Here is a 55,948-nt window from a genome sequence, read left to right as displayed (position 1 = left end):
GCCGGTTTTCTACTGATTCCCAGTCACTGAGATCACCTCGGTGATGGTCAGGAACTGAACGGGCACCGGTTGGTGGTGTTCTCCCGGAAACACGTACTCGCCGCTGCGGTTCTCCGAGATGGTGTCGTCGTAATACGGCTTCTCGTGCGGGGTGAGCACGTCGACCGCCACCGTGGCGGGCTTGCCGTCGGGCAACGCATCAAGAAAGCGCACCTTGCCGAGGTTGTGCATCTCTTGCGCCGACCGCTTCTCTCCTTCCGCGAACAGCAGGTCCGTGCCGAAGACCTCCGGGTAGTTCTTGGTGAGCTTCGCGAGTTCCTCGGAACCCGCACCGCTGCCGTCGGTGTCAGCGACGCGCAGCTCGTCTCCACACACTCGGGCGAACGCCGAAGCGAGCCCTTTGAGCCCGGATCCCGGTATGACAGGCCAGCCATAGGTGCCGTGCAGGGCCATGCCGATCTCGTAGGCGTTCCCACGTTCACCGTGGCCGACGATCATCCGCCATTCGGGGCTGAGGCGGATTCGGATGACTGACTTGCCCTGTTTCTTTAGGCGGCGCATGGCGTGGCTCCGCCGGTCGGCTGCGTGCTTGAGGAGGTGGGTCTCCTGGCCGAGCCCGTGCGAGAAATCTTTGGCGTCCGTACCGGTGCCGTTGGGGCTCTGCGCCCACCGGAGCAAGGCCTGTTCTGCCTCTGGCGGAAGCTGCACAGAAGAACCATGGGCCTGCGCGAAGGCTGCCTGACGCAACACCACGAGAGAGTTCGCCTGCTCCAGCCCGGTGAGATCCTTGTTCCCGTGCTTGGCTTGAAGCCGAGGGCCTCGGCCCCTCTTCTCCTTCTGCTGTCCCTTGGTCGAGGCGTACCGGTCCGGGAGCTCCGCGAATTGGACCCAGAGGTGCTTCCCGAGAGGGCCTGCGGCAGAGAGGTGATCCTGAGATGTTTGGGATCCCCCGCTGCGCTCGCCGTTGTTCGCCGATCTGCGCGGGTGGCCGCGTGCTTCATCCACGTGCGGTGCCCCCCTGTGCTTCTTCGCCCGGCGTCACGGAGTCGGACAACCGCCGCATCCACATGAAGAGCATTGCGGCCTCGCGCGTGGCCAGTGCGTAGTACAGCGTGCTCATCTTGCCGAGTTGCTCAAGCACGGCCTGGTGCGGCACCGGACTGTTGTCCTCGAGCGGCTCGCTCTGGAGCTTGACGAAGCGCCGCTCGCACAGTCGGCGGACGATGGTCCGCGTGACGTCCGTGTAGGCATTCCGCAACTTCTCGCTGCTTGCCGTGTTCGCTCGTGCTGCGAGGAAGGCGTATGTGGCCGCGAGCCCGCTACTGCGCAGTTGCCCGGGGAGATGGCTGAATCGCGAACGCAGTTCTTGCGCGTACTCTTCACTCCCCGAAGGGATCAGGTCGACCGCCTTGGTCGCCATGGACTGATCGATGCGGGTGAAGGAGCTCATTCATCTCCTCCATCCACCACGTGGGTCCACATCAGACCCTTGCCGATACTCTCGTCCCCTCCGATCTGGTGCAGCTCGGTGCTGGACCCCCCGAGGAGCTCCTTCACGTTTGCCGCGTCTCGCAGCCCGAGGTCCTCATGGAGGGTCACGGTCGCGGCGAGCAAGCTCTCTGTGGGTAGGTACTCGCTATGGAACGGGCCCGCAGCAACGGTCTTGTATTTGTCGAGCTGGACCCGCACGCTCACCTCGGTGCTCTCCTCGACGAGCACCGACATCGCGTCACTGGGGACCAGGATCAGGTCTTCGTTCAACTTCTTCCCGATATGGGCGAAGGGCTCTTCATTGGGAAGGGCGTCCATACCGATCCGGTCGGCCCATTCGGACACCGACGTGCTCCCGCTCTCCTTGACCTGCATGCTGATGGGGCCGAGGACCTGCTCCCCCATCCAATGCTCGGCAGGGGCGTGGGCCTTGTCCGGATCCTTGGGGACCGGGAGGTCGAAGCGGAGGCCGAGGGCGCGGTACTTGCGGGCCAGACGCCCCAGAGCGACCGTCGACGTCACCCACGCGAAGGTACGGCGGAGAGTCGGCACCGGCATCGCCACGAGCTGGGCATCCCCGACAGACACGAGTCCGGGCGTCGTTGATCCACCGGGATTGGGAGCAGACCCGAAGCACCGTGTGAGTTCATCGTCGGTGAACCGCGCCTCCGCCGCGTTGCGCAACGCCCCTTTCAGGCTCTGCCCGTAGATCACCGGGTATCGCGAGTGTTTCTCCCGCTGGATCGGGAGGTCAATGTCTGCCTCGGCGTTGGACGCCCCCGCGTGCACGGGGGATTCGGCATAGAAGTAGATCAGTAGTTCTCTCACGTCCACGTCCCTGTCAGGATCAGTCCGAACCCGGCGGTGGCCAGCCGCCGTCCATCCGCGTCGTCGTTGCTCGTGTCTTCGCCCCACGCACGGCCGTGCGCGCGGGCAGCCCACGTCTTGGCCGCGTGCTCCCTGGCTTCGGGGGTCGCTCCGGAGAACTGCAGCAGGTAGACCGATCCGGCCGGTACCGCCCACTGCAGCCACGAGTATTCGAGCTCGCCCCGGCGGTCCACGCCCGAGCGAGCCACGTGCTGCGGGCCGTTCACGGCGGCCGAGACCAGTTCCGCACCGTCGGGGAGCTGTGGGCGCCACGTATTGCGCCACGCGCCGGTCTCGTCCTGACTGCGCCAGATGCCGGGGGTTGCCAAATAGACCAGGATTCTTCCGTCAGGGAATCTCTCGGGGCGCTCGGGTATGGACCGGGCGGGGTCGACATCGCACGTTTGCAGGTCAGCGATTCTTCCTGCGCCACCGAACCGGACAGAGGAGGAAGTCGGTGGGGTCGAACCCGGACGAAACTCACCCAGAGTGACGAATGCCCACTGCCTTTGGGCGTTCCTCGATGGGTCGGTTTCGCCCAACCGAAGAAACTCTGTCGCATACATGTGCGAGTGCAGGACCCGGCGCTCTTGGATCGCGATGCCTGTGCGGAGTTCCGTGACCAGGGGCTGGGGTGCCCCCGTGAGGTCACGGTCCTCGTGTGCTTCGCCGTGGAGGTACTTCTTGAGCGCAGCCTGTCCCCACCAGCGGTCCGCCGAGGGCTCACCGGCGTGTGTGCTGAGCATCCATTGCAACTTCAGTTCGGAACTGTCGAGGTCGGTCCGGGCAGCTGAGGGCTCCTCTGGTCGTAGGCGGTGCCACCTCCTGCTGTCCTTCTTGTCGGGGACCAGGTCGGCGGGCACAGGGAAATGCAGTGCCCACGGGCGTGTGCCCACCTTGAGCGCGAGCAGGGGTCCCCGGAGCGTTCTCGGTTCCTCCGAGCCCCCGGCGTCGCGCACCGCGGCCCCGACGGCACCCGCGACGGTGCTCGGCCACGGTTGACGGGTCCTGGCCGCACCGCCGGCACCGGCGGCGAAGGTTCGACCGTCGCGAACATGTACTGCGTCATGGGGGATGAGGGCCATCCAGCGCTCCACGGTCCGCTGCTCCTCCGGAACCAGAGCGGTGATCGGGTCGTGGTCGGCGGGAAAGGTCATCGCACATGCCTCCTGAGAAAGACCGCGACCCGGGATGCTGCGATCGGCACAGGCCCTTCGAAGCCCTCTTCCTGGGCCTTCTCGGACCGGCCCAGATCGAGCAACGCCCGGGCCTGGGACTCGTTGCCGTTGTGCCGTAGCACCAGCCGGGTCACTTCACCCCTGTAGAAAGCCCCAGCCCCTTCTTTGCCTCCGAGGTCGCTCAGCTCGGCACGTCCTGCCTTGAGATCGCCGATCAACCGCTGAGACAGCAACTGCCGTTTCTGCCCTTCGCCCTCGCTCTGGCCTTGGGGCATGAACGTGTTCAACGCCGCCAACGCGTCGTCGACGTGCGAGGTCGTCCACGGCCGCACCGTCTGAGCCCGCGCCCCCGATCCGGTGTCGTAACCGACCGCGACGGCGCTCTTGCCGTTCACGCTCTTGGCCTGCTCCAACAGCTCCCGCGCGCGCTCCACCGACAGGTGCAGTGGCGTTCCCTGGTGCACGAAGACCACCGCGGCGCTGATGGAGGTCGGGTTGGGGTCGCTGGAAAGGTCCTTCCCGTCCTCATCCCGCAGGACCGCGCGGCGGCAGTTGTCGGCCGCTTTGAGCGCTTCAGTAGCCGGCAGGAACGCCATGAGGTCGTCGCCGCCCGAGTAGACCGCGGCGCCCAGACGCTCGCAGATGTTCTTCCGGTGCCACTTGGAGAGGGTCGAGAGACGTTCGGAGATCTCACCGTGCTTCTGCTGGTAGGCGTTGGCCCCGAGGTGCTCGCCGAGGCTGTCGAGGTCGGCCACCAGAATGGCGAAGTACGGGTTGGGGTAGGAGCCCACCGCGTCGGCCAGAGCCTCGGCGGCCTTGTGCCCCTTTGCGACCGTGGACTCGAGTTTCCTGGCCGCGTCAACGGGATCGACCTTCTTGTCCTCGTCGACGGGATCGACAGCGGACCGGTCCGCGCCCGAACCGCGCATCCGGTGCTTCTGGACGAGGGTCTCGGCGTTCCAGGTCTCGGGTACGACCCACCAGCCGCCGTTGTGCACGAACCAGCGCTTGCGCTCGGCGCTCTTGTCGTCGCCGTTCTGGTGGCCCTCGAGGCCCTTCAGCGCGGGGACCGGGGCTTCGACGACGTCGTGTTCATCGTGGGGCATCACCCCGTGGGCGGCGTCGTAGAGCTCTTTGACCAAGTTCCTGATGCGCTCTTCGTCCCACCGCTCGAGGACCTTCGCGCGGTAGGGCGCGGTGGCGACGGCGGCGGTGGACGGGAACCCGAGCAGGCCGCGTTGACCTTTTTTGCCCTGCTGCAGCTTCGGGGGCAGCTTGCTGTCCGAGTGCCAGAGCCGCTTCAGCCACACCGCGGCCGAGAGCTCCTCGTGCTGCTCGTGATCGCGGGCCTCCGAGGGGCGGCGCAGTTCGGAGTGCCACCGAGGGGAGACCGCACACGGTGGCGGACCCCGACGGCCGCGTGGATCCCCGGAGTTGTTCGGGTCCGGGGGTGTGCGCTCGGGGAAGTCGAACGTGCGCACACGTTTGCGCGCGGCGAGCGTGGTCTGCGCGAGGTTCCACTGGGCGCGGTAGTCGCCCGCGGAGGCCGCGGCCACGGACCACATGATGTCCGGGAACCCCGGGGTCTCGGGTATCGCGCCGGTGCCCTCGAACAGGTCGCTGATCCACCCTCTCCACACCGCGCGCACGTGCTCGGCGGCCTCGTGCGCGTACTCGGCGCCCCGGCCCTCGGGTGCCAGCGCGACGATCCGGCTCGGGGTGTTGGGTGGATCAGCGGGGGAGGCGTCCGGGCCGACGGCTTCCTTCAGCGCGCTGGGCGACGGTATGACGAGCGTGCAGTCGTCCTCGGCGTTCAGTTTCTCGGCCGCCTGTTTGGCCAGCTCTGCGACGATCCTGCTGGCGTTGCCGAGGTCCGCGGTCGAGTGGGACTCGACGATGTACCGCTGGATACCGCCGAAGGCGAGCAGGATCAGATCATTTCGGCTCATGCACGTCCGTCTCGTGGGGGCGAAGCTCGTGGGGCGGGGACCGCATCCCGCCCACGCCCGGGCGGCCGGGGGAGGCCGCTGGACGTCGGGCGTGGGGCGGGACACGTCCTGGGGTGGAACGGGGCGCGGGGGACCACAGATGTCTCTCGGACACAGGAGGATCCGATGAATCCGGGGAACCCCGTGGGGTCCGGTCGCCGCACCGGGCCTGGGGCGGACCGGGGGTCAGGGGGAAGGCGCAGGGAGCCCCGTGGGCGCAGCCGACGCCGGGTGCACGGGCTGCGCCGGGGGTAAGAGGGGTCGCTGGGAGGAGCGGGGCGCGGCGGTGGGGGCTGAGCTCCGCCGTTCGGGCACTCGTCCTCCTCGGGAACGCGTCAGGAACGCACAAGCGGTGTGTGCAAGGGGATGCGGGGCGATCGTGGGGGCGCCGCCGCTCTGCGCCACGGTAGCAACACGGGGTGCGATGTGGGACCGGAACCCCCGTGTGGGGGCCGTTTCCGGCCACTTGCGGCAACCCGGTGGTGCAAGAGGCCCGGGATGTGCAATGAGGCCGCCGTGGCTCAGCTCCCGGGAGGGGCCCAGCACCGTCCCGGATCAGAGGGAACGCGCGACCCGGAAACCGAGGTCGTCGATGCGCAGTGTCGGATGGCTCTTGCGCCGGGCAGATGCCTGGCACCCCCAGTGGCGGTCGTTCCACCCGCCGCCACGGAAGACCCGGTAGGGGCCGTACACGCGCGGGTCGTAGAAGTCCCAGCACCATTCCCACACGTTCCCGATCATGTCGTGCAGGCCCCACGCGTTCGGCTCGCGTCCGCCGACCCCTTGAGGCCGCCCGCCGGAGTTCTTCCGGTGCCAGGCGATCGTGTCGAGGTCGCCGTACCTGACAGCCGAGTCCCCGGCCCGGCATGCGTGCTCCCACTCGGCCTCGGTGGGAAGACGGTAGCCGCCGGCGTCGGGGTCGGACCGCACGTCCTCACCATCGGGGCCCCGGCCCCGGCCGGAGGTCCCGTAACAGGGCTCCAGTCCGTGTGCGTGCGACAGCAGGTCGCAGAAGCGCAGGGAATCGAACCACGACACCTCCGTGATCGGAACCCCGTCTCCGGGCCCCGTCTCCTCGTCCCGATCGCCCGAGAACGGGTGGCCGGAGCCCCGACGGTCCGGCACCTGCTGAACGGGCTCGTCACCGTGCGCCTGGGACACCCGTCCCGACACCGCCCGCTCCATCACTTCCCGGTACAGGCCGCGTGTCACCGGCACCGCCGCCAGAGCGAACGGTCGGACCTCCACCTCCCACGCGGTCCCGGCCCTGCGGTCCTGCAGGGCGACCTCACCCGCGGGAACCGCCACCATCGACGGCATGGGGAGACCGTTCCCGTTCATCGGTCGCCCGCCCACATCTCTTCACGCGTGTGGATCGGCTCCTGCCCTGCCCCGGCCTCGTCCCAGACATGCGCGGCCTCGGCGTCGTCTCGTTCCTCGAGGAGGCCTGCCTCTGTGAGGCGCCTGTCGCGCGCGAACCGTCCCGAGGAAGCCGATACGGATCCGGAGAGCTTGCGTCCGGACGCCGGGCCGTTCTCGGCTTCCACCCCTGTCACGTCCATGAGGGGTCCCGCCTCTCGTGCCGTCGCGCCACGTGTACTGAGGAGTGTCCTCGCACGTGCTGGAGAACGCCGGGGCCCGCCCGATCACACCGTCGCGTGACGGGCCGCCACGGCCGCGTCGTAGCGGTCCAGCACCACCCGGGCGAGCTCGGGCACGTCCCCCAGGGCGTCGGCCACGACCGATGCCCCGGCCTCGGTCGCCTGCTTGCGCACCCGGTCGGAGAAGAAGCCGGGCGCGAGCAGGTAGCCCGACACCGCGACCCGCTCCGCGCCGCGTGCGCGCAGCTCGGCCACGGCCTCCCCGGGCGTGGGGGAGGCGGCGGAGGCGAAGGCCGGGACCACCTCGCGCCAGGGGCCCCGCCCGGCCAGCTCCCGGGCCATGGCGGCGATGGTCGCGTTGGCCTCCGGGTCGCTGGACCCGGCCGAGGCCAGCACCAGCGCCGTGTCGGGCGACGGCGACGCCCCCGCCTCGGACAGGCGCCGTTCCACCGCCTCCAGCAGCAGCGGGTGCGGGCCCAGGGTGTCGGCGTAGTGCACCCGTACACCCAGACCCCGCTCGCGGGCCCCCGCCAGCACCTCCGGCAGGTCCACCTTGCTGTGGAAGGCCGCGGTCAACAGCGTCGGCAGCACCACGGCCTCCCCGGCACCCTCGGCGTCCAACGCGGCCAGCGCGTCCTCGGTGCTGGGGGCGACATGGTCCAGGTAGGAGACGCGCACGTCCAGGCCGGGCCGCAAGGCCCGCACCCGGTCGAACAGCGCGGCCACCGCCCGGGCCGAGCGCGGGTCCCTGCTGCCGTGCGCGACGGCCAGCAGCGTCGGAGTGCTCATCGTCGTGTCGGGCGCCCCTGCGGCCGGGGCGCCCTGCTCCTTCCTCGTCACCGCTGTCATCCCCCTGCGCCGGCCACCCGTTCGGCCGGCTGTTCACACGTGGATGCCGCACTCGGTCTTGCCCGTGCCGGCCCACCGGCCGCTGCGCGGGTCCTCGCCGGGCTCCACCCGCCGCGTGCAGGGCTCGCAGCCGATGGACGGGAACCCGTCGTCCTGCAGCGGGTTGACCAGCACACCGTGGTCGGCCATGTAGGTGTCCACGTCGTCCTGCGTCCAGCGTGCGATCGGGTTGACCTTGGTCATCTTCCGCTTCGGGTCCCACTGCACGACCGGGGTCTCGCGGCGGGTCACCGAGTCCTCGCGTCGCAGGCCCGTCAGCCACGCCGAGTAGGGCTCCAGCGCCCGCTGCAAGGGCTCGACCTTGCGCAGGTGGCAGCAGATCTCCGGGTTGCGCCCGAACAGGCGCGGGCCCAGGGCGGCGTCCTGCTCGGGCACCGTGCGCCGCGGCTCCACGGTCACCAGGTTGATGTCGTAGATGGAGTCCACGGCGTCGCGGGTCCCGATGGTCTCCGCGAAGTGGTACCCGGTGTCGAGGAAGATGACGTCGATCCCGGGCACCTGCCGGGAGGCCAGGTCCACCATGAGCGCGTCGGCCATGGAGGAGGTCATGCACAGGCCCTCGCCGAAGGTCTCCGCGGCCCAGACGATGATCTCCTGGGCGGAGGCCTCCTCCAGCTCACGGGCGGCCCGCTCGGCGTGCTCGGGCCCGCCCACAGGGGTGTGCGTGTTCATGCTTCGCCTTCCGTCGGTCGGGAGGGGGAACTGCCGAACGAGGCCGAACGCAGGCCCACGTAGGTCACCCGGAACACCCGGGCGCACGCGAGGCAGGACCACGGGTAACCCTGGCCCTTGACGCCGGCGCCCTCCTCGGGGACCAGGTCCTCGTCACCGCAGTAGGGGCAGTAGTGGGGCGCGGCCCTCTCGGACATGGCGCACCTCATTCCATCGCAGAGTCGGTGGCGGGCGGCGCCTCACGGTGGCGCCGCCCGCACAGCAGGGCTACTTGAGGTCGTCGTCCTCGGCGCGGGCGGCCCAGGCGGCGAAGGTCTCGTCCTTCTCCTTCTGGTCCTTGAACCGGCGCAGCACCCGCTCGACGTAGTCGGGAAGGTCCTCGGCGGTGGTCTTCAACCCGCGGACCTTCTTGCCGAAGCTGTTGGTCAGGCCCATGCCCCCGCCCAGGTGGATCTGGTACCCCTCCACCTGCTCGCCGTTCTCGTCCATCACGAGCTGGCCCTTGAGGCCGATGTCGGCGACCTGGATCCGGGCGCAGGAGTTCGGGCACCCGTTGACGTTGATGCTCAGCGGCTCGTCGAAGTCGGGGAGGCGCTTCTCCAGCTCGTCGATGAGCGTGGCGGCCCGGTCCTTGGTCTCGACGATGGCGAGCTTGCAGAACTCGATACCGGTGCAGGCCATCGTCTGGCGGCGGAAGGTGCTCGGGTTGACCTCGTAACCCTCCGTCTCGAGGTCGGCCGTGATCGCCGCTGTGTCGTCTGCGTCGATGTCCAGGATCACGAGCTTCTGGTCGGCGGTCGTGCGGATCCGGTCCGACCCGTGGGTCTCGGCGATCTCGGCCACGCGCAGCAGCGAGGTGCCGGTGACACGGCCGACCTTCGGTGCGAAACCGACGTAGAACTTGCCGTCGCGCTGGGGACGCACACCCACGTGGTCGCGCCGCAGGCCCTCGTCCAGCTCCGGGCCGGGCCCGTCCGGAAGGCTGTAGCCCAGGTACTCGTTCTCCAGCACCTCGCGGAACTTCTCCGCGCCCCACTCCTTGATGAGGAACTTGATGCGCGCGCGGGTGCGCAGGCGCCGGAACCCGTAGTCCCGGAAGACCGAGCAGACCCCGGCCCACACCTCGCTCACCTGGTCGGGGCGCACGAACGTGCCCAGACGCTTGGCGAACATGGGGTTGGTGGAGAGCCCGCCGCCCACGAACAGGTCGTAGCCGGTCTCGCCGTTCTCGTTGCGCACGCCCACGAAGGCGACGTCGTTGATCTCGTGATTGACGCAGTGCGTTGTGCAGCCCGAGATGGAGGACTTGAACTTGCGCGGCAGGTTCGAGTACAGGGGGCTGCCGATGTGGTCCTCGTAGATCTGCTCGATCTGCGGGCTCGCGTCGAGGATTTCCTCCTCGGCCACACCGGCCAGGGGGCAGCCGAGGATGACACGGGGCGTGTCACCGCAGGCCTCGGTCGTGGACAGCCCGACCGCCTCGAGTTTCTCCCAGATCGCCGGAACGTCCTCTACGCGGATCCAGTGGTACTGGACGTTCTGCCGGTCGGTGATGTCGGCGGTGTCGCGCGCGTAGTCGCGGGAGATCTCGGCGACGGCGCGCAGCTGGGCGGCGGAGAGCTGCCCGCCGTCGATGCGCACACGCATCATGAAGTAGCGGTCGTCGAGCTCCTCCGGCTCGAGCACGGCCGTCTTGCCGCCGTCGATGCCCGGGGCGCGCTGGGTGTAGAGGCCGAACCAGCGGAACCGGCCCCGCAGGTCGGCGGGGTCGATCGAGTCGAACCCGGCCTTGGAGTAGACGTTGATGATCCGATCGCGGACGTTGAGCCCGTCGTCGTTCTTCTTGTTCTCCTCGTTCTTGTTGAGCGGCTCACGGTAGCCGAGGGCCCACTGGCCCTCGCCGCGGCGTCGCCTGGCCTTGGTGGGGGCGTTGCCGGTCTGCGCGGAAGAGGGAGGCATCGCGGGTGTCTCCGAAAGAATCGCGGGGAGCTCGCGACCCGTGCGCCCGCACCACCGGCCCGTATCCGCGAGCGCACGCCGTCGTGCGAGATCGGTACGGGAGAGAACCACGGTGAGTGGGAGTCGAGGAAGAGCAGGCGCCGGGGGCCGCGCGCACCCCTGTGTCGTGGGTGCGTCACACAGTGCGGCGAAATCAACCGACGCTGCGACAGATGGCGCTGCGGACCCGCTGAAAGTCCACGTGGCGGCGCACGCAGAGCATGGGATCCAGAGCAGCGATCATGCCTGTGAGAATGGCACGCTGTCGGCACCGTTGTCCAGATGTGGCCGCCTCCCCGCGCGCGTGAGTCACATCACCCCGCTGTGTCGCCCGCCCCGCCCCGCACGTCGGCTGGGGGTTACCGTTTTCCCCGTGGAGGGATTCTGGGAAGGCCTGTGGCGCTGGTGGTTCGCATGGCAGCACCGGCACCCGCGGCTCGACGGCGCGGGGTTGCTCGCCGTGCGCACGATCCGTTCCATGGCCCGCAACCGCATCATCGGGCTGGCGGCCGAGTCGGCCTTCTTCACGCTCATCTCCCTGCCGGCCCTGCTGCTGTGCCTGGTGGGCGCGATCGCCTCGCTGTCCGCGGTCGTGGGCCGCGACACCGTCGAGGAGATCCGGGTGTGGATCCTGGACCTCACGGCCCGGGTGCTGACCCCGGAGACGGTCACCGAGGTCGTCGAGCCGCTCGTCGACGACTTCCTCGGCGGGTTCCAGGGCGGGCTGCTCTCGGTGACGTTCCTGATCTCGCTCTGGTCGGGCTCGCGCGCGATGAACGTCTTCATCCGCTCCATCACGATCTCCTACGGCCTCGACGAACTCCGCGGCTGGCTGGCCCAGCGCCTGCTCGCGTTCGTCGCCTATCTGGGCGGGCTCGTCTTCGCCCTGCTGGTGCTGCCGATCCTGGTGGCCGGACCCAACCTGATCCAGGACCTGTTGCCGTTCATGGCCGGGCGCCTGCGCCTGTTCTACTGGCCGACGGTCGCGCTGCTGGCCACGGCCGGGGTCACCTTCCTCTACGTGCTCAGCGTCCCGGTGCGCACACCCCTGCGACGTCACCTGCCGGGGGCCCTGCTGGCCACGGTCGTGCTCATGCTGGGGTCGGCCGCCCTGCGCGCCTACCTGGACGCCTCCCTGGGGCAGGTGAACATCTACGGATCCCTGGCCGCGCCCATCGCGATCCTGGCGTGGCTGTTCGTCATGGCGTTCGCGGTGCTGGCCGGTTCGTGCCTCAACTCCGAGATCGACGCGATGTGGCCCACCGTGCGCACCGCCGCGGCCCGGGCCGAAATCGCCAACCGGGGCTTCGAACGCGCCGACCGCCTGGCCCGTCGCAGGGAACAGGCGGTCATCGAGGTCTTCGGGGAACACCGGTCACCTTGAGCACGTACGGCCCCGTAGGGGGCCTCGGGGCGGGACGGGTGGTCCCCGGCGGGGCCCAGGGGGCGCCGCGTGGCCGGATCCGGCCATTTTGGTTGTGAACCAATTGCGGTCCGAGCGTGTCCACACCAGCGTCGGCAGGGTCGGGGCGGGCCCCGCGTATCCGGCTCTGCGGACGTCTTACCTGGTCAGAAAAGGGAGAGCCGAAAACCGTGCGGACATTTCATGATTGCTGTCCGATTCCCGGGTTCGGGAAGGGCCTGAGAGGCAGGAGCCGACGTCAGTATGATCGCCTGGTGCGTCGACTCCGCGATTCGCACCACCGATGTGTGGTGACCCCCTGATTCCTGGCCGCGCAGAGGCGCAGACCGACGATCCCCGTCAGCCGTACACGAACAGGTCCACGTTCCCCATGCCTTCGGAGGCACCATGAGCCGGGCGTCCCGTCCGGGGCAGACCCGGCCCACCGCCGTCATCGTCATCGCACCCGACGAACGCAGCGCCGAGATCCACATCGACGGGCACCGCCAGGTCGTCACGGGCCAGGTCCCCAAGGACACCAGGCGCGCGGCCCTCGACACCGCGACCGAACACGCGGCGAGGATCGGCCTGCCGGTGCTCATCGACGCACGCGACGCGAACGGCTACTGGAGACTGGTCGCCACCCCCGACGGCGTCGTGCAGTCCGCCGACCACCCCGGGACCGAGGAACCCCTGCCCCCGCAGCCGGGCACCGACCCCTCCGGCGGGCGGACCGGACGCGGCCTGATCATCGCCGGAGCGGCGGCGGTCGCCCTCGCCCTCGTGGCCGGCGTCGGGGTCGCCAGCTGGCAGCTGTTGCCCCTGGGCGGTGCACCCCAGGCCGAGGAGAGCGACGACGCGGTCCTGGAACACCCGGCCCCGGTCGGCTTCACCGACTCCGTCGTCTTCGACCACGCGCTGGCCCCCGGCACGCTGCCCGGCATCAGCCGCGACGGCGAGCAGCTCGCGTTCGTGGGCCCCGACGAGAGGCTCAACCTCCTGGCGGCCGACGGGACCCGGGAATGGGCCGCCGACCTTCCCGTGGGCGGCGCCGAAGTCATCGGGGCGCCCCGTTTCGTCGTCTACGACGGTGAACCGGCCGTGGTCCTGGAGACCTCCGAGGAACTGCTGTTCTGGCCCACCGGCGGCGGCGCGCACGAGACCGTCCCCCTCGGCTCCGAGGCCTCGCCCCAGTACGTGGGCGGGTCGGTGCTGGTGCGCTCCGACGAGGAACGCCTGGTGGCCTCCGGCGGCGAGCTCGTCGAGGTCGATTTGCCCGACGGCGGCGGCGCCATGCTGGCCGACGGCGACCGTGTCCTGGTCGCGACCGCCAACGGCCCGTGGAGCTGGGTCGACCTCGAGGGGCAGACCGAGGAGGTCGACCCCCGCCGCCCCGACGAGGCCGGGGAGATGCTCGGCATCGTCACCGCGCTGCGCGAGTACGTCATCATCCGCTGGGAGGCGCTGCGCGGAGACGGAGAGTACCTGGCCTTCCACGACAGCGAGACCGGCGAGTCGGTCGGCGGCGCCGAGATCGCCGAGGGCGACCTCGAGGACGCCGCGCACAGCTCCGGACCCATCGGTTCCGAACTGCTCGCCTACGGCCCGGTCGTGGTGAACCCGGGCAGCGGCGACTCGGCCGTCGTGGACGGTTTCGAACCCACCGTCTCGGCCGGCCCCCGGGTCTACGGCGAACTCACCGGTTCCACCGTCGCGGTCGACGCCGGCGGTGAGCCGGTCGACCTGGAGGAGGGCGCCCAAGCACCGTCCGGCCTCCTCGGTGAGAACGCCGTCGTGGTCCACGAGGACCACCTCTATGCCATCCCCCCTCAATGAATCACCCCCGATGAGAAAGAAAGGAGTGGGATGTCTCCGAAGAAGCGCGTGTTGACCGTGACGGCGGCAGGCCTGTTCATGGCGGGTTTCTCCGTCAGCCCGGCCTTCGCCGACGTGGTGGACGAGAACGCCCCTGAGGCGCCTGAGGCCGCCCCCGACGCCCCTGTGGCGCCGGAGGAGGAGCAGGAGCAGCAGGAGTCGGAAGGCCTCCTTCCGGAGGTCCCGGTCGAGGAGGACCCCGTGTCCCTCCCGGCCGTGGAGCTCGACCTGGATCTCCCCCCGCTCTTCCCCGAGCCGGAGGAGCCGGAGGTTCCCGAGGAGCCCGAGGTCCCCGAGGACCCCGAGTTCCCGCCGGAGGAGCCCCCGGGTGAGGACCCGCCGGAGGACCCCGAGTTCCCGCCGGAGGAGCCTGAGGACCCGGAGTTCCCGCCCGAGGACCCGCCCGGTGAGGACCCGGGTGACCCCGGGGATCCTGAGGACCCCGAGGACCCGGAAGACCCGGAGGACCCCGAGGATCCTGAGGACCCGGAAGACCCCGAGGATCCTGAGGACCCCGAGGACCCGGAGGAGCCGGGTGACCCCGAGGACCCGCCGCCCGGCGAGGAGCCCCCGGGTGAGGAGCCGCCCGGCGACGACATCCAGGTGCCGGGTGCTCCCGGCCCGGCGCCCGAGGCCCCGGCCGAGGGCGGCGGCGAGGACACCGGCGGCGACGAGTCCGGCGACGACGGTGACGAGGGCGGCGAGGAACTCGCTGCCACCGGCGCCGACATGCAGGGCTTCGTTCTCGGCGGTGCTGTCGTGACGGGTATCGGTGCGCTGGCCCTGTGGGCCGGCTCCCGCCGTCCGGCGCCCGTGGAGTAACACCCACGGTGGACCCGTGCGCCCGCGGTGCACGGTGTCTCACGGGCCTCCGGCCGTTCGCGGTCGGGGGCCCGTCCCGTGTCCGGGCGGAGCCCGGCCGCACGGGCGGTCAGCCGCGCGGGCGCAGCGCCCCCGCCAACAGGAACGCCGCGGCCCCCGCGGCGGAGATCAGCCAGAGCGCCTGGCCCAGCGACGTCGCGTCGGCGAGCACACCCACGGCCGGAGGGAAGGCGAGGAAGCCCGCGCGCCCCAACCAGCCCACGATCGTGACCCCGTCCCCGGCGCGCACCCCGGGCACGTTCCCGGCCGCCGCCAAGGTGAGTGGGAAGAGCGTGGCCACGCCCAGGCCCATGATCCCGAAACCCACGACCGCGGCCACCGGGTGGGACAGCACCAGGGCCAGCCCCATGCCGCCCGCTGCCAACAGCCCGCCGGCGCGGCCCACGGCCACCGCCCCGAACCGGTCCGTGACCCGGTCGCCGAGCAGCCGCCCGATCGTCATCATCGCCTGGCACGCCACGAACGGCAGCGCGGCGACGAACAGCGACGCCGACAGTTCCGAGGTCAGGTAGACCGCGCCCCACGAGGCGGCCGAGTCCTCGATCCCGCTCGCGAACATCAACAGCAGCCCCAGCGCCGCCAACAGCACCAGGGTGCGCACGCCGGGCCGTGCCCCGCGCCCGCCGTTGCCGTCGGTGCCCTCGGAGCGCTCACTGTCCTCGGGCCCGGGCAGAAGCATCCGGCTCACCACGACGTTCACCGCGAGCAGCACGACCGAGACCCCGCCCAGGTGCAGCAGGATCGGGGTGCCCGACCCCGCCATCGCCGCGCCCAGAAGCCCGCCGCCGACCGCGGCCAGGCTCCACACGGCGTGGAAGGTGTTGATGATGCTGCGCCGGTACCTCAGCTGCACCCGCAACCCGTGTGCGTTCTGGGCCGAGTCCGTCCAGGCGTCGGCGCACCCGAGGAAGAACAGGGTCGTGGCGAGCATCCACCACTCCTGCGCCAGCGCCACGACGGGAAGCGCTCCCAACGACAGCAGGCTGCTGCCCACCGCCGTGCGCCCGCTCCCGAACCGGTGGATGAGGGGGCCGGCGAGCATCCCCGTCAGGATCGCCCCCGTGGGCATGGCCGCGATCGCCAGCCCCAGCTCGGCGTTGCCCAACCCCAGGCGGTCCTTGATCACGGGTAGCCAGGGCACCACGTTGGTGTAGGTGAACCCGTTGATGAAGAAGAGGGACGAGACCGCCAGGCGGGCCCTTCTTGCCTCCGGGGGAGCGGTGGCGGGGATGGGGATGCGGGTCACGCGGCGCCTCCAGTGGCGTGTGTCGGTGCGCGCCGGATCCTAGACCCTCCCCCCACCCGGATGCCACGGCTTTGATCGATCGCCCGTGGGTGGAGTCCCGGACGCCGAGGTGGGGAAGGAAAGCAACCCACACATCCCTCGAGCCCCTGACCCCGCCCGTTCCGGGCCCTGCCCCGGCCCGTCACGTCCGACCGACCCCTGCGGCGCCCGCCCCCGACCGCAGACCCCTCGCCGGCCCCGCCTTGCGCAGCGGCCGGTCGCACCGGGAAGGTTCCATGATCAACACGAGCGCGCTGCGTGACACGCCCACCCTCGTCGGCAAGAACGTGCGCCTGGTCCCCCTCGCCCCCGAACACGCCGAGGACTACTTCGCGTCCGGCCTCGACGCCGAGATCCGCCGCCTGACCGGGACCCATCGCCACCGCAGCTACGCACAGGCCCAGTCCTGGTGCGCGAGCCGCGCCGAGGACCACGAACGCCTCGACCTGGCCATCACCTCGGCCAAGGACGGCCGCTACCTCGGTGACCTCTCCCTGTACGCCGTCGAACCCGAGAACGAGAGCGCCGGCTACCGCATCGCACTCTCGGCCATCGAGTTCACCGGGCAGGGACTGGGGCGCGAGGCCACCGAACTCGTCCTGGAGCACGCCTTCGAGCGGGTGGGCCTGCACCGCGTCTGGCTGCACGTGTACGCCTTCAACATGCGGGCGATCGCGGTGTACCGCTCCTGCGGGTTCGTCGTGGAGGGGCGCCTGCGCGATGCGCTGCTGTGGGAGGGACGCCGCCACGACGCCCTCCTGATGGGCGTTCTGCGCCACGCCGCCCCGCCCGGAACTTTCCACGGCCCGGGGTTGTGAAGGCGCGTCCGCGGGGGTATGCCCGTACCACTTTTCCAGCGGCCCCAGCGCCGACGAGAGGAGCGGTGCCCGCCCGTCGCAGGCGCCGGAGGTGGACATGAACCCGGTACCCGTCTCACTGCCCTTCACCGACCGGACCCAGGCCGGCGACCGCCTCGCCGAGCGGGTGCGGCCCCTGGTCGTGGACGATCCCGTGGTCCTGGCACTGCCCAGGGGAGGCGTCCCCGTCGGTGCGGAGGTCGCCCACGCGCTCGACCTCGACTTCGACGTGCTCCTGGTCCGCAGGGTCGACGTGCCCGGCGAACCCGGCACCGCCGCCGGCGCGGTCTCCGAGGACGGCCACGTCTTCTACGACGACCGCGCCCTGGCCCGCCTGCGCCTGCCCCGCCGGGCTTTGGAAAACGCCGTCGAGGACGAACGCACCGAGCTCGCCCGCACCAGCGACCTCTACCGGGGCGAGCGCCCGCTCCCGTCGGTGGCCGGGCGTGACTGCGTGGTCGTCGACGACGGCGCGGACACCGGTGTCACCGCACGCGCGGCCCTGCGCATGCTCCGCGCCCAGGCCCCGTCACGGCTGGTGCTCGCGGTCCCGGTGGCCTCGCCCGAGGCGGTGGAGGTGCTGCGCCCGGAGGTCGACGAACTCGTCGTGCTGAGCGTTCCGGACAACTTCCGTGCGGTCGGGGACTGGTACCGCGAGTTCGGCGCGCTCACCGACGGCCACGTGAGCGCGATCCTCGACGAGCGCGCCCGCGTGCGCGGCGGACAGGAATCGGTCCGCGGTGTGCGCGTCCGCGCCGGCCAGGTCCACCTGGACGGGGAGCTCATCGTCCCGACACCGTTGCGCGGGGCCGTGGTCATGGCCCTGGGGGAAGACGGCGCCGACCCCCGCTGGAAGGGGGTGGCCGCGTTCCTGCGCCGGGCGGGGTACGCGACACTCTCCCTGGACCTGTTGACCGCCGAAGAACGCGCCGACGGGGGCGCCGACGCCGGTCCCCTGGGCGAGCGGCTCGGTGACGCGGTGACCTGGCTGCGCCGTTCCACCGACGCGGCCGAGGGCCCCCTCGGGGTGCTGGGTTCGGGTTCGGCGGCTCCGGTCGCGCTGGTCACCGCCGCCGAGAGGCCCGAGGACGTGGGCGCGGTCGTGGTGCACGGCGGGCGCATCGACCGCGCGGAGGAGAGCCTGGGCAGGGTGCGCGCGCCCGTCCTGGTGCTGTTGGAGAGCCGCGACTCGTTCGTGCGCGAGATCGGGGAGTGGGCGCGGGGCCGGTTGGGCGGCCCCAGCGGCCTCGAGGTGCTGACCGGAACCGACGACGTGCTGCGGGGCGCGTGGGACTGGCGCCGGGTGGCCTCGGAGTCGGTGGCCTGGTTCGAGCGCCACCTGTCCTGAGATCCCTTTTGCGAAGAAGGCATGAAAGAACCCGCGGCGCCGCCGACGTGGAGACGTCAGGGGCGCCGCGGGTTCATTCGGGGCCGGGGCCACCGGGGAGTTCTGTGTCTGCCGGGGGTTCGCTAGGCAGCGTTGGCGCGACGCATACGGCGGCGGCGCTCGGAAGCGCGCTCGTCCTCGTTGAGGCCGCCCCAGGTTCCGTACTTCTCCGGACGCGAGATCGCATAGTCCAGGCAGTCGGTCCGAACCGGGCAGGCCGCACAGATCTCCTTGGCCTTGCGCTCTCGGATCTCCCGCTCGGGCTGGCGTTCGCCGTCGGGTCCGAAGAAGAGCACAAGGTCCTCGCCCCGGCACGCGGCGGCATCCTGCCACCCCCAGCTCGGGCGGGGGCGCAGCGCGGCCTGCCGACGTACCTGAGACATGCTTGAACCACCTCTACTGAAATCACTAGTAAGCTGTCGGAAAAGCTTCAGTCACCGAAAAAGTCGGTCATGCGGCGCGAGACACTCGCCAGGACGCAAACGCCGGGCGATGCGAACGATGTTCCCCGGTGTGGCTGAGACCACGAGAAGCACAGACCTGAGCGGCAGTGAATCCGAAGGGCGGAGTGCTCTCACGCGAACGGCGGCGGAGGCGGTGACGGGCCTCCGTCCGGGCCGGTACGTAATCATGCCATCCCCACTCCCGCTCATGCACGGGGGGTAGGGAAATTACTCGTTCAACCGTTACCGAAACCTGACGCCTCACGGCTGATCTCTGGTTGTTTGTCCGAGTTCGTCCTTTATCGCAGGAGTGGGTCCCTTGCGAAGGACACAGCACATCGTATGGTGCGATGTCCCGGCTGCCTAGGGCCGCTTCCTGATGCGCCGATCACATTGCGGTCCCAACACGCGGTCAAGTTTGGGTATGCCCGTATGTCCTCACTCTGGGCGACCACTGCCGCGGGTGTGCTAAGGCCGGAGGGGACCCCTGACCCCTAGGGGAAGGCCCAGGGCCACCGGCCGGAACAGGCCGTGGCACCACCGCGTCACACACGGTAGAAACACACGAGTGCGGCACCCTCCGAAGGTCCCCCGCCGCACCCGCTCCCAGTGCGGGGACCCGAACAAGGAGAACGAGACACCGTGGCCCTCCTGAGGCTCATCCTCAACATCATCTGGATCTTCGTCGCCGGCTTCTGGCTGGCCGTCGGATACGTCATCGCCGGCATCATCTGCTGCCTGCTCATCGTGACGATCCCCTTCGGCGTCGCGTCCTTCCGCATGGCCAGCTACGCCATCTGGCCCTTCGGTCGCGACCTCGTGCGCCGGCAGAGCAGCAGCGGCGTGAGCACCGTAGGCAACGTCATCTGGGTGATCGTCGCCGGCTGGTGGCTGACCATCGGCCACATCGCCACCGCCCTCGGACTGGCGGTGACCATCATCGGTCTGCCCTTGGCCTGGGCCTCCCTGAAGATGATCCCGGTCGCCCTGGCGCCCTTCGGCAACGAGATCGTCCGCGCCGGAAGCCCCAGGGAACCCTGGCAGTTCTGAGGCCGTTGGTCCTGTCGTCGGAAACGGACAGAACCGGTCCTGACCTCCACGCATCCCCCTCCACAGAACCCACCGCCGTACCCCCATGCGGCCCCCGCGTGACAGAGCAGAGAATGGAGTCCAAGTGCAAGCCCAACGGCCGGGAGTGTGGGCGCTCCTGAACAGATGGCTGGCGGCCCGACGCGCCAGAGCCGAGCGCCAGAGGCGGTTGGAGACGGAGGAGGCCGCGGCGGCCCAGGAGGGGAACACCGTCGCCGAGGAGGCCGAACAGCAGGACGACGTCGGTGCGGGCGACCTCCTCCGCGTGATCAGCGACGTCGCCTGGCGTGTGCTCATCATCGGCGTCGTCGTCGGCTTCATGCTCTGGGGCCTGGCCTACATATGGGTCGTGACCCTCCCGGTGATCCTCGCGGTGTTCATCACCGCCCTGCTCATGCCGCTCGTGCAGTGGCTGCGCGGCCGAGGGCTCGGGCGGGGGCTGTCGACCACACTCGCCATCATCACCGCGTTGATCGTGCTCAGCGGTGTGGTCTCCCTGATCGTCACCCCCGCCATCCAGGGCTTCGGCGGTCTGGTGGCCAGCGTCTCCAGCGCCGTCAACGAACTCCGGCAGCTCGAGGTGCCGTTCGGCCTGGACCCGGGGCTGTTCACCGAGCTGGTGGACCAGGCCTGGGAGCAGATCCAGAACCAGGTGATGGAGAACCAGAGCGAGCTGGTCACCGGTGCGCTCACCGCCGGTTCGGCCGTGGTCCAGCTCCTCATCGGGCTCGTCCTGTGCATCGTGCTGACCGTGTACTTCCTGCACGCCGGCGACAAGCTGGTGGAATGGTTCACCACGCTGCTGCCGCCCAAGTCCCGTCCGGGCCTGCGCCACGCGAGCAACGTGGCCTACACGGTCATGGGCCGCTACGTGCGCGGTGTGGCGATGGTCGGCCTCTTCGACGCCTTCTTCATCGGCATCGTGCTGTTCGTCGTGCTCGACCCGAGCCTGGCGATCCCGCTCATCGTGCTCACCTTCATCGGTGCGTTCCTGCCGGTCATCGGCGCCTTCGCCACGGGCATCCTGGCCGCGCTCGTGGCCTTCGTGGCCGAGGGATGGGTCGCCGGCCTGGTGGTGGCCGTCGGCGTCATCGTCGTGCAGCAGCTGGAGAGCAACCTGTTCGCGCCCCGTATCTACGGGCAGGCGCTGGAACTGCCGTCCGCCGTCGTACTGATCGCCATCTCCGTCGGTGCGATCGTCGGCGGGATCCCCGGGATGTTCCTGGCCACGCCGGTCGCGGCGGTGCTCGCAGCGCTCCTGCGCAACCGTCCGGTCCATCCCTCCCAGCACTCCGACGGTGCCGAGGGGGCGGCCGCCGAGCGCTCCCTGGAGAGCAGCGGAGCCGAGGCGCGCCCCGCTGACCAGGGGCGCAGCCAGGGCTGAGACCCCGCGCACCCTCCGGAATCCGGCGGCCCCCGTATCCGTTCACCACGGGTGCGGGGGCCGTCCGCGTCGCGGAAAACCCCTCGCGCCGCCCTGCGTGAGTGCCGTTAGGCTGGGCGGGTTGCCCGGGTCCGCGCACCTGCCGGACGCACCGGGCCGGCGCACGACCTTTCTCCACACCACCGCCGAGGAAACCCCACCCATGCTGATCACCACCGACCTCGAACTGCGCGTCGGATCCCGCCTCCTCCTGGAGCCGACCTCCTTCCGGGTCGCCGCCGGTGACAAGATCGGGCTGGTGGGTCGCAACGGTGCGGGCAAGACCACCATGACGCGCATCCTCGCCGGCGAGGGCCAGCCCACCGACGGCACCGTCACCTCCTCCGGCAGCATCGGCTACCTGCCCCAGGACCCGCGCACCGGTGACCTCGACGTGCTCGCACGCGACCGCATCCTCTCCGCCCGCGGTATCGACGAGGCCTTCAAGGGGCTGCGCGAGGCCGAGAAGAAGATGGCCAGCGACCACGAGAAGACCCGCAACAAGGGGGTGCGCCAGTACGCCCGGTGGGAGGAGCGCCTCCACATCCTGGGCGGCTACGCGGCCGAGTCCGAGGCCGCCGCGATCGCGTCCAGCCTGGGCCTGCCCGACAAGGTCCTCGCACAGCCCCTGCACACCCTCTCCGGTGGCCAGCGCCGGCGCATCGAGCTCGCGCGCATCCTCTTCAGCGGGGCCGACACCCTGCTGCTGGACGAGCCCACCAACCACCTCGACGCCGACTCCATCGCCTGGCTGCGCGACTTCCTCAAGTCCCACCAGGGCGGCCTCGTGGTCATCAGCCACGACGTCGAACTCGTCGACGAGGTGGTCAACCGCGTCTTCTACCTGGACGCCAACCGCTCGACCATCGACATCTACAACATGGGCTGGAAGCAGTACCAGACCCAGCGCGAGGCCGACGAGAAGCGCCGCCGCCGCGAGCTCGCCAACGCCGAGAAGCAGGCCGACACCTTGCGCAAGCAGGCCGACAAGTTCCGCGCGAAGGCCTCCAAGGCCCGCGCCGCCCAGCAGATGATCAACCGCGCCGACAAGCTGCTCGACGGTGTCGAGGGCGTGCGCAAGATCGACAAGGTCGCCAAGCTGCGCTTCCCCGACCCCGCGCCCAGCGGCCGTACGCCGCTCACGGCCGAGGGGCTGTCCAAGTCCTACGGGTCGCTGGAGATCTTCACCGGTGTCGACCTGGCCATCGACCGGGGCAGCCGCGTGGTCATCCTCGGCCTCAACGGCGCGGGCAAGACGACCCTGCTGCGCCTGCTCGGCGGCGTGGAGGAGGCGGACACCGGACGGGTGATCCCCGGCCACGGGCTCAAGCTCGGCTACTACGCCCAGGAGCACGAGACCCTCGACGTCAACCTGTCCGTGCTCCAGAACATGATGCACGCCGCCCCCGACCTGCCCGAGGTCGAGGCCCGCCGCACGCTCGGCTCGTTCCTGTTCACCGGCGACGACGTCGACAAGCCGGCCTCCGTGCTCTCGGGCGGCGAGAAGACCCGTCTGGCCCTGGCCACCCTCGTGGTCTCCAGCGCCAACGTCCTGCTTCTCGACGAGCCCACGAACAACCTCGACCCGGCCAGCCGCGAGGAGATCCTCTCGGCCCTGCGCAATTACAAGGGCGCGATCGTCCTGGTCACCCACGACGAGGGCGCGGTCGAGGCGCTCCAGCCCGAGCGGGTCATCATGCTGCCCGACGGCGTCGAGGACCTGTGGACCTCCGAGTTCGAGGACCTCGTCGCCCTCGCGTGAGGGGCCGCTGCACTATCGTGGTGCCCCGACCGGAGAAGGGGTGAGGGCGCGTGGACGAGGTTCCCCGCAGGGGTGCGCCGGTCTCGGCCGAGGGCGAGGACGAACTGGCCGCCGAGCTCAGGCGCCGCTACGACGCCGGCGAGAGCATCCGCTCGCTGTGCGCGGCGACCGGCCGTTCCTACAGTTACGTGCGCCGGCGCCTGCAGGGGACCGGAACCGAACTGCGAGGCCGCGGCGGGGACACGCGCACCGCCTGACCACGCGGGCGGGTGCGCCGCTGCGCCCCATGTTACTGGGGAGTATTGTCGTGGCTCCGACCCAGACCACGGAGGAACCATGGCACAGGACCCGAACGCGCCCGAGACCCTGCCCACCGACGAGGAGCTCGGCCGGGCCGGGCTCGAACTCACCGTGGACGGGCCCGTCGCGCGCCTGACCATCAGCCGCCCCGAACGGCGCAACGCCATGACCGGGCGCACCTGGGCCGCCATGGCGCGCATCGGCCGGACCCTGCCCGAGGACGTGCGCGTCGTGGTGCTCGCCGGCAAGGGCGACATCTTCTCCGCCGGCATCGACCTCAAGATGTTCACGCCCGAGGGTGTGGACGGCGAGCGCTCGATCGTGGCCGGGCTGGCCGACGGTTCCGCCGACGAGGCCGACCTGGACTCCTACATCGCGGAGCTGCAGGAGGGCTTCACCTGGCTGCGCCGCCCCGACCTGGTCACCGTCGCCGCGGTGCGCAGCCACGCCATCGGGGCCGCGTTCCAGCTCGCGCTCTCCTGCGACCTGCGCATCCTCGCCGACGACGCCAAGTTCTGTATGAAGGAACCCGCCCTGGGCCTGGTGCCCGACCTGACCGGCACCAAGCCCCTGGTCGACATCGTCGGCGTGCACCGCGCGACCGAGATCTGCCTGACCGCCCGCCGCGTCGAGGCCGAGGAGGCCCGCGAGCTCGGCCTGGCCACCCTCGTCGTGCCCGCCGACGAGCTCGAGGGCGCGGTCTCCGACGCCGTCTCCGCACTCCTGGAGGTCGACGCCGACGCCGCCACCGCCACCAAGGCCCTCCTCCAGGGCGCCCCCGACCACACCCTCGAGGAGCAGTCGGCCGCCGAACGCAAGGCGCAGATCGGCCGGCTCACCGCCCTGGCCCGTGCCATGGCCGCGCAGTCCTGAACCCCGTGCGGGACGGGCGAAGAGACCCGTATCACCGGTGGAAAAAGCCCGTCCCGTCCCCGTTCCCGGGGGATCTCTAGTACGCTGCCACAGGCGGTCATCGACAGTCGTGCGCATCCGAGCGCGCCAGGCCGCCCAGACGCGGAAAGAGGCGTCGCCGACGAATTCGGCGCCGCGCTTGTCACCCCGAGTGAGCGCAGAGCCCTGTGATGAACGGGGCCCGTTTCCGCGTGCGATCTCAGGCGCGTTTGTGTGATTTCTTCGTCGAGGCCGTTCGGTCTGTGCGGAGCCTTCCTCGAAACGCCGCCGGACTATGAGGAAGGTACACGTCACTTGACGGACACTGCCGTAGAGCCTGCCTTCGACAACCTCGGTCTCCCGCAGGACATTGTCGACGCGCTGGCCAAGAACGGTGTGACCAAGCCGTTCCCGATCCAGGCCGCCACCATCCCGGACGCCATCGAAGGCATCGACGTCCTCGGTTGTGGCCGCACCGGATCTGGCAAGACCCTGGCCTTCGGCCTGCCGGTCCTGATGCGCGCCGCCGAGCGCCGCGCCGCCGCCAACCGCCCCCGGGCCCTGATCCTGGTGCCCACCCGCGAACTCGCCCACCAGGGGCGCGACGCCCTGCGCGGCTACGCCCGCGTGCTCGGCGTGCGGGTCGGCGACGTGGTCGGCGGAAGCTCCTACACCCGCCAGATCAACGAACTGCGCCGCGGTGTCGACGTCCTCGTCGCCACCCCCGGCCGCCTCACCGACCTCATCGAGCAGGGCGCCTGCGACCTGAGCGACGTGGAGATCTCGGTCCTGGACGAGGCCGACCAGATGTGCGACATGGGCTTCATGCCGCAGGTCAGCGAGCTCCTGGACCAGGTCCAGCCGAACGGCCAGACCCTGCTGTTCTCCGCCACGCTCGACGGTGACGTCGACAAGCTCGTGCGCCGGTACATGAACAACCCGCGCACCCACTCGGTCGACCCGCCCGTCTCGCAGGTCACCACCATGGAGCACCACCTGCTCAAGGTGCTGCCCCGCGACAAGAACAAGATCGTCTCGCAGATCGCCGCGCGCGAGGGCCGCACGATCCTGTTCGTGCGCTCCAAGTACCGCGCCGACACCATCAGCGAGCAGCTCGTCCAGCTCGGCGTCCCCTGCGCCTCCCTGCACGGCGGCAAGACGCAGAGCGTGCGCACCCGCACCCTGGCCAAGTTCCGCGAGGGCCGGATCCAGGCGCTGATCGCCACCGACGTCGCCGCCCGCGGCATCCACGTCGACGGCATCGACATGGTCGTCAACGTCGACCTGCCCACCGGCCACAAGGACTACCTGCACCGCGGCGGCCGTACCGCCCGCGCCGGTTCCTCCGGTTCGGTGGTCTCCCTGGTCCAGCCCAACCAGCGCCGCATGGCCCGCCGCCTCATCAACGACGCCGGCGTCGACGCCAAGCAGCACCTGGTCAACCCGGGCGACGAGCTGCTCACCCGCGTGACCGGGGCGCAGGAGCCCTCCGGTGAGCCGTGGGTCGAGCCGCCCGAGCCCGAGCGTCCCCGCCGCGGCCGCGGCGGCCCGCGCCGTAACGGTGGCGGCGGCTACCGCGGCGGCGGTGGGTACCGCGGCGGCAAGCGCGGCGGTTACCGGGGCGACCGCGACGGCGGACACCGCGGTGGCAACCGGGGCGACCGCCGTGAGGGCGGTTACCGCGGCGACCGCGACGGCGGCCCCCGTGGCGAGGGTGGCCCGCGCGGCGACCGTCGCGGCGGCTACCGTGGCGACAACCGCGGTGGTTACCGCGGCGACCGTCGCGACCGCTTCGACTCCGCCCCCCGCTAGGGGGACCCAGGGCCCCGCCCCGCTCCGGCGGGAGGGGCCCGGGCACGCAGTACGAGCAGGGGCCCGTTCCCGGCAGCAGCCGGGGGCGGGCCCTTCGCCTGTCCCAGCGGTGTTTTGCGCTCCTTTACCGCGCATTCGCGTGTTCCGGCCCGGACCGACGTGAGAGGGCGAGGACAGTTGCGGGAAAACCCCGATTCCCGCACTCGGGACCGGCACGCCACCTGAAGGGGAATGCGTGAACGTCCTCAACGACCTGCTCGTGGGCCTCAACGACCTGTTCTGGAGCTTCCTGGTCATCCCGCTCCTGGTCGTGCTGGCCGTCTACTTCACCGTGCGCAGCGGTTTCGTCCAGCTCAGGCTGTTCCCCGAGATGTTCCGCGTCCTGCGGAGCAGCCCCGGCGTCGCCCCCGACGGCGGACGGGAGATCTCCTCCTTCCAGGCCTTCGCGCTCTCGGCGGCCTCGCGTGTGGGCACCGGCAACATCGTCGGTGTCTCCCTCGCCATCATCCTGGGCGGGCCCGGCGCCGTGTTCTGGATGTGGCTCATGGCCGGGGTCCTGGGCGCCGCCGCGTTCGTGGAGTCCACGCTCGCCCAGCTCTACAAGGTGCGCACCGCCACCGGGTTCCGCGGCGGCCCGGCCTACTACATGCTCTACGGCCTCAAGCGACGCTGGATGGGCGTGCTCTTCGCCGTGGTCATCACCGTCACCTTCAGCCTCGTCTTCAACTCGGTACAGGCCAACAGCGTCGCGGGTGCCATCAGCACCTCCGTGGAGTACGCCGGGGGCGGCAGCGGGTTCTGGCTCAACGCCCTCATCGGGATCGGCCTGGTCCTGCTGACCGCCGCGGTCATCTTCGGGGGCGTGCGCCGCATCGCCACCGTCGCCCAGGGGCTGGTCCCCCTCATGGCGATCCTCTACATCCTGCTGGGCGTGGCCGTGGTCGTGCTCAACATCGAACAGGTCCCGCGCGTGCTGGGCGACATCTTCGGCCACGCGTTCGGGGTCCGCGAGTTCGCCGCCGGCGGTGTGGGCGCCGCGATCGTGCAGGGCATGCGCCGCGGGATGTTCTCCAACGAGGCCGGTCTGGGTTCGGCCCCCAACGCCGCCGCCACCGCCTCGGTCTCCCACCCCGCCAAGCAGGGCCTGGTGCAGTCGCTCGGCGTCTACTTCGACACCTGGCTCGTCTGCTCGGTGACCGCGTTCATCGTGCTCATCAACGGCTCGGTCTACGACCCCGGGAGCGACCAGGGCATCGTCGTCGCCCAGGAGGCGCTGCAGGCCTCGCTGGGCGGCTGGTCGCTGCACGCCCTGACCGTCATCATGTTCCTGCTGGCCTGGACCTCGGTCCTGGGCAACTACTACTACGGCGAGGCCAACCTGCAGTTCCTCGACGCCGAGCACCGCCACATGACGTACTTCCGGTACGCGGTCCTTGCGGCGGTCTTCATCGGCTGCGTGGCCCCGCTGACGGTGGTCTGGAGCCTGGCCGACATCTCCATGGGTGTGATGGCCACGGCCAACCTGGTCTCGCTCGCCCTGCTGGCCCCGGTCGCGTTCCGCCTGCTGTCCGACTACAGCCGCCAGCTCCGGTACGGGCTCGACCCGCAGTTCACGCTCGCCAAGATGCCGGACCTGGAGAACGTCACCGCGTGGGGTCCGGCGCACGGCCACCTCCCCGACGACGTCGAACGGAGCGAGGCCCTGGCCCCCGGCGACCCTGCCGCCGAGGCCGACGAGGGGTCCTGGCACGCCCTGGACACCGAGGTCGAGCGCGGCCACGACGGTGCCGAGGCCCTGCACCCCGAGGCCACGCCCGCGGCCGAGGACCCCGGAACGTCCGGAAGCGGCGGGGCCGCCGGTGCCTCGCCCGTCGGCGGGACCGGGGCCGAGGGGGCCGGTCCCGGTGAAGAGCCGGGTGAGACCGGCGAGGATGAGGGGCGCGACGGGGACGAGGGGACGGGCAGCACCGGAATCAGGTGACCCTGTCCACAGGAGGGGTCGTGCGGGACGCAATCGAAAACCGTTTTCGATACGATGCTCCGAGTTCCCGCACGACCCCCACGGAGACCCGCCGTGTCCGACCGGACGTCAGCCGACGCCACACCCCCGTCCGCCCTGGGTGACAGCATCGCCCAGGGCTGGAGCGACCGAGACGAACTGCCCCCCGCCGACTGGGGGCGCCGCACCAGCAGCCGCAGAACCGGCACAGTCTGGCTGTTCGCACTCCTGATCACCGCGATGGCCATGGCCCACGCCTGGCTCACCGACGAGCTCACCGACCAGGCCTTCCTCGCCTGGGCCACGATCTTCACCGCCATCGCCTTCCAGGCCCTGCCGTTCCTGGTCTTCGGTGTGGCGCTGTCGGCGGTGCTCACCGCGTTCGTGCCGGCCTCGGTCTACCGCAAGTTCATCCCGCAGAACGCCGGCCGGGCCGTCCCCGTCGCCGGCGCCTCCGGGGCCGTGCTCCCCGGCTGTGAGTGCGCGTCCGTGCCCATCGCCGGCAGCCTCATCAAACGCGGTGTCGCTCCCGCGGCGGCGCTGACCTTCCTGCTGGCCGCGCCGTCGATCAACCCCATCGTCATGATCGCCACCGCGGTGGCCTTCGCCGGACAGCCCGAGATGGTGCTCGCCCGCTTCGTGGCCGGGCTCCTGGCCTCGGTGGTCATCGGGTGGATCTGGGTGCGCTTCGGCAAGGCGGACTGGCTGAAGCTGCCTTCGCGCACCCACGCGCCCGGGGCCTCCCGCTGGCAGATCTTCCGCGAGTCGATGCTGCACGACATCATGCACGCCGGCGGTTACCTCGTCGTGGGCGCCCTGGCAGCGGCCACCCTCAACGTCATGGTGCCGCGCGAGTGGCTGCTGGCCGTGGCCGAGGCGCCGATCATCTCGGTCCTGGTCCTGGCGCTGCTGGCGATCCTGCTGTCCATCTGCTCGGAGGCCGACGCGTTCGTCGCGGTCAGCCTCACCGACTTCTCGCCCACCGCCAAGCTCGCCTTCATGGTCATCGGCCCCATCGTGGACCTCAAGCTCATCGCCATGCAGGCCGGCGTCTTCGGATGGCGCTTCGTGGCCCGCTTCGCCCCGATCTGTCTCGTCGTCGGGCTCGCCAGCACGTTCCTGATCGGAGGGCTCCTCCTGTGAACCGCATCGCCCAAGGGCTCACCCTCGTCCTGCTCGGCGCGGCCGCCCTCACCGCGACCGTCCCCACCAACCTCTACCTCAACTGGGTCAAGGCAGGCTTCGGCCCGTTCCTCGTCGGGGCCGGTGCCGTCACCGTGCTCCTCGGGGTGCTCGTCATCGTCGCCGAACTGCGCGGCGAGAGCTCGGCGCTGGACCAGAGCGAGGCCACCCCCGAGCACGCCCACGGGGCAGAGCCGGACGGGGGAGCGGCCTTCGACGGCGCACGCGAACACGATCGCGCCGTGGCCGAGGAGTACGGCGACGGAGGACACGGGCACGACCACTCCCGCGCCCCCAAGGTCGCCTGGCTCCTGCTCCTGCCCGTGTTCGCCGTCTTCGTGATCGCACCCCCGGCGCTGGGGTCCTACACCGTGGAGTCGACCGGCGGTTCGTCCGGGCCCCCGCCCGAGGAACAGAGCTCCGGAGGGTTCAACGACGCGCTCACCGAGGCCGACGCGGGGGAGACCGTGTCCATGGCCGTGCAGGAGTTCGTCATGCGGGCCTGGATCGACGAGGACCGCGAGATGGCCGGCCGCGACATCGAGCTCACCGGGTTCGCGGTGCCCGACGAGGAAGGCGACGGGTGGTACCTCGCCCGCCTGCAGATGGCTTGCTGCGCCGCCGACGCCGTGGTCAACCGGGTCGAGGTCGTCGACGACGGGCCGGCGCCCGAGGCGGACAGCTGGTGGACGGTCCGCGGGTCCTGGGTCGAACCCGAGGGTGAGCTCTCCGACGTCAGCGACCACCAGTTCCGGGTCGAGGAGCGCGAAGAGGTCACCGACCCGCCCGACCCCTACGAGTGAGTCCACGGGCGGGCCGCCGTCCCAGCGGGGCCCGCCACACCGCCCCACGTTCCCGGCAACGTGGTTGCACTGAGTGACAATGGGCGGGTGTCACAGGGGAACGAGCGCGCCGGCCGGACGTGGGGGAGGATGCGCCCACGTTCGATCCGAGCGCGTGTCACGACCGGTGCAGTGCTCGCGTTCGCCCTGTTCATGTGTGTGATCCTGGTGGTGTCCTCGGTCTTGATCCGGGATCTGGCCCGGGAACAGAACATCGACCGCGCTGACGCGGCCGCGCGCGAGATGGCCGCGCATGTGGCTACTGAGCGTTATGGCAACACCATTCCGGTCTCGGAACCGATCACACGTATGCAGGTCGTCGACCACGAGAGCGGCGAAGTTCTCGCGTCCAGCGACGCCTTGCGTGGCCAGGCCCCCATCACGGACGAGGAACCCGAGGGTGACGATCGCCGTATCTCCACGCCGGTGTGCGGAGACATCGCCGGCGGGGGAGAGGACGAATGCTTCCTGGTCGTGGGTTACGAGGTCCCGGACTCCGCCTACGGGGACGACGTCACCGTTCTGGCCGCGTCGCGTACCCCCGGGTTCCTGGCCACCAACCTCCTCGATCTCGTGCTCGTGGGTGCCGCCGGCCTGTTGACCGTGGGCACCGGGTTCGTCATCTGGTACGGCGTGGGCCGGGCCCTGCGCCCGGTGCGCAGTATCAGCGCCGAGATGGAGCGCATCAGCGCCAGCGACCTGCACCGGCGCCTCCCGGACTCCGGCACCGGCGACGAGATCGCCGAGCTGGTCCACACCGCCAACGAGAGCCTGGAGCAGCTGGAGTCCTCCGTCACCCGTCAGCGCCGCTTCGTCTCCGACGCCTCGCACGAACTGCGCAACCCCATCACCGGCATGCGCACCAAGCTCGAGGTGGAGCTCTCCGACCCCGACCCCGACCTGCGCGCCCGCGAACGCCTGCTCACCGGCCTGCTCTCGGACACCGAACGCCTCGAGAACATCGTCAACGACCTCCTGGAACTGGCCCGTGTGGAGACCGGCGAGCCCGCCCGGCGCGAACCGGCCGACCTCGCCGAGGTGGTCGCGGGCGAGTTCTCGGACCACCGCCGCTACCCCGCCCTGCGCATCCACACCCCCGAACCCGTTCCCGTCCAGGTCAACCGGCTGCGCATCGTGCGGGTCCTGACCAACCTGGTCGCCAACGCCGAACGCCACATGGACAGCCGGATCGACGTCTACGTGCGCAAGGACGGGGACACCGCCGTGGTCGAAGTGCACGACGATGGGTCGGGCATCCCCGAGCAGGACCGTGAGCGGGTCTTCGAACGCTTCTCCCGCCTGGACGAGTCCAAGGAACGCGATCCGGGCGGCAGCGGTCTCGGCCTGCCCATCTCCCGCGAGATCGTGCAGGGCCACGGCGGCACCCTCACCGCCGGGCACAGCTTGCTGCTGGGCGGGGCGGTCTTCACCATCCGGCTGCCCCTGGCCCCGCCGGAGGACGGCACGTGAGCGGTACCGACCTGGTCCACCAGGGCCATGGGGAACCACGTCCTCCCCATCACCCCAACTACTTCCTGCTCGGGTTCGTGGGCGCGCTCGGGGTCCTGGCCGCGTGGCTGCTCGGTGAGGCCCTGGCCGCGGTCAGTACTGTCCTGGTCTACATCCTCGTGGCGCTGTTCCTCGCCGTGGGCCTCAACCCCCTCATCGAGACCCTGCGGAGGCAGCTGCGCATGCCGCGGTGGGCGTCGATCCTCACCGTGTGCCTGCTCCTGATCGCCCTCGTGACGGCGTTCGTGTGGATGATGATGCCGCCGTTGGCCGACCAGGTCACCACCTTCGTCACCAACCTGCCGAGCACCATCGACGCGCTGCAGGAGACCCGGTTCTTCCAGAACGTGGACGAGCGCTTCGACGTGCTCGAACGGGCGGAGGAGGCGGTCGTCGACCCGCAGGTGGGCCAGCAGGTCTTCGGCGGGCTGGTGGGCGTCGGGCAGGTGGTCTTCAACTCCCTCTTCGCCATCTTCAGCGTCCTGGTCCTGACGCTGTTCTTCATGGCGTCGCTGCCCGGGATCATGGACATGACCTACCGTCTGGTGCCGCGTTCGCGCCGGGCAGGGGTCCGCAGGATCGGCGACGAGATCGTGCAGCGCATCGGCGACTTCATCGCGGGGCAGCTGCTCGTCGCGGCCATCGGCGGGGTGGTCGCGTTCCTGTACCTGTGGGCGGCGGGGTCGGCCTACGCGCTCACCCTGGCGGTGATCGTGGCGGTCACGGCGTTGATCCCGCTCATCGGCACGACGCTGGGCTCATTGGTGGCCACGTTGGCGATGTTCACCCACGGGCCCGTGATCGGCGTGGTGACGCTGGTGTTCTTCCTCGTCTACCAACAGATCGAGAGTTATGTGATCTCGCCCCGTGTGATGCGCCAAGCGGTGGACGTGCACCCCAGCGCCAACATCACCGCGGCTCTGGTCGGGGGCGCCCTCATGGGACTGGTCGGCGCCCTGCTGGCGATCCCGACGGTGGCGGCGCTGACCATCGTGCTGAAGAAGGTCGTCTTCCCCCGCCTCGAACGCCGCTGAGGTGAGACGGCCCTCCGCACGGCCGATGCCTTCCGAACAGGCCCTACCCTGGGGCGGTGGACATCTGGGGCAAGGGCGCACGCGGGGAGCACCTGTTGAAGGCAGGGTTGGTGACCCTGTGGCTCGTCTTCTTCGTGTGGGCCGTCTTCTACGGCCCCAGCCTCGACCAGATCCAGGACTGGGTGGACTCGGCCGCCATGAGCGGGCCCCTGCTCTACCTGGGCCTGTACGTCGTCGCGGTCTTCGCGCTGCTGCCCCGCCCGGCGCTCAACGTCGCCGGCGGACTCCTCTTCGGCATGGGTGCGGGCCTGTTCCTGGCCACCGTGGGCGGCGTGCTCTCCGCGCTCGTGCAGTTCCTCTTCGCCCGGCACGTGGCCGGCGAGGCGGTCGCGAGCCGGCTGCCCGAGGGTGTGCGCGGCAAGCTCGACGCGCTGGCCGACCACCGCGGCCTGCTCGCGGCCATCCAGCTACGGCTGATCCCGGTGATCCCGTACCAGGCCATCAACTACGGTTTCGGACTCACGCGCATCCGCACGTGGCATTTCGTCCTGGGCACGTTCGTGGGCAGCATCCCGGTGACCGCCGCGTTCGTCCTGGTGGGCGCGGGCGGCTCGGACTACGGCAGGCCCGCCATGATCGCCACCGCCGTCCTGGCCGCGCTCGTGGGACTGGGCTGGTGGCTCTGGTCCCGGTACGGCGACGGCGCCCGGCGCGGGTCGTCCACCCCGCCGGACGCCGTCTGAGCGCCGTACCGCGAACCGGTCAGTTGAACAGTTCGACGTCCTCGGGGTCGGGCCGGTCGAGGTCGAAGTCGGTGATCTCGCCGCCGTCGCTGTCGGTGATCATCGGCTCCTGGAGCACCTCGGGGTCCTCGCCCGCGTTGTGCTGGACGACCATGACACCCGCGTAACCGCTGTGGTCGGTCTCGGTCGCCTCGAACGGAACGAGGCCCGGACCCTCGAGGTCGTGCTCCTCCAGGGTCTGCAGGAGCGCCTCGCGGCCCAGGTCGGGGCCGGTCTCCATGAGCAGCTGCGCGAAGAGCACGGCCTGCACCATGCCGTAGACGGTGGTGTCGGTGAAGGCGGTGCCGGAGTTGTACTCGTCGTGGATCTCCTGGAAGAACTGGGTCCACGGGTCGTCGGACTGCTCGACCATCGGCAGGAACGCGGTGATGATGAGCCCGTCCAGGAAGGCCTCGGGCGGGATGTTCTCGGCCGGGGTTCCCTCCGCGTGCTCCTCGATGAGCTCGGTCGCCACCGCGACGTCGCCGCTCCAGGACGGCGCCACCCACTGGGGCTCGTAACCGATGGCGGCGGCCTCGGTGACGGCCAGGGCGAGGTAGGCGGGCACACAGGAGCACACCGCGACGTCGGCGTCGGCGGCCTTGAGCTCGGCGACCTGCCCGGCGAGTTCCGGGACGCCGGGGTCGTAGGACTCGTAGGCCACGATCTCGTCGATGAGGTACTGCTCTATGCCGGCGTGCGTGGAGGGGCCCACGTCGTCGTTCTGGTACAGCAGGCCGATGTCGTCCCCGGCGAAGTTCTCCGCCAGGTAGTCGCCCTGGATCTTGGCCTCCTTGGTGTAGTCCACCTGGAAGCCGTAACTGTAGGGGTAGACCGCCGGCTGGTCCCACTGCAGGGTGCCGGAGGAGACGAACAGGTCCGGGACGCCCTGGTCGTTGAGGTCGTCGATGACCGATTCGTGGGTGGGGGTACCCAGGCCGCCGAGCATCGCGAAGATCTCGTGCTCCTCCAGGAGGGTCTCGGTCGCCTCCATGGTCTGGGCGGGGTCGAAGGAGTCGTCCTGGACCTGGTAGTCGATACGGCGTCCGTGGATGCCGCCGTTGTCGTTGATGTAGTCGAAGACGGCGCGGGCGCCGGTCGAGACGTTGCGGAAGCCGGGGGAGGCCGGGCCGGTCAGCGGTTGGTGGGTCCCGATGACCACGGCGTCGTCGGTGACGCCCTGGGTGTCGGTGTCGGTGTCCGACCCCCCGCTGCCGTCGCCACAGGCGGTGGCGAGGACCGCTACGGCCATCACTGTGGCCAAGAGTCTCAGTGGTCGCATGTGTTGTCCTGAACTCGGTCGTGCCTTCTCGGTGGGCGCGTGTGCCGCCCTGGGGGAAAAGGAGTTACGTAGCTCGGGAGCGGACGACGGGGGGAAACTCCTACTCTCCAGTACGTTACTGAAGGGTAAAGCACCGGTGCCCTTCCGGGCACCACGGTGGTGGGCAGCCGTGGTCACGGAACGTCACTGGTGCAGAGGTCGCCGGATCTCCGGGAACGCGTGACGGACCCTACCGCTCGGTATGTGCTGGTTCGTCCAGGCGGGGGTGGTCGGGCCGGCCAGCTGATCAGCCGGCGGCCGACCCCGGCGCGGCGCCGGCGCCCTCGTACGACCGCGGTGCGCCCAGGATCTCCCGTGCCAGCCGGGCGATCGAGTCCGCGGCCTGCTGCACCACACCGTCGCGCCGCCACACCAGAAGATGGCGCAGCTGGATCGGTTCTCCTTCCAGCCGGCGCACCACGACGCCCTCCCCGCCGTCGAAGTCGGGCCGGCACGGGGCGACCGCGCGCCCGCCCGCGACCAGCTCGCGGATCTCCGCGCGGTCGTGCAGGCGGAACGGCACCTCCGGGGTGAACCCGGCGTGCTGGCAGGCCAGGTAGAAGCACTCCGGCCACCCGGTCCCGTCCGGCGGCGTGAGCGCCCAGAGCGCACCCCGCAGATCGGCCAGTTCCACCACCGGGGCACCGGCGGCGGGGTGTGCGGACGGCAGCGCCACGTGCAGCGGTTCCACCGCGAGCATCGCCCAGGACAGAGGGCCGTCCGTGGACAGGTCGCGGTCCACGTAGTCGATGGCCGTGCCCAGATCCAGGTGTCCGGCCCGCACCAGGTCGGTGACCAGCTTGGGGGAGTACTCGGTGCGCACGTGGACCGGTGCGTGCGGGAAGACCTCCGGCAGGCGCGCCGAGAGCTCCACCGTCAGGGGTCCCACCCCGCCCACGCGCAGGGTCGCGGGGGAGGCGCCCCGCGCGCTGACGTCGTGCAGCAGGTCGTCCATCGACAGCAGGACCGACCTGGCCCGCACCAGCACGAACTCGCCCAGCTCGGTGGGTTCGACCCCGGCGCGCCCCCGGTGGAACAGGCGCCCTCCGACCTCGCGCTCGATGCGTTGCAGCTGCGTGGTCAGGGCCGGCTGCGACGTGGCCAGCGCCGCGGCGGCCTTGGTGACGCTGCCGGTGTCGGCGAGCAGGCAGAGGGTGCGGAGGTGCCGGAGTTCGAGGTCCATGCGTGGAATGTAGGACCCGCGGGACCGCCGTGTACAGACGTGCGTCCCGTGGCTTCGGCGGCGGCCGGGTGTGTGGGCGGTGGGCCCGCCAGGCAGGTGCCGGTCGGGGGTGGGATATGGTGCCGTCCGTCACCATAATGGTTGGACGTCCTATTAAAATGGGCGGGTCCTGCGCGACGTTGGAGAGCACCTATGGCGGTCGAACGCGAACTGCACACACCCGAGGCACGGCAGCTGCTCGAGCTGACCCGCGAGCTCGCCGACAAGGAGCTCGTGCCGCGCGCGGCCCACGACGAGGAGAACGGCACCTTCCCGCGCGAGGTCTTCACGACCCTGGGCGAGGCCGGCCTCCTCGGCCTGCCCTACCCGTCCGAGTACGGCGGCGGGGACCAGCCCTACGAGGTCTATCTCCAGGTGGTGGAGGAGCTCGCGCGCGGATGGCTCGCCGTCGGCCTCGGCGTGAGCGTGCACAGCCTCTCCGCCTACCCCGTCGCCGAGTTCGGCACCGAGGAACAGCGCGCCGCCCTCCTGCCCGACATGCTCGGCGGCAGCACCCTGGGCGCGTACTGCCTGTCCGAGTCCACCTCCGGATCGGACGCCGCCGCCCTGACCACCCGCGCCGAGCACACCGGCGACAGTTACCTCGTCAACGGGGCCAAGGCCTGGATCACCCACGGGGGCCGTGCCGACCACTACACACTCTTCGCCCGCACCGGCGCCCCCGACTCCGGGGGCAGGGGCATCAGCTGCCTGCACGTGCCCGCCGGCACCCCCGGGCTCTCCGCGGCCGCGCCCGAACGCAAGATGGGCATGAACTCCTCACCCACCGCCGGGGTGCTCTTCGACGACGTGCGCCTGCCCGCCGACGCGCTCGTCGGTGAGGAGAACCGCGGCTTCGGCATCGCACTGTCGGCCCTCGACTCCGGACGCCTGGGCATCGCCGCCTGCGCCGTGGGTCTGGCCCAGGCCGCGCTCGAGACCGCGGTCTCCTACTCCCGGGAACGCCGCCAGTTCGGCAGCCCCATCGGCGACTTCCAGGGGCTGGGGTTCACCCTCGCCGACATGGCCACCCAGGTCGCCGCCTCCCGCGAGCTGTACCTGTCCGCTGCCCGACTGCGCGACGCCGGACGTCCCTACGGCGAGCGCGCGGCGATGGCCAAGCTCATGGCCACCGACACCGCCATGCGGGTGACCACCGACGCCGTCCAGGTCCTGGGCGGCTACGGCTACACCCGCGACTTCCCCGTCGAGCGGTACATGCGCGAGGCCAAGGTCCTGCAGATCGTGGAGGGCACCAACCAGGTCCAGCGCCTGGTCGTCTCCCGCCACCTCGCCGAGGGGGCCTGACCGCTCAGGAACGCGCGGCCAGGAGCTCGGAGACGGTCTCCTGCGCCGTGCGCACGCGCAGGTCCACGGCCCGGTCGGTGAGCACCGCGACCGCCGACCGGTACTCCGCCTCGCGTTCCAGGTCCGACAGCCACACCGGCCCGGGGGCGCCGCCGCCCTCCCAGGAGACGAACTCGGCCGCCTCGTGGGGCGCGCTCACCGTCACCCGGCGCAGACCCCCCGACAGTCCCAGACCCGTCGCCTTGAGCAGGGCCTCCTTGCGCGCCCAGTACCCGTAGAAGGCGCCCGTGCGCTCGGGTTCGCCCAGGCCGGCCCACGCCCGGTGCTCGGGATCGGCCAGCGTGTACCCCGCGAGCCCGTCCAGGTCGCGGGCCGGGGCCACGCGCTCCACGTCCACGCCCACCGGGACACCCTCGGTCACCGCCAGGGCCACCCACTCGCCCGAGTGGCTGACCGAGAACTCCCAGCCCTGCGCCGCGCCGATCGGGAACGGTTTGCCGTGCGGGCTCCGGTCGCGTTCGGCGCCCGCACGCTCCTTGTCCTCACAGGAACGGCAGCGCAGGTCGAAGGCGATGAACTCGGGAGGGCACCCGGACAGCTCCGCCAGGGCCAACCGCGCCATCGCCCGGCCCAGCAGGTGCCGGTCGCGGTCGGCCTGGAGACGGAACCGCTCGTTGCGCGTGCGTTCGCCCTCGTCCAGCAGACGCACCAGCCGGCTGCTCGCCGCCGAGGTGTGCGCCCACCAGACCGTGGTGGTCAGTGGTGTCGGTGTGGGGTCGGGGCTCATGCCTCAATTGTGCATCCGAGTCGAGACGTGTACGGGCGTGTGGGCCGGGCGCGAACAGGGAATTCGTTCGGTGACAGGTCAGCCCGTCCCCTGGGGAGGCCCCGATGTCCGTCGTCGTACTGTTCGGAGCCGGAGCGTTCATCGGTCTGGTGGCGCTCACAGCGGTGGTCCTGGTGACCCTCCTCCTCGAACGCCCCTCCGACCCCGAACACAGCCCGGACCAGGAAGGTTCCGTACTCTAGGAGCGCAAGCGGACACGGGGAGACCACCGTGCCCGGACGCGACGAGAACGGGGAACCCACCAACGTGGCCGAGGAGAACCGACCGGCCTTCGCCGCCGATCGCCGCGAACGCATCCTCGAACTCGTCCGCGCACACGGGGCCGTGTCCCTGCGGGACCTCGCAGCACAGGTGCACGCCTCCGAGGTCACCGTGCGCCGCGACGTGCGCGCCCTGGAGACCGAGGGGCTCGTGGACCGGCGCCGCGGCGGTGTGGCCCTGCCCGGACGCATGGGGCACGAGCAGAGCTACTCCGGCAAGAGCAACCAGTGTGCGGCGGAGAAGGCCGCCATCGCCGCCACCGCCGCCCGCCTGGTCCGACCCGGCGACGCCGTCACCCTCGGGCCCGGCAGCACCGCCGAGGCCCTGGCCCACGAACTCCTCCAGCACACCGAGCTCACGGTCGTCACCAACGCCCTGCGGGTGGCCGAGGTCCTGGCCGCGGCCCCCGGGGTGCGTGTGGTCATGACCGGCGGAACCCTGCACGGGCCCATGCGCGCGCTCGTGGGCGCCGAGGCCCAGGCCACCCTGGCCGCGCTGCGGGTGAACCGCGCGTTCCTGTCCGGCAACGGGGTCAGCGCCGAACGCGGCCTGAGCACCCCCGACCCCGCCGTGGCCGCCGTCGACCGCGCCCTGTCGTCCTGCGCCGAGGAGACCGTCGTGCTCGCGGACCACACCAAGGTCGGCGCGGACACCATGGTCCCCACCGTCGCCCCCGAGGAGATCGCCCACCTGGTCACCGACAACGGCGCCGACCCCGAGGTCCTCATGACCCTGGAGGACACCGGCGCCCTCGTCCACGTCGCCGTCGCCGTCGGCGAACGCGGCCACTGACCCGACGCGTCGGAACACTCGGGCCGGGAACGAACGCGTAACCTACGGGCCACGCCACTTGTGCGGTGGGCACCACACGCGTGATGCTGTCCCCCCGCCCAGGTCCGCCGAACACGTCCAGGCGCCCACCGCCCACGCCGTCCACCAGGCAGGAGCCGCCGCGCATGCCCGCACAGCCGACGCCCCAGGAACAGCCCCCCACCCGGCCGGTGCGCGTCACCCCCGAACCGGTGGCCCTCCCCGAGCCCTGGTCCTCCTCCCGCGTGACCGTCGTGGTGCCCACCTTCGACGAGGCCGAGAACCTGCCCAGGCTCGTCGCCCAGCTCATGGCGCTGGACCTGCCGAACCTGCGTGTGGTCGTGGTCGACGACAACTCGCCCGACGGCACCGGCGAGATCGCCGACAAGCTCTCCGCCGAGCTCGGCGGCCCCGAACACGGGCCCCTGTCGGTCGTGCACCGCACGCACAAGGACGGCCTCGGCCGGGCCTACGTCGAGGGCATGACCCACGCCCTGGACCGCGGCGCCGATTACGTCGTCCAGATGGACGCCGACCTCAGCCACCCCGTCGGTTACGTGCCCCAGCTCCTGGGCGCCCTGCACTCCACCGGCGCCGGCGTGGTCATCGGCAGCCGCTACGTGCCCGGCGGCAGCCTGTCCGAACAGTGGGGTCTGCGCCGCCGCATGCTCAGCGGCTGGGCCAACGCCTACGTCAAGACCGTCCTGTCGATGCCCGTCCGCGACGTCACCGCCGGGTTCAAGATCTGGCGGGCCTCGGCCCTGCGCGTGCTCGACCTGCCCAGCATCCAGAGCACCGGGTACGCGTTCCAGGTCGAGATGCACTACCGCGCCTACCGCCGGGGCCAGAAGCTCGTCGAGATCCCCATCCACTTCGAGGACCGGGTCGAGGGTGAGAGCAAGTTGGACGCCGGCGTCGCCCTGGAGGCCGCCCTGCGCCCCCTGCGCCTGCGCCGGGCCGAGAACACCCGCCGCTGAGGGGCTCCCACCGCGCGCAGCGGGACCGCCTTCCTTCACAACGCCGTGACCTGCTGCGATCATCGGTCACGAGGAAAGGAGGGGCACCGTGAGCGAGCAGCCCTACAACGTGGACAGCGACATGGGCGACGACCCGCAGGAGAGCGAGGTCGCCGAGGCCGAGAGCCGCATGGACGCCCCCGGCGACGACGCCGGTTACACCTTCGTCGAGGACGACACCTCCGAGGCCCGGGGCATCAGCGAGGAGGTGCGGGACGAACGCGGCAACTTCCTCGCGCGCGAGGACTGGGACCTCGACGGCGAGGCCGCCGAGTCGGAGGCCGTCAACGAGGTCGACCCCGACCGCGAGGACGACTGGTAGGGCCCCGCGCCACGGGCGTCCGCCGCGGGGCGGGCCGCCCGGCTGGGGCCCTCACCGACCGGCCCCCGACGCAGGCCCCTCCTCCGTATGTCCGGCGCTCGACCCCGGGCACGAGCGCATCGGCGGCCCCGACACCCCGCAGAACAACGGGGCGTGCTCCCCGGGGCCCGGACCCGCCACCGGTGCCTCCTCCTCCGGGACGGCGCCCCGCTCGGCAGCCTCCCGCGCCTCGGGCATCCGGCCCCGCGGCAGGGCCACCGCACACAGCGCCGCCACCACCGCCAGCCCCGCCAGGATCAGCATCGCCGGACCGAACCCCTGCGCCAGCGCGCTCGTGCCGGCCTGCCCGCCCGAACCGCCCCCGATCCCCGCCAGGGCCGGGACCGCGGCCACACCGATCATCTGGGCGCCCCGCGCGAACGTGTTGTTGACCCCCGAGGCCAGACCCGCGTGCCGTTCGGCCGCCGAGGCCAGCACCGTCGCCGTCAGGGGAGCGACCGTCGCCGACATGCCCATCGCCACCAGCAGGATCCCGGGGAAGACGTCCACCAGGTACCCGGGGTCGGTGGGCATGCGCGACAGGTACACCAGCCCCGCCGCGAGCAGAAGCGGGCCGGCGATCAGCTGCGGGCGGGGCCCGATCTTGGAGGCCAGGTCGCCCGAGCGCGCCGACAACAGCAGCATCAGCACCGTCAACGGCAGCGAGGCCGCACCGGCCGCGATCGGCGAGAACCCGCCGACCTCCTGCAGGTAGATCACCAGGAGGAACAGCAGGGTGCCCAGAGCCGCGTAGATCATCACCGTGGCCGCGTTGGTGACACTGAACGGCACCGAACGGAAGATACTCAGCGGCAGCATCGGCGCACGCTTGCGGGCCTCCACCACGAGGAACACCACGAGCGCGACCACACCGACCCCGGCGCCGACGAGCACCGCGGGGGTGGCCCCCACGGCGCCCCACTGGATGAGCGCGTAGGTGATGCCGCCCAGGGCGACCACACCCAGCAGCGCCCCGCTGTAGTCGAGGTTCCGCGGCGCCGACGGGTCGCGGGACTCGGGCACCTTGAACCACGCGATCGCCAGCACGACCGCCGCCAACGGCAGGTTGATGAGGAAGATGAGCCGCCAGTCGCCGATCTGGACGAGCCAGCCGCCCACGAACGGCCCCACCGCCGAGGCCACACCCGTCAGCCCCGACCACGCACCGATCGCCCGCGCCCGGTCGTCCTCGCGGAAGCCCGCCTGAAGGATCGCCAGGCTGCCCGGCGTGAGCAGCGCACCGCCCACACCCTGGGCCACGCGCCCGGCCACCAGCAGTTCCAGGGTCGGAGCCATCGAGCACAGCGCGGACGCGACCGCGAAGACGGCGATGCCCACCATGAACAGCCGCACGCGCCCGAACCGGTCGGCCAGCGAACCGCTCAGCAGGATCAACGCCGACAGGGTGATCATGTACCCGTTGACGATCCACTGCTGGCCCGCCAAGCCGGTGTCGAGCTCGTGCTCGATGGCGGGCAGGGCCACGGTCACCACGGTCGAGTCCAGGAACGCCATCCCCGAACCCAGGACGGTCGCCGCCAGCATCCAGCGCGCCGCCGGTGTGCCCCACGCGACCCCGGACGACGAGACCGGTGTCGAAGCCGAACCACTCACACGCTCCACCCCCGCCCCACCGTACGGCGGCGGCCCCCGCCCGGAGGCAGGGGCCGACACCGTGTTTTCCCAGCGCTGTGAGGTTTTGACCGTCACTCCCCGGCGAGCGAGCCGGTGATCGAGGTCCGGGCCGCGCGGCGGGCCGGCATGATCGAGGCCAGCAGCCCGGCCACCACGGCGATCGCCACGAACACGCCGATCTGGGCGAAGGGCACGGTCAGGATCAGGTCGGGCAGGACCGAGGCGGCGCCCGCCCACCCGAACACCACACCCAGCGTGATGCCGATGAGCGCACCGATCAGGCACAGCAGCACCGCTTCCACGCCCAGCATCCGGCGCAGCTGGGCCCGGGACAGCCCCAGGGCGCGCAGCAGGGCCGACTCGCGGGTGCGCTCCAGCACCGACAGCGCCATCGTGTTGGAGATACCGAAGACCGCGATGAGGATCGCCAGAGCCAGCATCGCCGCGATCGTGTAGAAGGCGATGTCGAGCACCTCGGAGAACTGGTTCTTCATCTCCGCCATCGACGCGACCTGCACGGTCGGGTGGTCGTCCACGGCGTCGTGCACCGCGGTGCGCAGCTCCGACGGGTCGGCCCCCGGGGCGCCCCGCACGTAGAGCATGTCGTCGCCGGTGCGGCCGGGGAAGGCCTGGTCGAAGTCCTGCGGGTCCAGGACCACCCCGTGGATCTGGCCTGCCTCCTCGGTGACCGCGGCGACCTCGAGGTCGATCGCACCGTCCTCGGCGGGCAGCGTGAAGGTGTCGCCCGCGGTGAGCCCGTCGGCGTAGTCCTCCGAGAGCGCCACCCGGCCCGGTCCCATGTCCTCCAGGTCGCCGCTGACCAGTTCGGAGGGCATGTCGGTGGCCAGGTCGGTGTCGGTGTAGGCGCTCACCATGAGGCTCATGGGCATGCCGGAGCCGTCGGCGCTCCCCTCGCCGTCGATGAAGTCGGTGCGCTGACCCATGACCTGGTCGATCTCCGGCGCCGAGGCCAGCGCGGACCGCACACCCTCGGGCACCGTTTCGGTCTCGGGCACGTCCGTCCCGGAGCCGTCCTCGTCGGCGGCCTCCTCGGCCGGTTCCCCGCCGGTGGGCTCGTCCATCGCGAACTGAGGGCTGAGCTGGTAGTCGACCGGGAACTGCTCCTCGAAGACGGCGTTCATCGTCGACTCGGTCGAGGCGCTGACCACCGAGTACCCGGTGATGAGGGTGGCGCCAACCGTCAGCGCGATCATCGCCGTGGCCGCGCGCTTCGGGTTCCGGGTGGAGTTGTCCACCGCGAGCATGCTCGCCACCCCGGTGCGGCGCAGGACCAACCCGGCCACGTGCACGATCCCGCGCACCAGCAGGGGGCCGAGCACGACCACACCGACGAACGCGGTCAGCGCCGCCACGGTCACGATCATCATGCCGGTCTCGGTGGTCTCGCCCATGAGGCTCAGCCACACCATCAGCGCGGAGGCGGCGAAGGCGGCAAGGCCGGCCGCGGTGCGCAACCACCCGGTGCGCTTGTCCAGACCCGCGGAGGTGGAGCTGGTGCGCAGCGCGGCCAGCGGGCTGACCCGGGTTGCCCGCAACGCCGGGATCAGAGCGGAGACGACCGTGACGACGGTGCCCACCGCCAGCCCGGACAGGACGGCGGCCGGGGTGAGGACCAGGTCGACCGGGCCGCCGGCGCCGCTGCCCAACAGGCCGCTGCCGAAGCGCGCGCCCAGCATGCCCACGCCGATCCCGGCCAGCACACCCAGGACGGAGGAGACCAGGCCGACCACCGTCGACTCGGCCAGCACCGACCCGAACACCTGGCTGCGCTTGGCACCCACGCAGCGCAGCAGTGCCATCTCACGCTGGCGCTGGGCGATCACGATCGCGAACGTGTTGTAGATGACGATCGCGGCCACGAACATCGCGATGAAGGCGAACAGCAGCAGGGCGACGCGCATCATCGCGGTGTCGGCGCCGGCTTCCTGGGCCATGTCCAGCCCGAACTGCTCGCCGGTGCGCACGTCCGAACCTCCGCCGAGGACGGCGGCCATCGCGTCGGCGGCCTCCTCGTCGGTGTGGCCCTCCGCTGCGAGGGCGTCGATCTCCACGTAACCGGCCGCGCCGGTCATCTCCTCGGCCGCGGCGCGGTCCAGGACCATCGCCCCGCCCATGGTGTAGGACGGGTCGATGCCGAGCTCGACCAGCCCGGTCACGGTGAACTCGCGCTCCTCCTGGTCGGGGTCGAGCACGGTCACGGTGTCGCCGACGCCGAACCCGGACTCACCGGCGGTGGAGGTGGCCAGCGCGATCTCGTCGCCACCCGAGGGCAGGGTGCCCTCCGAGGCACCGAAGCGGCTGACCTCGCCCAGCGACAGCGCGGCCGGGGGCGTCATCCCGAAGGCGCGCCCGTCGGAGTCCAGGAGCACGGCCTGGCCCTCGACGCGGCCGTCGGCGTCGGCGACCTCGTCCAGGTCCCGGACGCGTTGCAGGTCCTCCTCGCCGAACACTGCGGGCGGCGGAGGCCCGGCCTCGGGGTCGAACTCCGGTTCCTCGGGCTCGGCGATCGCGTCGACGCTGGTGGCCGAGCCCATCACCGAGGACTCGTAGTCCGACTCCAGGGTGTCGGCGAAGACCATCGTGCCGGTCACGAACATCACGCCCAGCAGGATCGCCAGGGCCGTGGTGACGTAGCGGGACGTGTGCAGTCGCAGCCCCGCGAGTGTGGTGCGCAGCATCGGTTCAGGCCTCTTCCAGCTTCAGCAGGCGGGCCGAGACCAGCTCCGCGGTCGGCTCGGTGACCTCGTCCACGATCGAACCGTCGCGCAGGAACACCACCCGGTCGGCGTAGGAGGCCGCCACCGGGTCGTGCGTGACCATCACGATGGTCTGCTGCAGGTCGCGGGCGGAGTCGCGCAGGAAGCGCAGGACCTCCGCCCCCGAACGCGAGTCCAGGTTGCCCGTCGGCTCGTCGGCGTAGACCACCTCGGGGGCGTTGAGCAGCGCCCGGGCCACGGCCACCCGCTGCTGCTGGCCGCCGGAGAGCTTGGCGGGCAGGTGGCCGAGGCGGTCGCGCAGGCCCACGACCTCCACGATGTGTTCGAAGCGCTCCCGGTCGACGCTGCGGCGGGCGATCTGCGAGGGGAGAAGGATGTTCTGCTCGGCGGTGAGCATCGGCAGCAGGTTGAAGGACTGGAAGATGAAACCGATGCGGTCGCGCCGCAGGAGGGTCAGGTCCCGGTCGCGCAGCCCGGTGATCGGGGTCCGGCCCAGGTGCACGGTGCCGGAGGTGGGGGCGTCGAGCCCGGCCAGGCAGTGCATGAGCGTGGACTTTCCCGAACCCGAAGGGCCCATGATCGCGGTGAAGGCGCCGCGGTGGAAGTCCACGTCCACCCCGGCCAGGGCGTGCACCTGGCTGCCGCCGGTCTCGAAGGTCTTGACGAGACCCCGTGCGACGACGACCGGTGGCGACTGCGTTCGGGCCTGCGGGTGGACGGTGGTGTCGGACACGGGTGTCTCCTGGTCTGGTGGCGGGAAGGTCGGGGCCCGCCGCGGGGAGCCCCGGTCGGAGCGTTCCTGCGACGGCACGTTCCACGCTAGGAAGTGCGGGCACCGCGCCACATCCGCCGCGGGAGCGATCCTGCGGGCGGCGAAAGACCGAGCCGGGGGAGGGGTTCGTGTCCCCTGAGTGGGTGACGACCCCCTACGAAAGTCGGTGGTCGGCACAGTTGGGTCGGACCCGGGGCGGGGAAAACCCGCTCCGACCTGCGAGGATGTCGGGTCGTCCGAAAGGAGGGGGTGCTCTCGCGGCCCGGATCACCCCTGCGCACACGCTCGTAGACTCCCCACCATGAGATTCAGGAGACGGGGGCCGGCCCGGTCCGACGGGCCGGTGCAACGCGTGTGGCAGTGGTGCTGGGGCCGCCGGGCACGGATGGCCGACTGGCTCTTCGCGCTCCTGCCTCTGCCCTTCGTCCTGGCCTTCCAGGCGCTGGTCGCGATGGGGCCGATGATGGGCCTGGTGGGCGGCCTGCTCATCGACATCGACACCGGCATGCCGTACGAGGACCTGACGCCCACGCAGGTCTACATCGGCATGGCGCTCTACGCCCTGCCCGGGGTCGTGGCGCTCGGCCTGATGCTCGTGCGCCGCAGCCGACCGAACCTGCTCCTGGGCGCCTCCTCACTGCTCCTGCTCCTGGCCGGGAACTTCTTCCCGGCCGGGCTCGCGCTGTACAGCTACGCCGGCCATTTCATGAACCGCCGGTTCCTCGCCGCATGGTTCGGGCTGAACACCCTCGCCCTCCTGGTGGCCTACTGGGGCTATCCCCCGGGCACGACGGTGGTCTTCTGGGTCATGTTCCTCGTGGTGCCCACCCTCCTCGGGTTGTGGGTCGGCACCCGGCGCCAGCTCGTCGAGCGCCTCCAGGAACGCGCCGCCCGTCTGGAACGCGAGCAGCACCTCATGGCCGAGCAGGCCATCACCGGTGAACGCACCCGCATCGCCCGCGAGATGCACGACGTCGTCGCCCACCGCGTCAGCCTCATGGTCCTGCACGCCGGAGGACTGGAGGTCTCCACCCAGGACCCGCACACCGTGGAGACCGCCGGCCTGATCCGCACGACCGGACGCGAGGCGCTGGCCGAACTCCGCGGTATCCTCGGGGTGCTGCGCGACGGGGAGACCGACACCGCGCCCACCGCACCCCAACCCGTGCTGTCCGACCTCGACCGCCTGCTGGAGGAGTGGCGCGGCGCCGGCATGGACCTGCGGCGCGAGGACACCGGTAACACGCACATCCCCGTTCCGCAGGCCGCACAGCGCACCGCCTACCGGGTGATCCAGGAAGGGCTGACCAACGTCGCCAAACACGCCACCGGTGCGAGGGTCACCGTGCACCTGCACCGCGGCGCGGACCGGGTCGAGGCCGAGGTCGCCAACACCCCGGCGCCCGCCCCGGTCAACCCCCCGCCCGGCAGCGGTTATGGCCTGGCCGGGCTGCGCGAACGCGTCACGCTGGCCGGGGGATCCCTCTCGGCGGGGCCCTGCCCGGACGGCGGGTGGCGCATGCGCGCTATCGTTCCCACCGACCGGCCCGACACCGAGGAAGGGGACGCAGACGGTGATCCGCACGCTCCTGGTCGATGACGAACTCCTGGTCAGGTCCGGGCTGCGGATGATCCTGGACTCGGCCCCCGACGTCGAGGTCGTGGGGGAGGGCAACGACGGCGACGAGGCCGTCTCCCTGGCCCGCGAGCTCGAGCCGGACGTGGTCCTGCTCGACATCCGTATGCCCGGAGCCGACGGCCTCACCGCCGCCGGGGCCCTGGCCGGCCTGCCGAACCCGCCGCGGGTGGTCCTGCTGACCACCTTCGACCTCGACGAGTACGTGCACGCCGCCCTGCGTGCAGGCGCGGTCGGGTTCCTGCTCAAGGACACCCCGCCCCGCGACCTGGTCGAGGCGGTGCGCACCGTGAACGAGGGCAACGCCATGCTCTCGCCCAGCGTCACCCGGCGCATGCTCGAACGCTTCGCTTCGCCCGCCCCCGCCGACTCGGCCGCGGGACGGGTCGAGGCGCAGGAACGGCTGTCGGTGCTCAGCGAACGCGAACGCGCGGTGCTGATCGCCGTCGCCGAGGGCAGCTCCAACGCCGAGGCCGGCCGGGCGCTGGGCATGCGCGAGGCCACGGTGAAGGCGCACGTGAGCCGGATCCTGTCCAAGCTCGGGATGTCCAACCGCGTCCAGGCGGCCATCCTCGCGCACGACGCCGGGTGGGCCTGACCGCGCCCGGTCCCGACGGCGCACGAGAGTGGTGTGCCTCACGAAGCGGCCCTGGCGTGGCCGGACACCCGTGGCCGCAGGGGAGTCGGGGGCCTCGGCCCACCGGGTCCCCAGTTGGGTTTACCGGCGAGTAGCTCGATACGCTGCTTGGCGATCCGGACCCCCGAACCCACGTCGCCCCGCCCCGACCGGGCCGCGACAGATTGAGGTGCCCAACTATGTCTCGCTCGGTACTGGTCACCGGCGGCAACCGCGGGATCGGCCTGGCCATCGCCCGCGAGCTCGCCGAGGCAGGCGACAACGTCGCCATCACATATCGCTCCGGCGAACCGCCCGAGGGCCTGTTCGGCGTGCGGTGCGACATCACCGACACCGCGCAGGTCGACGCCGCCTTCAAGGAGGTGGAGGAGCACCAGGGCCCCGTCGAGGTGCTCGTGGCCAACGCCGGCATGAACAAGGACCAGCTCCTGGCCCTGATGAGCGAGGACGACTTCTCCTCGGTCCTGGACACCAACCTCACCGGCTCCTTCCGCGTCGCCAAGCGTGCCGTGCGCGGCATGATGCGCAAGCGTTCCGGCCGCATCGTGCTCATCTCCTCGGTGGTGGGCCTGCTCGGTTCCGGCGGACAGGCCAACTACGCGGCCTCCAAGGCCGGGCTGGTCGGCTTCGCCCGCTCCCTGTCCCGTGAGCTCGGCTCGCGCGACATCACCGTCAACGTGGTCGCCCCCGGGTTCATCACCACCGACATGACCGACGAACTGCCCGAGGACCGGCAGAACGAGATCAAGAAGAACGTGCCCCTCGGCCGCTTCGGCGCCCCCGAGGACATCGCACGCACGGTCGGCTTCCTGGCCGGCCCCGGCGGTTCCTACATCACCGGCGCGGTCATCCCCGTCGACGGCGGCCTCGGCATGGGCCACTAGAGGCATGGTTCGGGCCCCGCTCCGGCGGGCCCGCCGCGGACCTACGAGGCGCGCCGGGGTCGGAACGGTTCCGACCCCGGCGCGTCCGGTATCCCTGGGAACAACCACCACCGAGAGAGCGGGAACCATGGATCTGGGACTGTCAGGGGCGAAGGTACTGGTCACCGGGGCCAGTCGCGGCATCGGCCGGGCCATCGCCCGGCTCTACGCGCAGGAGGGCGCCGACGTGGCGCTGTGCGCACGCGGGGAACGGGCCCTGGAGGCCGAGGCCGAGCAGATCACCGAGGAGTTCGGGGCACGCGTCTTCACCCGCGCCCTCGACGTGACCGAACACGACGCCCTGCCCACGTTCGTCGAGGACGCCGCTCGTGCGCTGGGCGGGCTGGACGTGTTCGTGTCCAACGTCTCCGGCGGCAGCGCGCCCACCCCCGACCAGTGGCAGCGGGGTTTCGACGCCGACCTCATGCCCTTCGTCCGCCTGACCGAGGCGGCCGAACCCCACCTCAAGGCCTCCGCACGGGGCGCCGTGGTGCTCATCTCCACCACCTCGGCCCTGCACGCCACCCGCCCCGCCGGGCCGCGTTCCTACGGCGCCGTCAAGGCCGCCCTCAACCACCACGCGGCGTCCCTGGCCCGCACCTGGGCGCCCGACGGCGTGCGGGTCAACACCGTCTCGCCCGGGCCGATCGAGTTCCCCGGCGGAGGTTGGGACCGGCGCAAGGAGAGCGACCCGGACTTCTACGAGACCATCCGCGGCCGTATCCCGTACGGGCGCCTGGGCCGGCCCGAGGAGGTCGCCCGCGCGGCCGCGTTCCTGGGCAGCCCCGCGGCCGAGTACATCACCGGGCAGAACCTCACCGTCGACGGCGCCTTCCTCGACCGCATCGCCTGACCCCGGCGGGCCCGCACGCACGTGTGCCCCGGCCGCGCGGCCGGGGCACACCCGTGTCCGAAGGCTCTGACGGGGGACGCGGGTGCTCAGCCCTCGCGCAGGACCGACACCAGGCGTGTGGTGCGCTCCAGGGCGGCGTTCTCCCGCACCCCCGACTCCAGGGCGCCGCCGGTGGCGTCCACCAACGACACGTGCCGGGTCGCCCTGGTCAGCGCGGTGTAGACCTGCGGGCGCGAGACCGGGGTGTTCGGCGGCAGGACCACGACGACCGCCGGCCACAGCCCCCCGTGGGCCGCGGCCACCGGGAGCGCCCACGCGTGGCGCAGCGACGCCGGGTCCGACACCGTCGTGCGCGAACCGTCGGCCAGCTCGACCGCGGCGCCGTCGGCGGTGACCTCGCGCAGGTACCCCTGGTCGCCGGTGTCGGTCATGACCCGGTCGCCGGCGTCGAAGCCCCGGCCCGGGTTGAGGCGTTCCTTGAGCGCGGCGTTGAGCGCGCGGGCGCCCGCCGGGCCGTCCTCGCGTGCGGTGACGACCTGGGTCTGCTCGGGGGCGATCTCCAGGGCGCGCGGGATCGAATCGGTGATGAGCTGCACGGTCCGGTGCGCGGCCTCCTCGGCCGAGGACGCGGCCACACGCACCACCTCACGGCCGGGAGCGGCCACGTCGGGGACCTCACCCGCGGCCACCCCGGCCGCGAGTTCCTGCACCGGCGCGGCCGGGGCCTCGCCCAGCTGGGCCACGTGTGCGGTCCGGGACGTGGCCACGTCGATCACCACCTGCCCGGGGGAGGCCGAGGGGGCCTGGTGCGGGTCGGCGGCCAGCACCAGGTGGGCCCCGTCCGGGCACGCGGAGGCCAGCTGCGCGGCCGAGGACACACCCGCCGACATCGCCTCGGTGAGCACGACGAGGCCCGTCTCCAGGGGCGCGCGTTCGGTCAGCGCCGTCAACGTCTCCACCCGTACCGGAGGATCGGCCGCCAGCTCGGCCACGGCGTTCTGCAGCGCGGCCGCGGCCTGCGCGGTGGGCGCCACCACGGACAGGCCCACCTGGCTGTCCTCGGCCATCAGGTGCAAGCACAGCACCGCCCGGGCCAGTTCCGGCAGAGAGGACGGCCCCTGGCGCAGCACCACCACCGGGCGCAGCGCCACCGTCACCAGGGCGTCCCGTGTGGCCCCGGTGACCTCGAACCCGTACTTCTCGGCCGCGGCGTCCACGGTCTCCCCGGCGGTGGCCGAGTCCATGACCGGATCGTTGCCCCCGATCAGGCGCAGGATCTGCTCGCCCAGGCGCTGCTCCGCACGGCCCACGTCCGGCAGCGCGTAGTGGCGCTCGGGGTCGGGCAGGTCGGGGACCCCGCCGTCGGCCGGGTCGAAGTCGTCGTCGGTGTCGTCGGTGCTCTCGAAGAGCACGGCCTCCTCGCGCTCCTCGGCCGCCGACACCGCGGCGGAGGGGTCGGGTACCCCGACCTGCCCCACCATCGTGGCCAGGCGCTTGGCCTCCACCGCCGTGTGCCCGCGCGCGGCCGCGCGGCGCAGCACGTGCGAGGTCAGCGCGGCCAGGCGGCGCGGGTCGTCGGGGCGGGCCTGCTCGCCCAGGTGGTGGCGGGCGCAGTAGTCGGCCTGCTCGACACTCACCTGGGGCAGGCGCAGCAGCAGCCAGGGATCGGCGTCCAGGTCGAGCGCCGCGTGCGGTCCGAGCACGGACACCAGGCGCGGGGCCAGGGCGGGCGGGGCACCCATGCGGTCAAGGACGGCACTGACCTGTTCGACAGCCTCGGACACCGGTTCCCCTCGTCATGGAAGTGGGCGGACTCCGGTGAGCTTACCGCTCCTCGGCGGCGGGCATCCCGGCCCGTCGGGGGCGTCCGGTGGGCCGCGGGGTGCTCAGCCGCGCGCTCGCCCGGTGCCGTACTGGCGGTCCCCGCCTACGCCCACCGCTCGGCCGGCTTCTCCCTGGCGGCGATGGGTCGGCGGGCCGCAGGAGGCCTTCCCCGAACCCACCTTGCGGCGCCTGCGCGAGTTGAAGGCGAAGTACGACCCGCACCACGTCTTCGACCAGAACTTCATGATCCCTCCCGGCGCCTGACCACGAGCGCCGCCGGCCCGGAGCCCTCCCTCCCCGAGCCCGGGCCGGTCAGTTCCGGGGGACGGATGTGGCGTCGTCCAGGGCCTCGCGGATCTTGGGCGGCAGCTCGACCGACTCCACGTCCAGGACCTCCTCCAGCTGCGGAAGGGTGCGCGGGCCCACCACGGCGGCGGCCACACCCTCCTGGTCGCGCGCCCAGCTCAGCGCCACCGCCAGCGGGGGCACGCCCAGGCCTTCTGCGGCGGTGCACACCGACTCCACGACCCGGCGGCCGCGCTCGTCCAGGTAGGGCTCCACGTATCCGGCCATGTGGGGGAAGGCCGCCCGGGAGTCCTGGGGCACGCCGCCGCGGTACTTGGCGCTGAGCACCCCGCGGCCCAGCGGCGACCACGCGATGACGTGCGCGTCCGAGGCGGCCGCGGCGGGCAGCAGCGCACGGTCGGCCTCGCGGTTGAGCAGGGAGTACTCCGCGCCCGCGCTCACCATCGGCACCCGGCCCGGGGAGGCCCGCTGCCAGGTCGCCAGGGTCGCGAACTGCCACGGTTCCACGCTGCCGGCGCCCACGTACCGGGCCTTGCCCGCGGTCACCGCCGCCTCCATCGCCGCCAGCGACTCCTCGGGCGGGGTCGCGGGGTCGAAGGCGTGCAGCTGCCACAGGTCCACGTAGTCGGTCTGCAGGCGGCGCAGAGAGGCGTCCAGGGAGGCCAACAGGTGGCGCCGGGAGGTGTCCACCGGACGGTAACCGCCAGGGGTGTGGCCGCTCTTGGTGCTAACGACCACGTCCTCGCGCCGCACGGTCCCGCGCAGCAGCCGCCCCAGGATGCGTTCGCTCTGCCCGCCGGTGTAGATGTCCGCGGTGTCCACGAACGTGCCGCCCGCGTCGACGAACGCGGTGAGCTGCTGTCCGGCCTCCTCCTCGGAGGTGTCGTTGCCCCAGGTCATCGTGCCCAGAGCGGTCCGTGAGACCCAGAGGCCTGATCTGCCCACCTGTCGCTGTTCCATGCGGCGGAGAGTACCGTGTTCAACTCGCAGCGGCCTCGGGTACACCTTGTTGCCCTAGCGTCGGGGGCGCTCGGCTCGCCGCCGCCGGACGGCGGGAACCCCCGCGAATCTGTGTTCCCATGCCGGCACCGCCCCCACGTCACAACACGGTGTAGTTACATAATTCCTTTCGGTCACTACAGTGGGGGCGACGCCGACCCGTGGACGCTGCCGCCTCACCCCTGCGTCCCGGTCGAGCCGAGAGCCCCTGGCCGTGCTCCGGTTGCCGCGCGCACCGGACCCTCACGAAAGTCCGATAGCTCCGTGTCCATCCTCGAGGCGGTCGTCCTCGGCCTCATCCAAGGACTCACCGAGTTCCTCCCGGTCTCCTCCAGCGCCCACCTGCGGGTCTTCGCCGCCTTCTTCAACTGGCCCGACCCCGGTGCGGCCTTCACCGCGGTCAGCCAGATCGGTACCGAACTCGCGGTCGTCATCTACTTCCGCAAACGGGTGTGGGCGATCATCTCCACCTGGTGCCGCTCCCTGTTCGACCGCGGACTGCGCAGCGACATGAACGCCCGCATGGGCTGGTACATCATCCTGGCCACCATCCCCATCGGCATCCTCGGCCTCACCCTGGAGGACCACATCGAGGGCGTCTTCCGGGACCTGCGCCTGATCGCCCTCAGCCTCATCGTCTTCGGTGTCGTGCTCGGCGTGGTCGACCGCATGGCCCGCCGCGAACGGGAGCTGCAGGACCTCACCCTGGCCCGCGGGCTCGGCTTCGGCTTCGCCCAGACGCTCGCGCTGATCCCCGGCGTCTCACGCTCGGGTGCGACCATCACCGGCGGCCGCCTGCTCGGCTTCACCCGCCCGGCCGCGGCCGAGTTCGCGTTCCTGCTCGCCATGCCGGCGGTCTTCGCCTCCGGCTTCTACAAGATGCTCGACATCGGCGGCAACGAGTACGCGGGGTGGGGCGCCACGATCATCGGCACCCTCGTCGCGCTCGTCGTGGGTTACGTCGTCATCGCCTGGCTCATGCGTTTCATCCAGACGCACAGCTTCATGCCCTTCGTCTACTACCGCGTCGCCCTGGGCGTGCTCATCCTCGTCCTGGTCCAGTACGGGGTGCTCGCCCCGGAGGGCGGCGCGGGCGTCGGAGGGGCGTGACGCGGTGCCCGACACCGGGATCCGCCCCGTGGGCACCCGGGGGAGGAGGTCCTAGGCTGGGGGCATGGCGACACCGGAAGCACCCCACGGCTCCCCGCCCGCGCCCGAGGCGGTCACCCTCCTCCTCGTCCGGCACGGCATGACCGACGCCACCGGGCCGAAACTGGCCGGACGCGCGCCCGGTGTCCACCTCAACGACACCGGGCGCGTCCAGGCCGCCAACCTCGCCCGGCGACTGGAGGGCCTGACCGCCACCGCGCTGATCTCCAGCCCGCTCGAACGCTGCCAGGAGACCGCCGAGGCCGTCGCCGAACGCCTCGGGATGCCCGTCACCACCGACGAGCGCTTCATCGAGTGCGACTACGGCAGCTGGACCGGGCGCTCCCTCACCGACCTGTCCGACGAACCCCTCTGGCGGGTCGTGCAGGACCACCCCAGCGCCGCACGCTTCCCCGGCGGAGAGGCCCTGGCCACCGCCTCCGCCCGCGCCGTCGATGCCGTGCGCGACTGGAACGGGCACGTCGCCGCCCAGGCGCCGCCCACCGACGACGACACCCCGCCGGTGCCCCCCGTCTACGTCGTGTGCAGCCACGGCGACATCATCAAGGCGATCGTCGCCGACGCCCTGGGCATGCACCTCGACCTGTTCCAGCGGGTGCGCGTGGACCCCTGCTCGGTCACCTCCATCACCTACACGCGCTCGCGCCCCTTCCTCAACGGGCTCAACGACACCGGCGAGGCCCTGGCCGCGGGGTTGCCCACCGCCTCCGAGGCCAAGGGCGAGGCCGCCGTCGGCGGCGGCGCGGGCGTCTCGGGGCGCACCGAACAGGCCTGAACCCTGCCCGATCCGGCCTCCCCCGATCCGCCATCGCCGCGCGGGTCGGGGGTTCTTCATGTCCGCGGCCGCGTTCCCGGATTCTTCTGCATCCCGGTTCCGGTGGTTCTGCAGGGTAATGCAGGAACGCAAACCGCGGTGTTTTCTGGTGTTTTGTGGCGGCGCTACATGAATGTTTTTCATGTTTTCCGTCTGGGCTCGGGTGTCATTGTGGCCGAGGCTGGCCACCGCATTGAACTGGGAAAAGTCCATTCATAAAGTGGGTTCTGCGTTCGACTCCGCCCACCGGTAAGGCGCTATGAGGTGGTGTGCGTTCGCGAATCCGAACCCCTGAGGGAAAGGACGAACAATGCCCACTCTGCAGACGAAGCTGGCCGAACTCGAGCAGGAGTTCGACGCCAACTTCACCGGCGAGGCCTGGACCGAGCAGGCCGTTGCGGACGAGTCCATCCGTGAGATCGGCGGCGCCGACATCCGCGAGATCAACATGGACCTCGGCACCATCGGCGGCAGCCGCCCGCGCGCCAGCTAGCTCCCCCCGAGCCCCTGGGATCCGCGCCCGTCGGGCCGGCGCCACCGGCCCGACGGGTCCCCTCTCCGGTGAAGGACCATCGATGCCACCAGCTCCACTGTTCACCCCGCCGAGCGAACGCCTCTTCGCGCTCGCCGCGGATCTGGCCACCCCCGCGCTGATCTACGACCTTCCCGGGATCCGCGCCGGCGTGGAGACCATGCGCCGCGACGTGTCCCTGATCCCCGACGCCGGGCTCAACCTGGCCCTCAAGGCCTGCCACACCCCTGCCGTGCTCCGGGAGGCGGCCGCTCTCGGGCTCGGCTGCGACGTCGCCTCGCCCGGGGAGCTCGACCTCGCCCTGAACGCCGGGTTCGCCGAGATCTCCGCGACGGGCCCCGTCTTCACCACGGCCGACTTCGACACCCTGGCCGAGCACGGAACCACCCTGGACTGCGACTCCCTCGACCAGCTCGACGTCTACGGGCGGCACCGGCCCGGGGCCGAGGTGGGGCTGCGCCTACGGGTGGACCTCCCCGGCGCCCTGGAGAACTCGGCCACCT

Annotated in this window: 52 protein-coding genes (1 of these 52 running past the window's edge); 31 read left to right on the top strand and 21 right to left on the bottom strand. The window is 71.2% G+C overall.

Features of this window, described 5'->3' with window-relative positions:
• Positions 1-9: 9 nt before the first annotated feature.
• The 11 genes from cmr6 to IDM40_RS20745 form a co-directional block, all read right to left on the bottom strand.
• On the bottom strand, positions 10-750 hold the full coding sequence (gene cmr6, locus IDM40_RS20795) for a type III-B CRISPR module RAMP protein Cmr6 (protein WP_193123703.1): 741 nt from the start codon (positions 748-750) through the stop codon (positions 10-12).
• Positions 751-997: 247 nt separating this feature from the next.
• Positions 998-1,450, bottom strand: coding sequence for a type III-B CRISPR module-associated protein Cmr5 (gene cmr5 / locus IDM40_RS20790; RefSeq protein WP_193123702.1), 453 nt, complete (start codon positions 1,448-1,450; stop codon positions 998-1,000).
• On the bottom strand, positions 1,447-2,319 hold the full coding sequence (gene cmr4, locus IDM40_RS20785) for a type III-B CRISPR module RAMP protein Cmr4 (RefSeq protein ID WP_193123701.1): 873 nt from the start codon (positions 2,317-2,319) through the stop codon (positions 1,447-1,449). The genes cmr5 and cmr4 overlap by 4 nt, the downstream gene beginning before the upstream one ends.
• A complete protein-coding gene (locus IDM40_RS20780) occupies positions 2,316-3,515 on the bottom strand; it encodes a type III-B CRISPR module-associated Cmr3 family protein (RefSeq protein WP_193123700.1) in 1,200 nt (399 codons plus the stop codon). The genes cmr4 and IDM40_RS20780 overlap by 4 nt, the downstream gene beginning before the upstream one ends.
• Positions 3,512-5,485 carry a Cas10/Cmr2 second palm domain-containing protein gene (locus IDM40_RS20775; protein ID WP_193123699.1) on the bottom strand — a complete coding sequence of 658 codons (1,974 nt, stop codon included), beginning with the start codon at positions 5,483-5,485 and terminating at the stop codon, positions 3,512-3,514. Before IDM40_RS20775 ends, IDM40_RS20780 begins: the two co-directional genes overlap by 4 nt.
• Positions 5,486-6,079: 594 nt before the next feature.
• Positions 6,080-6,835 carry a formylglycine-generating enzyme family protein gene (locus tag IDM40_RS20770; protein WP_193123714.1) on the bottom strand — a complete coding sequence of 252 codons (756 nt, stop codon included), beginning with the start codon at positions 6,833-6,835 and terminating at the stop codon, positions 6,080-6,082.
• Between the two features lie 26 nt (positions 6,836-6,861).
• The gene (locus tag IDM40_RS20765) at positions 6,862-7,071 is read right to left on the bottom strand and encodes a hypothetical protein (protein ID WP_193123698.1); all 210 of its coding nucleotides are present in this window, start codon (positions 7,069-7,071) and stop codon (positions 6,862-6,864) included.
• Positions 7,072-7,170: 99 nt separating this feature from the next.
• Positions 7,171-7,914: a sirohydrochlorin chelatase gene (locus IDM40_RS20760; RefSeq protein ID WP_193123713.1), complete on the bottom strand. Its 744-nt coding sequence runs from the start codon at positions 7,912-7,914 to the stop codon at positions 7,171-7,173.
• A 93-nt stretch (positions 7,915-8,007) separates the two neighbouring features.
• Entirely contained in the window at positions 8,008-8,706 is a 699-nt protein-coding gene (locus IDM40_RS20755; protein ID WP_193123697.1) for a phosphoadenylyl-sulfate reductase, read from the bottom strand.
• The gene (locus tag IDM40_RS20750; RefSeq protein ID WP_193123696.1) at positions 8,703-8,903 is read right to left on the bottom strand and encodes a hypothetical protein; all 201 of its coding nucleotides are present in this window, start codon (positions 8,901-8,903) and stop codon (positions 8,703-8,705) included. The genes IDM40_RS20755 and IDM40_RS20750 overlap by 4 nt, the downstream gene beginning before the upstream one ends.
• A 70-nt stretch (positions 8,904-8,973) precedes the next feature.
• Positions 8,974-10,665: a nitrite/sulfite reductase gene (locus tag IDM40_RS20745; RefSeq protein WP_193123695.1), complete on the bottom strand. Its 1,692-nt coding sequence runs from the start codon at positions 10,663-10,665 to the stop codon at positions 8,974-8,976.
• Positions 10,666-11,077: 412 nt separating this feature from the next.
• Here IDM40_RS20745 and IDM40_RS20740 point away from each other — a divergent pair, with 412 nt between their 5' ends.
• The 3 genes from IDM40_RS20740 to IDM40_RS20730 all read left to right on the top strand — a co-directional run bounded on the left by IDM40_RS20740 (position 11,078) and on the right by IDM40_RS20730 (position 14,803).
• The gene (locus IDM40_RS20740) at positions 11,078-12,088 is read left to right on the top strand and encodes a YihY/virulence factor BrkB family protein (RefSeq protein ID WP_193123694.1); all 1,011 of its coding nucleotides are present in this window, start codon (positions 11,078-11,080) and stop codon (positions 12,086-12,088) included.
• Positions 12,089-12,514: 426 nt separating this feature from the next.
• Positions 12,515-13,942, top strand: a complete 1,428-nt coding sequence (locus IDM40_RS20735; RefSeq protein WP_193123693.1) for a hypothetical protein — start codon at positions 12,515-12,517, stop codon at positions 13,940-13,942.
• Between the two features lie 30 nt (positions 13,943-13,972).
• Positions 13,973-14,803, top strand: coding sequence for a DNA primase (locus IDM40_RS20730; RefSeq protein ID WP_193123692.1), 831 nt, complete (start codon positions 13,973-13,975; stop codon positions 14,801-14,803).
• A gap of 109 nt (positions 14,804-14,912) precedes the next feature.
• Here the strand turns inward: IDM40_RS20730 and IDM40_RS20725 are convergent, their stop codons facing one another.
• Complete coding sequence (locus IDM40_RS20725; RefSeq protein WP_193123691.1) at positions 14,913-16,109, bottom strand: MFS transporter; 1,197 nt, start codon at positions 16,107-16,109, stop codon at positions 14,913-14,915.
• A 275-nt stretch (positions 16,110-16,384) separates the two neighbouring features.
• On the opposite strand from IDM40_RS20725, the gene IDM40_RS20720 reads away from it, so the two are divergent.
• Positions 16,385-16,966 carry a GNAT family N-acetyltransferase gene (locus tag IDM40_RS20720; protein WP_193123690.1) on the top strand — a complete coding sequence of 194 codons (582 nt, stop codon included), beginning with the start codon at positions 16,385-16,387 and terminating at the stop codon, positions 16,964-16,966.
• A 97-nt stretch (positions 16,967-17,063) separates the two neighbouring features.
• Positions 17,064-18,353, top strand: a complete 1,290-nt coding sequence (locus IDM40_RS20715; protein ID WP_193123689.1) for a phosphoribosyltransferase family protein — start codon at positions 17,064-17,066, stop codon at positions 18,351-18,353.
• A gap of 122 nt (positions 18,354-18,475) precedes the next feature.
• Here IDM40_RS20715 and IDM40_RS20710 read toward each other — a convergent pair whose 3' ends face one another.
• Positions 18,476-18,775 carry a WhiB family transcriptional regulator gene (locus IDM40_RS20710; protein ID WP_017588640.1) on the bottom strand — a complete coding sequence of 100 codons (300 nt, stop codon included), beginning with the start codon at positions 18,773-18,775 and terminating at the stop codon, positions 18,476-18,478.
• A 702-nt stretch (positions 18,776-19,477) separates the two neighbouring features.
• Between IDM40_RS20710 and IDM40_RS20705 the strand changes: the two genes are divergently transcribed.
• The 12 genes from IDM40_RS20705 to IDM40_RS20650 all read left to right on the top strand — a co-directional run bounded on the left by IDM40_RS20705 (position 19,478) and on the right by IDM40_RS20650 (position 33,421).
• Positions 19,478-19,885, top strand: a complete 408-nt coding sequence (locus IDM40_RS20705; RefSeq protein WP_193123688.1) for a YccF domain-containing protein — start codon at positions 19,478-19,480, stop codon at positions 19,883-19,885.
• A 145-nt stretch (positions 19,886-20,030) separates the two neighbouring features.
• Positions 20,031-21,308 carry an AI-2E family transporter gene (locus IDM40_RS20700; protein ID WP_193123712.1) on the top strand — a complete coding sequence of 426 codons (1,278 nt, stop codon included), beginning with the start codon at positions 20,031-20,033 and terminating at the stop codon, positions 21,306-21,308.
• Between the two features lie 202 nt (positions 21,309-21,510).
• Positions 21,511-23,109: an ABC-F family ATP-binding cassette domain-containing protein gene (locus IDM40_RS20695; RefSeq protein ID WP_193123687.1), complete on the top strand. Its 1,599-nt coding sequence runs from the start codon at positions 21,511-21,513 to the stop codon at positions 23,107-23,109.
• A gap of 50 nt (positions 23,110-23,159) precedes the next feature.
• Positions 23,160-23,366, top strand: coding sequence for a helix-turn-helix domain-containing protein (locus IDM40_RS20690; protein WP_193123686.1), 207 nt, complete (start codon positions 23,160-23,162; stop codon positions 23,364-23,366).
• Positions 23,367-23,445: 79 nt separating this feature from the next.
• Positions 23,446-24,282 carry an enoyl-CoA hydratase/isomerase family protein gene (locus tag IDM40_RS20685; protein WP_193123685.1) on the top strand — a complete coding sequence of 279 codons (837 nt, stop codon included), beginning with the start codon at positions 23,446-23,448 and terminating at the stop codon, positions 24,280-24,282.
• Positions 24,283-24,615: 333 nt separating this feature from the next.
• Positions 24,616-26,112 (top strand): DEAD/DEAH box helicase, encoded by a 1,497-nt coding sequence (locus IDM40_RS20680; protein ID WP_193123684.1) that lies wholly within the window; start codon positions 24,616-24,618, stop codon positions 26,110-26,112.
• A 235-nt stretch (positions 26,113-26,347) separates the two neighbouring features.
• Entirely contained in the window at positions 26,348-28,093 is a 1,746-nt protein-coding gene (locus tag IDM40_RS20675; RefSeq protein ID WP_193123683.1) for an amino acid carrier protein, read from the top strand.
• Positions 28,094-28,186: 93 nt separating this feature from the next.
• Complete coding sequence (locus IDM40_RS20670; protein WP_193123682.1) at positions 28,187-29,254, top strand: permease; 1,068 nt, start codon at positions 28,187-28,189, stop codon at positions 29,252-29,254.
• A complete protein-coding gene (locus IDM40_RS20665; protein WP_193123681.1) occupies positions 29,251-30,096 on the top strand; it encodes a TIGR03943 family putative permease subunit in 846 nt (281 codons plus the stop codon). The genes IDM40_RS20670 and IDM40_RS20665 overlap by 4 nt, the downstream gene beginning before the upstream one ends.
• Positions 30,097-30,225: 129 nt before the next feature.
• Entirely contained in the window at positions 30,226-31,605 is a 1,380-nt protein-coding gene (locus tag IDM40_RS20660; RefSeq protein WP_193123680.1) for a sensor histidine kinase, read from the top strand.
• Entirely contained in the window at positions 31,602-32,678 is a 1,077-nt protein-coding gene (locus IDM40_RS20655; RefSeq protein WP_193123679.1) for an AI-2E family transporter, read from the top strand. The genes IDM40_RS20660 and IDM40_RS20655 overlap by 4 nt, the downstream gene beginning before the upstream one ends.
• A gap of 56 nt (positions 32,679-32,734) precedes the next feature.
• Complete coding sequence (locus IDM40_RS20650) at positions 32,735-33,421, top strand: TVP38/TMEM64 family protein (protein WP_193123678.1); 687 nt, start codon at positions 32,735-32,737, stop codon at positions 33,419-33,421.
• A gap of 19 nt (positions 33,422-33,440) precedes the next feature.
• Here IDM40_RS20650 and IDM40_RS20645 read toward each other — a convergent pair whose 3' ends face one another.
• Positions 33,441-34,742: an ABC transporter substrate-binding protein gene (locus IDM40_RS20645; protein WP_193123677.1), complete on the bottom strand. Its 1,302-nt coding sequence runs from the start codon at positions 34,740-34,742 to the stop codon at positions 33,441-33,443.
• 286 nt (positions 34,743-35,028) lie between these two features.
• Positions 35,029-35,964 carry a LysR family transcriptional regulator gene (locus tag IDM40_RS20640; protein ID WP_193123676.1) on the bottom strand — a complete coding sequence of 312 codons (936 nt, stop codon included), beginning with the start codon at positions 35,962-35,964 and terminating at the stop codon, positions 35,029-35,031.
• Positions 35,965-36,156: 192 nt separating this feature from the next.
• Between IDM40_RS20640 and IDM40_RS20635 the strand changes: the two genes are divergently transcribed.
• Positions 36,157-37,311, top strand: a complete 1,155-nt coding sequence (locus IDM40_RS20635) for an acyl-CoA dehydrogenase family protein (RefSeq protein ID WP_193123675.1) — start codon at positions 36,157-36,159, stop codon at positions 37,309-37,311.
• Between the two features lie 4 nt (positions 37,312-37,315).
• Here the strand turns inward: IDM40_RS20635 and IDM40_RS20630 are convergent, their stop codons facing one another.
• Entirely contained in the window at positions 37,316-38,098 is a 783-nt protein-coding gene (locus IDM40_RS20630; protein ID WP_193123674.1) for a 4'-phosphopantetheinyl transferase family protein, read from the bottom strand.
• Between the two features lie 104 nt (positions 38,099-38,202).
• Here IDM40_RS20630 and IDM40_RS20625 point away from each other — a divergent pair, with 104 nt between their 5' ends.
• The 4 genes from IDM40_RS20625 (at position 38,203) to IDM40_RS20610 (ending at position 40,567) form a co-directional block, all read left to right on the top strand.
• The gene (locus tag IDM40_RS20625; RefSeq protein WP_017613308.1) at positions 38,203-38,340 is read left to right on the top strand and encodes a hypothetical protein; all 138 of its coding nucleotides are present in this window, start codon (positions 38,203-38,205) and stop codon (positions 38,338-38,340) included.
• A gap of 64 nt (positions 38,341-38,404) precedes the next feature.
• Positions 38,405-39,211, top strand: a complete 807-nt coding sequence (locus IDM40_RS20620) for a DeoR/GlpR family DNA-binding transcription regulator (RefSeq protein ID WP_193123711.1) — start codon at positions 38,405-38,407, stop codon at positions 39,209-39,211.
• 164 nt (positions 39,212-39,375) lie between these two features.
• Complete coding sequence (locus IDM40_RS20615; RefSeq protein WP_193123673.1) at positions 39,376-40,206, top strand: polyprenol monophosphomannose synthase; 831 nt, start codon at positions 39,376-39,378, stop codon at positions 40,204-40,206.
• A gap of 88 nt (positions 40,207-40,294) precedes the next feature.
• A complete protein-coding gene (locus IDM40_RS20610; protein WP_193123672.1) occupies positions 40,295-40,567 on the top strand; it encodes a hypothetical protein in 273 nt (90 codons plus the stop codon).
• A 51-nt stretch (positions 40,568-40,618) separates the two neighbouring features.
• Here IDM40_RS20610 and IDM40_RS20605 read toward each other — a convergent pair whose 3' ends face one another.
• The 3 genes from IDM40_RS20605 to IDM40_RS20595 all read right to left on the bottom strand — a co-directional run bounded on the left by IDM40_RS20605 (position 40,619) and on the right by IDM40_RS20595 (position 45,712).
• Entirely contained in the window at positions 40,619-42,220 is a 1,602-nt protein-coding gene (locus IDM40_RS20605; RefSeq protein ID WP_193123671.1) for an MFS transporter, read from the bottom strand.
• 92 nt (positions 42,221-42,312) lie between these two features.
• Positions 42,313-44,940, bottom strand: a complete 2,628-nt coding sequence (locus IDM40_RS20600) for an ABC transporter permease (protein WP_193123670.1) — start codon at positions 44,938-44,940, stop codon at positions 42,313-42,315.
• Between the two features lie 4 nt (positions 44,941-44,944).
• Positions 44,945-45,712 carry an ABC transporter ATP-binding protein gene (locus IDM40_RS20595; protein WP_193123669.1) on the bottom strand — a complete coding sequence of 256 codons (768 nt, stop codon included), beginning with the start codon at positions 45,710-45,712 and terminating at the stop codon, positions 44,945-44,947.
• A 340-nt stretch (positions 45,713-46,052) separates the two neighbouring features.
• Here IDM40_RS20595 and IDM40_RS20590 point away from each other — a divergent pair, with 340 nt between their 5' ends.
• The 4 genes from IDM40_RS20590 to IDM40_RS20575 all read left to right on the top strand — a co-directional run bounded on the left by IDM40_RS20590 (position 46,053) and on the right by IDM40_RS20575 (position 49,800).
• Positions 46,053-47,351 (top strand): sensor histidine kinase, encoded by a 1,299-nt coding sequence (locus tag IDM40_RS20590; RefSeq protein ID WP_328807082.1) that lies wholly within the window; start codon positions 46,053-46,055, stop codon positions 47,349-47,351.
• Positions 47,326-47,985 (top strand): response regulator, encoded by a 660-nt coding sequence (locus tag IDM40_RS20585; RefSeq protein ID WP_193123668.1) that lies wholly within the window; start codon positions 47,326-47,328, stop codon positions 47,983-47,985. Before IDM40_RS20590 ends, IDM40_RS20585 begins: the two co-directional genes overlap by 26 nt.
• Positions 47,986-48,203: 218 nt before the next feature.
• Positions 48,204-48,908: a beta-ketoacyl-ACP reductase gene (gene fabG / locus IDM40_RS20580; protein WP_193123667.1), complete on the top strand. Its 705-nt coding sequence runs from the start codon at positions 48,204-48,206 to the stop codon at positions 48,906-48,908.
• 127 nt (positions 48,909-49,035) lie between these two features.
• Positions 49,036-49,800, top strand: coding sequence for an SDR family NAD(P)-dependent oxidoreductase (locus IDM40_RS20575; protein ID WP_193123666.1), 765 nt, complete (start codon positions 49,036-49,038; stop codon positions 49,798-49,800).
• 86 nt (positions 49,801-49,886) lie between these two features.
• On the opposite strand, the gene IDM40_RS20570 is transcribed toward IDM40_RS20575, so the two are convergent.
• Positions 49,887-51,584 carry a helix-hairpin-helix domain-containing protein gene (locus tag IDM40_RS20570; protein ID WP_193123665.1) on the bottom strand — a complete coding sequence of 566 codons (1,698 nt, stop codon included), beginning with the start codon at positions 51,582-51,584 and terminating at the stop codon, positions 49,887-49,889.
• Here IDM40_RS20570 and IDM40_RS28965 point away from each other — a divergent pair.
• A complete protein-coding gene (locus IDM40_RS28965) occupies positions 51,541-51,888 on the top strand; it encodes a BBE domain-containing protein (protein ID WP_407940028.1) in 348 nt (115 codons plus the stop codon). The two genes, IDM40_RS20570 and IDM40_RS28965, sit on opposite strands and share 44 nt — an antisense overlap.
• 48 nt (positions 51,889-51,936) lie before the next feature.
• Here IDM40_RS28965 and IDM40_RS20565 read toward each other — a convergent pair whose 3' ends face one another.
• Positions 51,937-52,890 (bottom strand): aldo/keto reductase, encoded by a 954-nt coding sequence (locus tag IDM40_RS20565; protein WP_193123664.1) that lies wholly within the window; start codon positions 52,888-52,890, stop codon positions 51,937-51,939.
• 303 nt (positions 52,891-53,193) lie between these two features.
• Between IDM40_RS20565 and IDM40_RS20560 the strand changes: the two genes are divergently transcribed.
• The 4 genes from IDM40_RS20560 to IDM40_RS20545 form a co-directional block, all read left to right on the top strand.
• The gene (locus IDM40_RS20560) at positions 53,194-54,039 is read left to right on the top strand and encodes an undecaprenyl-diphosphate phosphatase (RefSeq protein WP_193123663.1); all 846 of its coding nucleotides are present in this window, start codon (positions 53,194-53,196) and stop codon (positions 54,037-54,039) included.
• 64 nt (positions 54,040-54,103) lie between these two features.
• On the top strand, positions 54,104-54,874 hold the full coding sequence (locus tag IDM40_RS20555; RefSeq protein WP_193123662.1) for an MSMEG_4193 family putative phosphomutase: 771 nt from the start codon (positions 54,104-54,106) through the stop codon (positions 54,872-54,874).
• 349 nt (positions 54,875-55,223) lie between these two features.
• Positions 55,224-55,406 carry a hypothetical protein gene (locus IDM40_RS20550; RefSeq protein WP_193123661.1) on the top strand — a complete coding sequence of 61 codons (183 nt, stop codon included), beginning with the start codon at positions 55,224-55,226 and terminating at the stop codon, positions 55,404-55,406.
• Between the two features lie 82 nt (positions 55,407-55,488).
• A protein-coding gene (locus tag IDM40_RS20545; protein ID WP_193123660.1) for a diaminopimelate decarboxylase family protein crosses the window boundary here: on the top strand, positions 55,489-55,948 show its beginning. It continues 743 nt past the right edge of the window; only the first 460 of its 1,203 coding nucleotides appear in the window; it begins with the start codon at positions 55,489-55,491; the stop codon falls past the right edge of the window.

This window comes from Nocardiopsis coralli, from assembly GCF_014892575.1.
Lineage (GTDB): Bacteria > Actinomycetota > Actinomycetes > Streptosporangiales > Streptosporangiaceae > Nocardiopsis > Nocardiopsis coralli.
The sequence above is the reverse complement of the archived record's forward strand: the minus strand, read 5'-3'. Positions and strand labels throughout refer to the sequence as shown.

What these genes read in the sequence shown, in the direction of transcription:
- cmr5 (WP_193123702.1), bottom strand. Translation starts at nt 1,450, where the DNA reads ATGAGCTCCTTCACCCGCATCGATCAGTCCATGGCGACCAAGGCGGTC.
- IDM40_RS20780 (WP_193123700.1), bottom strand. Translation starts at nt 3,515, where the DNA reads ATGACCTTTCCCGCCGACCACGACCCGATCACCGCTCTGGTTCCGGAG.
- IDM40_RS20775 (WP_193123699.1), bottom strand. Translation starts at nt 5,485, where the DNA reads ATGAGCCGAAATGATCTGATCCTGCTCGCCTTCGGCGGTATCCAGCGG.
- IDM40_RS20770 (WP_193123714.1), bottom strand. Translation starts at nt 6,835, where the DNA reads ATGGTGGCGGTTCCCGCGGGTGAGGTCGCCCTGCAGGACCGCAGGGCC.
- IDM40_RS20760 (WP_193123713.1), bottom strand. Translation starts at nt 7,914, where the DNA reads ATGAGCACTCCGACGCTGCTGGCCGTCGCGCACGGCAGCAGGGACCCG.
- IDM40_RS20755 (WP_193123697.1), bottom strand. Translation starts at nt 8,706, where the DNA reads ATGAACACGCACACCCCTGTGGGCGGGCCCGAGCACGCCGAGCGGGCC.
- IDM40_RS20750 (WP_193123696.1), bottom strand. Translation starts at nt 8,903, where the DNA reads ATGTCCGAGAGGGCCGCGCCCCACTACTGCCCCTACTGCGGTGACGAG.
- IDM40_RS20745 (WP_193123695.1), bottom strand. Translation starts at nt 10,665, where the DNA reads ATGCCTCCCTCTTCCGCGCAGACCGGCAACGCCCCCACCAAGGCCAGG.
- IDM40_RS20735 (WP_193123693.1), top strand. Translation starts at nt 12,515, where the DNA reads ATGAGCCGGGCGTCCCGTCCGGGGCAGACCCGGCCCACCGCCGTCATC.
- IDM40_RS20730 (WP_193123692.1), top strand. Translation starts at nt 13,973, where the DNA reads ATGTCTCCGAAGAAGCGCGTGTTGACCGTGACGGCGGCAGGCCTGTTC.
- IDM40_RS20720 (WP_193123690.1), top strand. Translation starts at nt 16,385, where the DNA reads ATGATCAACACGAGCGCGCTGCGTGACACGCCCACCCTCGTCGGCAAG.
- IDM40_RS20715 (WP_193123689.1), top strand. Translation starts at nt 17,064, where the DNA reads ATGAACCCGGTACCCGTCTCACTGCCCTTCACCGACCGGACCCAGGCC.
- IDM40_RS20710 (WP_017588640.1), bottom strand. Translation starts at nt 18,775, where the DNA reads ATGTCTCAGGTACGTCGGCAGGCCGCGCTGCGCCCCCGCCCGAGCTGG.
- IDM40_RS20695 (WP_193123687.1), top strand. Translation starts at nt 21,511, where the DNA reads ATGCTGATCACCACCGACCTCGAACTGCGCGTCGGATCCCGCCTCCTC.
- IDM40_RS20685 (WP_193123685.1), top strand. Translation starts at nt 23,446, where the DNA reads ATGGCACAGGACCCGAACGCGCCCGAGACCCTGCCCACCGACGAGGAG.
- IDM40_RS20660 (WP_193123680.1), top strand. Translation starts at nt 30,226, where the DNA reads ATGCGCCCACGTTCGATCCGAGCGCGTGTCACGACCGGTGCAGTGCTC.
- IDM40_RS20645 (WP_193123677.1), bottom strand. Translation starts at nt 34,742, where the DNA reads ATGCGACCACTGAGACTCTTGGCCACAGTGATGGCCGTAGCGGTCCTC.
- IDM40_RS20640 (WP_193123676.1), bottom strand. Translation starts at nt 35,964, where the DNA reads ATGGACCTCGAACTCCGGCACCTCCGCACCCTCTGCCTGCTCGCCGAC.
- IDM40_RS20635 (WP_193123675.1), top strand. Translation starts at nt 36,157, where the DNA reads ATGGCGGTCGAACGCGAACTGCACACACCCGAGGCACGGCAGCTGCTC.
- IDM40_RS20630 (WP_193123674.1), bottom strand. Translation starts at nt 38,098, where the DNA reads ATGAGCCCCGACCCCACACCGACACCACTGACCACCACGGTCTGGTGG.
- IDM40_RS20625 (WP_017613308.1), top strand. Translation starts at nt 38,203, where the DNA reads ATGTCCGTCGTCGTACTGTTCGGAGCCGGAGCGTTCATCGGTCTGGTG.
- IDM40_RS20615 (WP_193123673.1), top strand. Translation starts at nt 39,376, where the DNA reads ATGCCCGCACAGCCGACGCCCCAGGAACAGCCCCCCACCCGGCCGGTG.
- IDM40_RS20600 (WP_193123670.1), bottom strand. Translation starts at nt 44,940, where the DNA reads ATGCTGCGCACCACACTCGCGGGGCTGCGACTGCACACGTCCCGCTAC.
- IDM40_RS20590 (WP_328807082.1), top strand. Translation starts at nt 46,053, where the DNA reads ATGAGATTCAGGAGACGGGGGCCGGCCCGGTCCGACGGGCCGGTGCAA.
- fabG (WP_193123667.1), top strand. Translation starts at nt 48,204, where the DNA reads ATGTCTCGCTCGGTACTGGTCACCGGCGGCAACCGCGGGATCGGCCTG.
- IDM40_RS20575 (WP_193123666.1), top strand. Translation starts at nt 49,036, where the DNA reads ATGGATCTGGGACTGTCAGGGGCGAAGGTACTGGTCACCGGGGCCAGT.
- IDM40_RS28965 (WP_407940028.1), top strand. Translation starts at nt 51,541, where the DNA reads ATGCGGTCAAGGACGGCACTGACCTGTTCGACAGCCTCGGACACCGGT.
- IDM40_RS20565 (WP_193123664.1), bottom strand. Translation starts at nt 52,890, where the DNA reads ATGGAACAGCGACAGGTGGGCAGATCAGGCCTCTGGGTCTCACGGACC.
- IDM40_RS20555 (WP_193123662.1), top strand. Translation starts at nt 54,104, where the DNA reads ATGGCGACACCGGAAGCACCCCACGGCTCCCCGCCCGCGCCCGAGGCG.
- IDM40_RS20550 (WP_193123661.1), top strand. Translation starts at nt 55,224, where the DNA reads ATGCCCACTCTGCAGACGAAGCTGGCCGAACTCGAGCAGGAGTTCGAC.